The sequence below is a fragment of the Vibrio sp. Vb1729 genome (assembly GCF_033338655.1).
GTDB lineage: Bacteria > Pseudomonadota > Gammaproteobacteria > Enterobacterales > Vibrionaceae > Vibrio > Vibrio alginolyticus.
Genome location: NZ_JAWOTB010000013.1, coordinates 1 through 57,671, shown reverse-complemented (window position 1 = coordinate 57,671; position 57,671 = coordinate 1). Strand labels below are relative to the sequence as shown.

General features: G+C 45.1%; 55 protein-coding genes and 1 other RNA gene (1 of these 56 running past the window's edge). 37 read left to right on the top strand and 19 right to left on the bottom strand.

The window, feature by feature from the left end; all coding sequences use genetic code 11:
- From gshB to metK, 6 genes are all read right to left on the bottom strand, one after another.
- Positions 1–472, bottom strand: partial view of a glutathione synthase gene (gene gshB / locus R7E29_RS09080; RefSeq protein ID WP_017635580.1) — the beginning only. 479 nt of this gene lie to the left of the window's left edge; the window shows 472 of its 951 coding nt (coding positions 1–472); the start codon lies at positions 470–472; the stop codon falls past the left edge of the window.
- Positions 473–485: 13 nt separating this feature from the next.
- Complete coding sequence (gene rsmE, locus R7E29_RS09075) at positions 486–1,217, bottom strand: 16S rRNA (uracil(1498)-N(3))-methyltransferase (RefSeq protein ID WP_017635581.1); 732 nt, start codon at positions 1,215–1,217, stop codon at positions 486–488.
- Between the two features lie 113 nt (positions 1,218–1,330).
- Positions 1,331–2,026 carry a deoxyribonuclease I gene (gene endA, locus R7E29_RS09070; RefSeq protein ID WP_017635582.1) on the bottom strand — a complete coding sequence of 232 codons (696 nt, stop codon included), beginning with the start codon at positions 2,024–2,026 and terminating at the stop codon, positions 1,331–1,333.
- 150 nt (positions 2,027–2,176) lie between these two features.
- Positions 2,177–2,674 (bottom strand): SprT family zinc-dependent metalloprotease, encoded by a 498-nt coding sequence (locus R7E29_RS09065; protein ID WP_005381025.1) that lies wholly within the window; start codon positions 2,672–2,674, stop codon positions 2,177–2,179.
- A gap of 68 nt (positions 2,675–2,742) precedes the next feature.
- The gene (locus tag R7E29_RS09060) at positions 2,743–3,540 is read right to left on the bottom strand and encodes a DUF2189 domain-containing protein (RefSeq protein WP_042521290.1); all 798 of its coding nucleotides are present in this window, start codon (positions 3,538–3,540) and stop codon (positions 2,743–2,745) included.
- Positions 3,541–3,942: 402 nt separating this feature from the next.
- Entirely contained in the window at positions 3,943–5,097 is a 1,155-nt protein-coding gene (gene metK, locus R7E29_RS09055) for a methionine adenosyltransferase (RefSeq protein WP_005381027.1), read from the bottom strand.
- A gap of 315 nt (positions 5,098–5,412) precedes the next feature.
- Here metK and tkt point away from each other — a divergent pair, with 315 nt between their 5' ends.
- Positions 5,413–7,407: a transketolase gene (gene tkt / locus R7E29_RS09050; RefSeq protein WP_318082624.1), complete on the top strand. Its 1,995-nt coding sequence runs from the start codon at positions 5,413–5,415 to the stop codon at positions 7,405–7,407.
- Positions 7,408–7,498: 91 nt separating this feature from the next.
- Here tkt and R7E29_RS09045 read toward each other — a convergent pair whose 3' ends face one another.
- Positions 7,499–8,392 carry a LysR family transcriptional regulator gene (locus R7E29_RS09045; RefSeq protein ID WP_017633561.1) on the bottom strand — a complete coding sequence of 298 codons (894 nt, stop codon included), beginning with the start codon at positions 8,390–8,392 and terminating at the stop codon, positions 7,499–7,501.
- 140 nt (positions 8,393–8,532) lie between these two features.
- Here R7E29_RS09045 and R7E29_RS09040 point away from each other — a divergent pair, with 140 nt between their 5' ends.
- From R7E29_RS09040 to mscS, 5 genes are all read left to right on the top strand, one after another.
- Positions 8,533–10,491 (top strand): ligand-gated channel protein, encoded by a 1,959-nt coding sequence (locus tag R7E29_RS09040; protein WP_054577168.1) that lies wholly within the window; start codon positions 8,533–8,535, stop codon positions 10,489–10,491.
- Between the two features lie 135 nt (positions 10,492–10,626).
- Entirely contained in the window at positions 10,627–11,664 is a 1,038-nt protein-coding gene (gene epd, locus R7E29_RS09035; RefSeq protein ID WP_005384545.1) for an erythrose-4-phosphate dehydrogenase, read from the top strand.
- Between the two features lie 151 nt (positions 11,665–11,815).
- The gene (locus R7E29_RS09030; RefSeq protein WP_005384547.1) at positions 11,816–12,976 is read left to right on the top strand and encodes a phosphoglycerate kinase; all 1,161 of its coding nucleotides are present in this window, start codon (positions 11,816–11,818) and stop codon (positions 12,974–12,976) included.
- 154 nt (positions 12,977–13,130) lie between these two features.
- Entirely contained in the window at positions 13,131–14,207 is a 1,077-nt protein-coding gene (fbaA, locus tag R7E29_RS09025; RefSeq protein ID WP_005380996.1) for a class II fructose-bisphosphate aldolase, read from the top strand.
- 424 nt (positions 14,208–14,631) lie between these two features.
- Positions 14,632–15,498: a small-conductance mechanosensitive channel MscS gene (gene mscS, locus R7E29_RS09020; protein WP_213906777.1), complete on the top strand. Its 867-nt coding sequence runs from the start codon at positions 14,632–14,634 to the stop codon at positions 15,496–15,498.
- A 47-nt stretch (positions 15,499–15,545) separates the two neighbouring features.
- On the opposite strand, the gene R7E29_RS09015 is transcribed toward mscS, so the two are convergent.
- Positions 15,546–16,028, bottom strand: a complete 483-nt coding sequence (locus R7E29_RS09015; protein WP_005380994.1) for a YbaK/EbsC family protein — start codon at positions 16,026–16,028, stop codon at positions 15,546–15,548.
- Between the two features lie 26 nt (positions 16,029–16,054).
- Positions 16,055–16,684 (bottom strand): LysE/ArgO family amino acid transporter, encoded by a 630-nt coding sequence (locus R7E29_RS09010; RefSeq protein ID WP_318082622.1) that lies wholly within the window; start codon positions 16,682–16,684, stop codon positions 16,055–16,057.
- A 147-nt stretch (positions 16,685–16,831) separates the two neighbouring features.
- Between R7E29_RS09010 and R7E29_RS09005 the strand changes: the two genes are divergently transcribed.
- Positions 16,832–17,728, top strand: coding sequence for a LysR family transcriptional regulator ArgP (locus R7E29_RS09005; RefSeq protein ID WP_005380990.1), 897 nt, complete (start codon positions 16,832–16,834; stop codon positions 17,726–17,728).
- 208 nt (positions 17,729–17,936) lie between these two features.
- The gene (locus tag R7E29_RS09000) at positions 17,937–18,629 is read left to right on the top strand and encodes an oxidative stress defense protein (protein WP_054577169.1); all 693 of its coding nucleotides are present in this window, start codon (positions 17,937–17,939) and stop codon (positions 18,627–18,629) included.
- Between the two features lie 71 nt (positions 18,630–18,700).
- On the opposite strand, the gene serA is transcribed toward R7E29_RS09000, so the two are convergent.
- The 5 genes from serA to R7E29_RS08975 all read right to left on the bottom strand — a co-directional run bounded on the left by serA (position 18,701) and on the right by R7E29_RS08975 (position 22,024).
- Entirely contained in the window at positions 18,701–19,933 is a 1,233-nt protein-coding gene (gene serA / locus R7E29_RS08995) for a phosphoglycerate dehydrogenase (RefSeq protein WP_017821632.1), read from the bottom strand.
- 274 nt (positions 19,934–20,207) lie between these two features.
- Positions 20,208–20,864: a ribose-5-phosphate isomerase RpiA gene (gene rpiA, locus R7E29_RS08990; RefSeq protein WP_005380982.1), complete on the bottom strand. Its 657-nt coding sequence runs from the start codon at positions 20,862–20,864 to the stop codon at positions 20,208–20,210.
- A 53-nt stretch (positions 20,865–20,917) separates the two neighbouring features.
- Positions 20,918–21,517 (bottom strand): 5-formyltetrahydrofolate cyclo-ligase, encoded by a 600-nt coding sequence (locus R7E29_RS08985; RefSeq protein WP_025768838.1) that lies wholly within the window; start codon positions 21,515–21,517, stop codon positions 20,918–20,920.
- Positions 21,518–21,522: 5 nt separating this feature from the next.
- A non-coding RNA gene (gene ssrS / locus R7E29_RS08980) (6S RNA) lies at positions 21,523–21,707 on the bottom strand.
- A gap of 8 nt (positions 21,708–21,715) precedes the next feature.
- The gene (locus tag R7E29_RS08975) at positions 21,716–22,024 is read right to left on the bottom strand and encodes a cell division protein ZapA (RefSeq protein ID WP_005384553.1); all 309 of its coding nucleotides are present in this window, start codon (positions 22,022–22,024) and stop codon (positions 21,716–21,718) included.
- Between the two features lie 249 nt (positions 22,025–22,273).
- Between R7E29_RS08975 and R7E29_RS08970 the strand changes: the two genes are divergently transcribed.
- Genes R7E29_RS08970 through R7E29_RS08960 form a run of 3 tightly spaced genes read left to right on the top strand, consistent with a single transcriptional unit; the run spans position 22,274 to position 25,294 of the window.
- Positions 22,274–22,852 (top strand): YecA family protein, encoded by a 579-nt coding sequence (locus R7E29_RS08970; protein ID WP_005380976.1) that lies wholly within the window; start codon positions 22,274–22,276, stop codon positions 22,850–22,852.
- 23 nt (positions 22,853–22,875) lie between these two features.
- Complete coding sequence (gene ubiH, locus R7E29_RS08965; RefSeq protein WP_136976892.1) at positions 22,876–24,054, top strand: 2-octaprenyl-6-methoxyphenyl hydroxylase; 1,179 nt, start codon at positions 22,876–22,878, stop codon at positions 24,052–24,054.
- A gap of 31 nt (positions 24,055–24,085) precedes the next feature.
- Positions 24,086–25,294, top strand: coding sequence for an FAD-dependent 2-octaprenylphenol hydroxylase (locus R7E29_RS08960; RefSeq protein ID WP_033907445.1), 1,209 nt, complete (start codon positions 24,086–24,088; stop codon positions 25,292–25,294).
- A gap of 65 nt (positions 25,295–25,359) precedes the next feature.
- Here R7E29_RS08960 and R7E29_RS08955 read toward each other — a convergent pair whose 3' ends face one another.
- The 3 genes from R7E29_RS08955 to ygfZ form a co-directional block, all read right to left on the bottom strand.
- Positions 25,360–25,566 (bottom strand): DUF1107 domain-containing protein, encoded by a 207-nt coding sequence (locus tag R7E29_RS08955; protein ID WP_005380970.1) that lies wholly within the window; start codon positions 25,564–25,566, stop codon positions 25,360–25,362.
- A gap of 639 nt (positions 25,567–26,205) precedes the next feature.
- Complete coding sequence (locus R7E29_RS08950; RefSeq protein ID WP_054575410.1) at positions 26,206–26,679, bottom strand: aminoacyl-tRNA deacylase; 474 nt, start codon at positions 26,677–26,679, stop codon at positions 26,206–26,208.
- Positions 26,672–27,640 carry a tRNA-modifying protein YgfZ gene (gene ygfZ, locus R7E29_RS08945; RefSeq protein WP_054577171.1) on the bottom strand — a complete coding sequence of 323 codons (969 nt, stop codon included), beginning with the start codon at positions 27,638–27,640 and terminating at the stop codon, positions 26,672–26,674. Before ygfZ ends, R7E29_RS08950 begins: the two co-directional genes overlap by 8 nt.
- 189 nt (positions 27,641–27,829) lie before the next feature.
- On the opposite strand from ygfZ, the gene R7E29_RS08940 reads away from it, so the two are divergent.
- A complete protein-coding gene (locus tag R7E29_RS08940; RefSeq protein ID WP_005380951.1) occupies positions 27,830–28,090 on the top strand; it encodes a succinate dehydrogenase assembly factor 2 in 261 nt (86 codons plus the stop codon).
- Positions 28,059–28,520, top strand: coding sequence for a protein YgfX (locus R7E29_RS08935; protein ID WP_230856650.1), 462 nt, complete (start codon positions 28,059–28,061; stop codon positions 28,518–28,520). Before R7E29_RS08940 ends, R7E29_RS08935 begins: the two co-directional genes overlap by 32 nt.
- 22 nt (positions 28,521–28,542) lie before the next feature.
- Here R7E29_RS08935 and nadB read toward each other — a convergent pair whose 3' ends face one another.
- On the bottom strand, positions 28,543–30,156 hold the full coding sequence (nadB, locus tag R7E29_RS08930) for an L-aspartate oxidase (protein ID WP_005380947.1): 1,614 nt from the start codon (positions 30,154–30,156) through the stop codon (positions 28,543–28,545).
- 554 nt (positions 30,157–30,710) lie between these two features.
- On the opposite strand from nadB, the gene rpoE reads away from it, so the two are divergent.
- From rpoE to acpS, 11 genes are all read left to right on the top strand, one after another.
- Positions 30,711–31,289, top strand: coding sequence for an RNA polymerase sigma factor RpoE (rpoE, locus tag R7E29_RS08925; protein WP_005380946.1), 579 nt, complete (start codon positions 30,711–30,713; stop codon positions 31,287–31,289).
- Between the two features lie 26 nt (positions 31,290–31,315).
- Positions 31,316–31,942: a sigma-E factor negative regulatory protein gene (locus R7E29_RS08920; protein WP_054577172.1), complete on the top strand. Its 627-nt coding sequence runs from the start codon at positions 31,316–31,318 to the stop codon at positions 31,940–31,942.
- Positions 31,939–32,898, top strand: a complete 960-nt coding sequence (gene rseB / locus R7E29_RS08915; RefSeq protein ID WP_005380941.1) for a sigma-E factor regulatory protein RseB — start codon at positions 31,939–31,941, stop codon at positions 32,896–32,898. Before R7E29_RS08920 ends, rseB begins: the two co-directional genes overlap by 4 nt.
- 2 nt (positions 32,899–32,900) lie before the next feature.
- Positions 32,901–33,371, top strand: coding sequence for a SoxR reducing system RseC family protein (locus R7E29_RS08910; protein ID WP_005380936.1), 471 nt, complete (start codon positions 32,901–32,903; stop codon positions 33,369–33,371).
- A 158-nt stretch (positions 33,372–33,529) separates the two neighbouring features.
- Positions 33,530–35,323: a translation elongation factor 4 gene (gene lepA / locus R7E29_RS08905; RefSeq protein WP_005380934.1), complete on the top strand. Its 1,794-nt coding sequence runs from the start codon at positions 33,530–33,532 to the stop codon at positions 35,321–35,323.
- 104 nt (positions 35,324–35,427) lie between these two features.
- A complete protein-coding gene (lepB, locus tag R7E29_RS08900; RefSeq protein ID WP_005380933.1) occupies positions 35,428–36,327 on the top strand; it encodes a signal peptidase I in 900 nt (299 codons plus the stop codon).
- Positions 36,328–36,348: 21 nt separating this feature from the next.
- Positions 36,349–37,026: a ribonuclease III gene (rnc, locus tag R7E29_RS08895; RefSeq protein WP_005380932.1), complete on the top strand. Its 678-nt coding sequence runs from the start codon at positions 36,349–36,351 to the stop codon at positions 37,024–37,026.
- Positions 37,019–37,981 (top strand): GTPase Era, encoded by a 963-nt coding sequence (gene era / locus R7E29_RS08890; RefSeq protein WP_005380931.1) that lies wholly within the window; start codon positions 37,019–37,021, stop codon positions 37,979–37,981. The genes rnc and era overlap by 8 nt, the downstream gene beginning before the upstream one ends.
- Positions 37,982–38,096: 115 nt before the next feature.
- Positions 38,097–38,828, top strand: a complete 732-nt coding sequence (gene recO / locus R7E29_RS08885) for a DNA repair protein RecO (RefSeq protein WP_005384578.1) — start codon at positions 38,097–38,099, stop codon at positions 38,826–38,828.
- Positions 38,825–39,559 carry a pyridoxine 5'-phosphate synthase gene (gene pdxJ / locus R7E29_RS08880; RefSeq protein ID WP_005384579.1) on the top strand — a complete coding sequence of 245 codons (735 nt, stop codon included), beginning with the start codon at positions 38,825–38,827 and terminating at the stop codon, positions 39,557–39,559. Before recO ends, pdxJ begins: the two co-directional genes overlap by 4 nt.
- A gap of 10 nt (positions 39,560–39,569) precedes the next feature.
- Positions 39,570–39,950, top strand: coding sequence for a holo-ACP synthase (acpS, locus tag R7E29_RS08875; RefSeq protein ID WP_005380927.1), 381 nt, complete (start codon positions 39,570–39,572; stop codon positions 39,948–39,950).
- Positions 39,951–40,019: 69 nt separating this feature from the next.
- On the opposite strand, the gene barA is transcribed toward acpS, so the two are convergent.
- A complete protein-coding gene (barA, locus tag R7E29_RS08870) occupies positions 40,020–42,818 on the bottom strand; it encodes a two-component sensor histidine kinase BarA (RefSeq protein ID WP_005383774.1) in 2,799 nt (932 codons plus the stop codon).
- A gap of 192 nt (positions 42,819–43,010) precedes the next feature.
- On the opposite strand from barA, the gene rlmD reads away from it, so the two are divergent.
- From rlmD to rpoS, 13 genes are all read left to right on the top strand, one after another.
- The gene (gene rlmD / locus R7E29_RS08865; RefSeq protein WP_136976895.1) at positions 43,011–44,330 is read left to right on the top strand and encodes a 23S rRNA (uracil(1939)-C(5))-methyltransferase RlmD; all 1,320 of its coding nucleotides are present in this window, start codon (positions 43,011–43,013) and stop codon (positions 44,328–44,330) included.
- A gap of 123 nt (positions 44,331–44,453) precedes the next feature.
- Positions 44,454–46,673 (top strand): GTP diphosphokinase, encoded by a 2,220-nt coding sequence (gene relA, locus R7E29_RS08860; protein ID WP_005380915.1) that lies wholly within the window; start codon positions 44,454–44,456, stop codon positions 46,671–46,673.
- Positions 46,674–47,022: 349 nt separating this feature from the next.
- Complete coding sequence (mazG, locus tag R7E29_RS08855) at positions 47,023–47,826, top strand: nucleoside triphosphate pyrophosphohydrolase (RefSeq protein ID WP_053306773.1); 804 nt, start codon at positions 47,023–47,025, stop codon at positions 47,824–47,826.
- Between the two features lie 205 nt (positions 47,827–48,031).
- Entirely contained in the window at positions 48,032–49,672 is a 1,641-nt protein-coding gene (locus R7E29_RS08850) for a CTP synthase (protein ID WP_021034029.1), read from the top strand.
- Positions 49,673–49,750: 78 nt separating this feature from the next.
- The gene (gene eno / locus R7E29_RS08845; RefSeq protein ID WP_033907438.1) at positions 49,751–51,052 is read left to right on the top strand and encodes a phosphopyruvate hydratase; all 1,302 of its coding nucleotides are present in this window, start codon (positions 49,751–49,753) and stop codon (positions 51,050–51,052) included.
- 547 nt (positions 51,053–51,599) lie between these two features.
- Positions 51,600–51,881 carry a cell division protein FtsB gene (gene ftsB / locus R7E29_RS08840; RefSeq protein ID WP_005380907.1) on the top strand — a complete coding sequence of 94 codons (282 nt, stop codon included), beginning with the start codon at positions 51,600–51,602 and terminating at the stop codon, positions 51,879–51,881.
- A 1-nt stretch (position 51,882) separates the two neighbouring features.
- Entirely contained in the window at positions 51,883–52,590 is a 708-nt protein-coding gene (gene ispD, locus R7E29_RS08835; protein WP_017821625.1) for a 2-C-methyl-D-erythritol 4-phosphate cytidylyltransferase, read from the top strand.
- A gap of 14 nt (positions 52,591–52,604) precedes the next feature.
- Positions 52,605–53,081, top strand: a complete 477-nt coding sequence (ispF, locus tag R7E29_RS08830; protein WP_005380896.1) for a 2-C-methyl-D-erythritol 2,4-cyclodiphosphate synthase — start codon at positions 52,605–52,607, stop codon at positions 53,079–53,081.
- Between the two features lie 45 nt (positions 53,082–53,126).
- A complete protein-coding gene (gene truD, locus R7E29_RS08825) occupies positions 53,127–54,170 on the top strand; it encodes a tRNA pseudouridine(13) synthase TruD (RefSeq protein WP_017821624.1) in 1,044 nt (347 codons plus the stop codon).
- Positions 54,170–54,946 (top strand): 5'/3'-nucleotidase SurE, encoded by a 777-nt coding sequence (surE, locus tag R7E29_RS08820; RefSeq protein WP_005380894.1) that lies wholly within the window; start codon positions 54,170–54,172, stop codon positions 54,944–54,946. Before truD ends, surE begins: the two co-directional genes overlap by 1 nt.
- Complete coding sequence (locus R7E29_RS08815; protein ID WP_005380892.1) at positions 54,946–55,572, top strand: protein-L-isoaspartate(D-aspartate) O-methyltransferase; 627 nt, start codon at positions 54,946–54,948, stop codon at positions 55,570–55,572. The genes surE and R7E29_RS08815 overlap by 1 nt, the downstream gene beginning before the upstream one ends.
- Before the next feature lie 13 nt (positions 55,573–55,585).
- On the top strand, positions 55,586–56,509 hold the full coding sequence (locus R7E29_RS08810; RefSeq protein ID WP_054577173.1) for a peptidoglycan DD-metalloendopeptidase family protein: 924 nt from the start codon (positions 55,586–55,588) through the stop codon (positions 56,507–56,509).
- A gap of 80 nt (positions 56,510–56,589) precedes the next feature.
- Positions 56,590–57,576, top strand: a complete 987-nt coding sequence (rpoS, locus tag R7E29_RS08805; RefSeq protein WP_005380887.1) for an RNA polymerase sigma factor RpoS — start codon at positions 56,590–56,592, stop codon at positions 57,574–57,576.
- The last annotated feature ends 95 nt before the right edge of the window (positions 57,577–57,671 follow it).

The following is a 57,671-nucleotide window of genomic DNA, read 5'->3' as shown; positions in this document are numbered from 1 at the left end:
TGACATCACCATGTTTTTCACGAAATTCTTTAATTTTTTCTGCTTTTCGCGTCACGATCGTTGTAGGTGTCAGCTCTGGGAACCATGCTGTAAACAGCTTTTCGTTACAATCACGTAAGCTTTGAGGCTTGTTAACGATCAGTGCACCCTGTTCTTCTGCACGCTCAAGGATGTAAGTCGCGTAGATGTATTCAGTATCAAACGGAGGATCTTTACGCATTAGCACCGCGTCTAGCTCAGACAGTTTGATAGTTTGCTCTGATTTGAACTCGTACCAACCGTTTGGATCTTCTTTTAGTTCTACCACTTTAGTATCTGCAATGGCAACGCCTTGATCGAGATGCAGATCATTCATTTCCATGTAGTGGATTTCATAGCCGCGTCGTTGCGCTTCAAGCATCATGGCAAAGCTAGAGTCTTTTTTGATGTTAATGGACGAGATTGGGTCCATTACGATACCGAGTTTGATCATTATTTTTCTCCGTTTAACCAAGATCGCCGAAACGAACTTGTAAGGCTGTAATTGCTGTCAGAGCCGCTGTTTCGGTACGCAGAACGCGAGGGCCGAGTAGCGTTTCTTCAAATTGGTATTCTCGAGTCATCTCGATTTCTTCAGACGATAAACCGCCTTCAGGACCGATCAGTAGGCGCACTTTTTCAACCGGGGTTGGCAAAGTGTTGATTGAGTATTTAGCACGAGGGTGAAGGTTAAGCTTTAAACCATCGTACTCTTCTTTACACCACTCTTCCAAGCTCATAATTGGACGAATTTCGGGCACGACATTACGCCCACATTGCTCACAGGCACTGATGGCGATTTTCTGCCATTGCGCGAGTTTTTTCTCAAAACGCTTTTGGTCAAGCTTGACACCACAACGTTCAGAAATCAGAGGAGTGATGGTATTGACGCCAAGTTCAACAGACTTTTGGATGGTGAACTCCATCTTATCGCCACGTGAAATGACTTGACCAAGGTGCAGATCTAAAGGGGATTCAATACTGTTTTCTACGCGCTCGGTGATGTTAACCAAAACTGATTTCTTGCTGACTTCACTGATAACCGCTGGGAACTCTGCGCCACTGCCGTCAAAAAGGAGAACGTCTTGGCCTTCTTTCATGCGCAAAACACGACCGATATGGCCTGCTGCGTCGTCACTTAAAGCAAGTGAGCCAAGTTGATGAATGGATTCTGGATGATAAATTCGAGGGGTACGCATGAGATTTCCAGCAAGAGAATAAACTTAAACCCTAACATGGATGCTTTGCACCGAAAAAACAAGGGGCAAGAAGCGTTTCAATATCAGTAATTGAAACGCTTCGAGGTCGGAGGTTACAGTGCGCGGCAGGCTTCTTGAACAAATGGGTTGTGATTGCCCTGTACTTTTGCAATGCGCTCGTCACGCTCACATTCCCATTTATCGACAGGATAGGTTTTGTTCCAAGCACTCATTAATTGCGTTTGCTGCTTCGACAGTTTGAAACCGTACTCTTTGCTCATGTATAGATAGGTACGAGCAATTGAGCCACGCGCACGGTCTGGTGGCATGACTTTACGCTGCTTAAAGTTCACTTGCATCTCACAGCGACCATAACTCACGCCATCCATACCGTTCCATTGGCTGAAGTTGTAGTTCGAACGGTCACCGTTTACTTCACCAATAGCAGGAGTTAGGTTGTGCAAGTCTGCTTCCATCAAACGAAAAGTTTTGTCTTTTTTCTTACAGTTTTTACGTCCGCCATCTTGCCAGCATTGACGCTGGTGGCCAAATTGCCACGCAGGAACAACGTGCTCCCATTCGATTCGTGCAGCCCGTTTTTCTTGTTTACGGACTTGGTAACCGCAAGAGGCTAAATCGGGTGAGCCTTTCTTGCCTTGCCATTGAATGTTACAGCCACAGTAGAAGCTTGTTGGGTGGTCTTGATAAATTTTGACCGCCTCACGTTTGGCTGCAGAGAATGAGCTCGGTGGCGCGGCAATCGCAGTGCTAGAAAGCGCGATAAGCAACAGAGAGAATAAGTATTTCATGATAAAAGTCTTTATAAAGTATGACTTTATTCATGATAACACGCATAAAATAGCTTTAGTGATGAGTAAGTTAACAATAAGTGGCGAAGGGAAGGTTTTGATCAACTCGATCTTTATTTTGGGAACGCAAGTAACACTATGAGGTAAGGGCTACGATAACTGAATACCGGTGAAGTTAAGTGGTTGGCGGCATTTTTGACAAGAGTACGTAGCCTCTTTGCGCAGCACTTTATTATGACGGCGAATCGATAGAGGGTAGGTCATACAACCACAACGATACTCAAAGGTTTTACCTTGAACGGATTTTACTTCAAAGCTGTGAGTGGTTTTGGCTGGTACGTTAAATACGGCTTCCATGACGCCTTTCCATTCTTTACCGTGAGGCCTAACTCGCCCGTAAACCTGATAAGTAATCAGGTGTGCTACTTCATGAGGAATGACTTCATCTAAGAATGCTTGGGTGTTTTCGCGAAATAAAACAGGGTTTAGGCGTACTTGATTTAATTGAAGGTAGGCTTTTCCTGCCGCTTTCCCACGGACGTCGAAGGTGATTGTTGGAATCGGGAAAGAACGTTTGAAAGCTTGTTCCGCCATCGCGATACAGCCCGCCATCACTTGCTTGGCTTTATAGCTGAGTTCTATATCCACAATTCACCTCGATAAATCAAATAAAAAAGCCCCCGCATTTGCGAGGGCCAGATCATAGCATCAGTTAATTATGGTGTGTGTTTTTTCTTGATGGTGGCATGGTAAGCGTGCCATGTACCGTAGCCTAGAATTGGCATGGTAAACAACATTCCGATCCCGTAGGTCGCAAAGCCGATAAGAATACCGCCACAGATGATCGCTGCCCAAACAATCATTGCTGGAATGTTGGATTTCACTGCATTAAAGCTGGTAAATACAGCGGTCATCATGTCTACGCGACGCTCCATCATGAGCGGAATAGAAAAGGCTGAAATGCTAAACACCACACAAGCCAAAACAAAGCCAACTAAAGAGCCGATGACAAGGAAGGGTAGGAACTCACTTAAAGGTGCCCCTTGAACAGAAGGGTAGAGCGCATGAAGTAGAGCGGCAATGCGCATCCAAAATATCATACACACTGCGAGTAACACGGCGAACGCCCATTGAGATGTTGAGTTACGACCGATCGCTTTCATTGAATGGAGCAAGCTTGCTTTGTGTCCGCGCTCTCTCTCCCAACTGGCATCATACAAGCCCAGCGCGAGAAACGGACCGATTAACATGTAAACAATCAAACTGGGCATGACGACCAAGTGTGTGCCTTGCCACTGTACGAGCAAAACAATGCCTATCGCAGCTGCCATAAAACAGATGCCATAGAAAGCACTAATAAGTGGCATTCGCACGAAATCATGCAGACCTAATGCTAGCCAATGAAAAGGTGCAGAAAGATTGACCGTATTGCACGGTATGGTTCTGGCGTATTCGTTGTCTGGCACTTCCTTTCGCTTGTTGTGGAAGTCCGATGGATTAACAGTTCGAGGCATAACTCCTCCTTGATTTATTCCCACATTATCCGCTTATACCAACTGACAGCGGTTTTTGTTCAGTCAAACTTGAAGCGACTTTTTCAAGTTTACATCTGAGCATTGGCTTAGTTTGGTATCGGCCATAAAGATGCCTGACTCATGTCTTTACTTAAGTGTTGCTTCCACAGTCGCCAGCATCCGACGTCTCTATTTAAATTGGAGTTAACAATATTTTAACTATTGGCGGAGATGGGATAATTTACAAATAATTGCTTAAAATTTATTCGGTATAAAAATGAGGGAGAAACAGGACTGCTTTGTGGGGCTGGGCGGTATGAGTCGAAATGACTAGATAAAAGTTGCTGAAAATAAAAAGCCCCCACCATAGGCGAGGGCTTGATTGATTCTTGCTTGGCTTGATTATTTGATGCCAGCGAAATCGCGTAGAAGTGCAGCTTTGTCTGTTGCTTCCCACGGGAATTCTTCACGACCGAAGTGACCGTAAGCCGCTGTCTTCTTGTAGATAGGTTGAAGAAGGTTAAGCATTTCTTGTAGACCGTATGGACGTAGGTCGAAGAATTGACGAACCGCTTCAATGATGATGTCGTGAGATACTTTCTCAGTACCGAACGTTTCCACCATGATAGACGTTGGATCAGCAACACCGATTGCGTAAGAAAGTTGGATCTCACAACGGTCAGCCATGCCTGCCGCTACGATGTTTTTCGCTACGTAGCGTGCTGCGTATGCTGCACTACGGTCAACTTTTGATGGATCTTTACCAGAAAACGCACCGCCACCGTGACGAGCTGCGCCGCCGTAGGTATCTACGATGATCTTACGACCAGTTAGACCACAGTCACCCATAGGACCACCGATTACGAAGCGACCGGTTGGATTAATGAAGAAGTTTGTTTCTTTGTTGATCCACTCAGAAGGTAGCACTGGCTTAATGATCTCTTCCATTACCGCTTCACGCAGGTCTGAAGTTGAGATTGAATCACAGTGTTGAGTTGAAAGAACAACCGCGTCGATACCAACGATGTTACCTTGATCGTATTGGAATGTTACCTGAGATTTTGCATCAGGACGCAACCAAGGTAGTGTGCCGTTTTTACGAACTTCTGCTTGCTTTTGAACAAGACGGTGAGAGTAAGTAATTGGCGCTGGCATTAGTACTTCAGTTTCGTTACAAGCGTAACCAAACATGATGCCTTGGTCGCCTGCACCTTGTTCTTTAGGGTCAGCTTTATCAACACCTTGGTTGATATCTGGCGACTGTTTACCGATTGTGTTTAGTACCGCACAAGAATCTGCGTCAAAGCCCATATCTGAATGTACGTAGCCGATTTCACGAACGGTTTCACGAGTTAACTCTTCGATGTCTACCCATGCTGAAGTCGTGATTTCACCACCCACCATTACCATACCGGTTTTAACGTAAGTCTCACATGCAACACGAGCCTTTGGATCTTGCTCTAGAATCGCGTCAAGAACCGCATCAGAAATCTGGTCTGCAATTTTATCTGGATGACCTTCTGATACTGACTCAGAAGTAAACAGGTGCTTAGCCATGTTAGCTCCACTATATCTGGTTTAAAACTGGGGAATGATAAACTCTCCAGCGCAAATTAATACTAATTTTTGTAGGTGTATCTACATCTAGACGTCTATTCTAAATTTGATTGCTCGAATTACAAGCTCTTTTTTGGTTTTTGTTATAACCAAACGTTTGCCTGATTTATTGATAATTTTAAGAACTTCGAACGATTTGGCGCGAAAGGTGCAATATTTGTGAGGTTTTGGACTGGAAAACGTTTGCACACCCAACAGGGCTTTGAGAGAATTATGACCTACTTTTCGTTTCGCTTAATGTACTCAGGAGCAGACATGTCGTCTCGTAAACATCTTGCCAATGCAATTCGTGCTCTAAGCATGGATGGTGTTCAACAAGCTAACTCAGGCCACCCAGGCGCACCAATGGGTATGGCTGATATCGCTGAAGTTCTTTGGCGCTCTCACCTAAACCATAACCCTTCAAACCCAGAGTGGGCCGACCGCGATCGCTTTGTGCTGTCAAACGGTCATGGGTCAATGCTTATTTACTCTCTACTGCACTTAAGCGGTTACGAGCTATCTATTGACGATCTGAAAAACTTCCGTCAATTGCACTCAAAAACCCCAGGTCACCCAGAGTACGGCTACGCGCCTGGTATCGAGACAACAACGGGTCCTCTAGGTCAAGGCATCACTAACGCTGTTGGTATGGCGATCGCAGAGAAAGCACTAGCGGCACAGTTCAACAAAGAAGGTCACGATATCGTTGACCACTTTACGTATGTGTTCATGGGTGACGGCTGTCTAATGGAAGGCATCTCGCATGAAGCATGCTCTCTTGCTGGGACGTTAGGTCTAGGCAAACTGATCGCGTTTTGGGATGACAACGGCATTTCTATCGACGGTCACGTTGAAGGCTGGTTCTCTGACGATACACCTAAGCGTTTTGAAGCGTACGGCTGGCATGTAATCCCAGCAGTCGATGGTCACGACTCAGACGCGATCAACGCAGCAATTGAAGCAGCAAAAGCGGACCCACGTCCTACGCTTATCTGTACCAAAACAATTATCGGTTTCGGTTCTCCTAACAAGTCTAGTTCGCACGACTGTCACGGTGCACCACTAGGTCACGATGAAATCCAAGCGGCTCGCGAATACCTAGGTTGGGAGTACGGCCCATTTGAGATCCCGGCAGATGTTTACGCTGAGTGGGATGCAAAAGAAGCGGGCGCCGCGAAAGAAGCAGCTTGGAATGAAAAATTAGAAGCATACGCTGCAGCTTACCCTGCAGAAGCGGCAGAGCTTAAACGTCGTCTAAACGGCGAACTTCCTGCACAGTGGGAAGAAAAAGCGAACCAAATCATTGCCGATCTTCAAGCAAATCCAGCGAACATTGCATCACGTAAAGCGTCGCAAAATGCACTAGAAGCGTTTGGTCAAATGCTTCCTGAGTTTATGGGTGGTTCTGCTGACCTAGCGCCTTCTAACCTGACCATGTGGTCTGGTTCTAAGTCTCTAGAAATGGAGGACTTCTCTGGCAACTACATCCACTACGGTGTGCGTGAATTCGGTATGACCGCTATCATCAACGGTATCGCATTGCACGGTGGTTTCGTTCCTTACGGCGCAACATTCCTAATGTTCATGGAATATGCTCGTAACGCAATGCGTATGGCTGCGCTGATGAAAATTCAGAACATCCAAGTTTACACGCATGATTCGATCGGTCTTGGCGAAGATGGCCCAACTCACCAACCTGTTGAGCAAATGGCGTCTCTACGTGTAACTCCAAACATGAGCACATGGCGCCCATGTGACCAAGTTGAGTCTGCAGTTGCATGGAAACTAGCGATTGAACGTAAAGATGCACCAACTGCACTTATCTTCTCTCGTCAAAACCTAGCGCAACAAGAGCGTACTGCTGAACAAGTCGCAGACATCGCGAAAGGTGCTTACATCCTGAAAGATAGCGAAGGTAAGCCTGAGCTAATCCTTATCGCAACAGGTTCTGAGGTTGAGCTTGCAGTGAAAGCCGCTGAGCAACTAACTTCAGAAGGCAAGAAAGTACGCGTTGTTTCAATGCCATCAACAGACGCATTCGACAAACAAGACGCTGCTTACCGTGAATCTGTACTGCCATCAGACGTAACGGCACGTATCGCTATTGAAGCGGGCATTGCGGATTTCTGGTACAAGTACGTAGGCTTCGACGGTCGCATCATCGGTATGACAACATTCGGTGAATCAGCACCTGCTGGTCAGCTATTCGAGATGTTTGGCTTCACGACTGAAAACGTAGTGAACACAGCTAAAGAATTGCTAGCGTAATTGCAGGACCATCTAAACAGTCGAACGTAAACGACAACTGTTAGATGCTAAAGTTAGAAAGGCCATCATTATGATGGCCTTTTTATTTTTGTCAGGTTTTCCAACCTTGTGGAATGCTTTGGTGAATGCAGTCTAAAAGTACGGATAAGCGCAGTGGTGGTCGTCCTGCTGGTGTATAGCAGTTAATGGAAATAGGCTCAGAAAGCCAACCTTCTAAGCAAGGTGTGATTCGCCCTGGGTGATGTTTCTCATAGCCGCATGCTGTCCAAGTCGGCAGCAGTCCAATACCATGACCATTCGCGATACTGTCTATTTGCATTGCTATGTTGTCGCTGTATAACCGACTAACAAAGGGTTCTAAAAAGAACTCACCGTGTTGAGGGTGTGCTAGCATCAATCCATTTTCTTGCACTGAACCAAAATCGATCCATGGATGTGCTTCAAGTTCTTTGGGGTGCGGTATAGGCCCATGTTGTTTTAGATAATTTGGAGAGGCAAAAGGCGTATAGCGAAATACCCCCAGCACTTCTTTTCGCCAGTCTAGCTCTTTACGTTCACCGAGCCAGATGAACAAATCTGGGTCATGGTGCGCTTCAGAAAAGTCACTGGTAAGTTGAACTCTAACATCGGGATTATCAGCAAGAAAACGATTGAGTACGCCGCCTAGCCAGCTTCTAACTAAGGCAGTGTGACAAACAATATGCAGTGGCCCTGAAACTTGGTTCGTTAAACCTTGGAGTGCATCATAACTCTCTTCACTTAACTCAAGAATCTGGCGGCTGTAGTGGGCAAAGATTTCTCCAGCTCTTGTCAGAACTAATCGATTACCTTGTCTGGCGGTTAGAGCCTGACCGAAGTCTTCTTCTAATTGTGCCAAGCGACGACTTAGCGTTGATTTTGGCTGATTAAGGGCTTTAGCAGCTGCTGTCAAACTTTTATGCTGATTGAGCGCATCAAAGGCTCTAATTGATGCTAAGTCGTGCATATTTCTTTTACTCCTTACTGCGTTATGTACGAGTTCCATAAATGGAAAGAACCGTTCCATAACTCTCACTATGCATCTCATTCTATTTGTGAATAATTCACTTTCGAAAATAATAATCATTATCAATTATGGAGATGTAGATGTCTACTCTTAGACTGCCAGTTATTACCGCAACTGGTATTTTAGCCTTCGTCAGTGTCCCTCATGTTTTTGCCAATGATGCAGTTTCTAAAATGGAAACAGTGGTTGTAACTGCATCAAGTTATGAGCAATCTCAAGCGGACGCGCCTGCAAGTATTAGTGTGATTTCACGTGAGGAGTTGGACTCCCGTTATTACCGCGATGTGACTGATGCACTAAAAAGTGTGCCAGGTGTTGTCGTGACAGGTGGTGGTGATACCACCGACATTAGTATCCGTGGTATGGGTTCTAAATACACTTTGATACTGGTCGATGGTAAACGTCAAAGTACGCGTGAAACTCGTCCAAATAGTGACGGCCCTGGTATCGAACAAGGTTGGTTACCTCCTCTTCAAGCGATTGAGCGAATCGAAGTTATTCGTGGCCCAATGTCGACGCTTTACGGTTCTGATGCGATTGGTGGTGTGATTAACGTCATCACACGAAAAGATGCGCTAGACTGGACGGGTAATGTTCAACTGGGCACGGTACTACAAGAGAATAGCCGCTCAGGTGGAGAGCAGAGCGCGAACTTTTTCGTTAATGGTCCGTTGGCTGAAAATTTATCTCTCCAAGTATATGGTCAGTACACAACCAGAGAAGAAGATGACATCGAATACGGTTATGAAGATAAAGATATGCAGAGTATCTCTTCAAAACTGACTTACCAGATTAATGATCGCCACTCGGTGCAATTAGAGGGCGGCACGTCGGCACAAAGTCGTCGTGGTAATGTAGGCCTTTCAGTGCCGACTACTGGGTGTCGTGGTGGGTGTGAAGACTCACTGAATGAATATCGTCGTAATTACGTAACGGTAAGCCACAACGGTGATTGGGATTCGATTGGCATTTCAGATACTTACTTACAGCGAGAAGAGAGCGAGAACAAATCTCGTGAGATGACGATAACCAACACCACGTTCAAATCGAGCTTGGTGACTGGTATTGGAAACCATACGTTGACGACGGGTGTGGACGCTACTCATGCAGAGCTTGAGGATTTCACCTCCAACAAAGCGTCGTCGAAGACTGAAACATCGAATACGCAGTGGGCTGTTTTCATTGAAGATGAATGGAGAATCGCTGATCCGTTTAGCGTTACGCTTGGTGGTCGCCTAGATCATGACGAAAACTATGGCGCGCACTTTAGTCCGCGTGTTTACGGTGTATGGCGAGTTGATCCGTCTTGGACGGTGAAAGGCGGTGTGGCAACAGGTTTCCGTTCTCCACAATTACGTGAAATTACTCCTGGCTGGGCGCAAGTCAGTGGTGGCGGTAATATCTACGGTAACCCAGATCTTGACCCTGAAACGTCGCTAAACAAAGAAATCAGCGTCTTGTATCAAGGTGATTCTGGCTTAGATGTCTCTTTGACAGCGTTCCATAACGAATTCAAAGACAAGATCACACGTGTTGTTTGTCCAGACACTATCTGTACTGATGGTCCAAACCAATGGGGCGCAGATCCAACGTACCGTATTAACGTGGATGAAGCCGTCACACAAGGTATTGAAGCGACCTTAGCATCGCCGTTAACGGAAACCATTTACCTTAGCTCGAGCTACACATTTACCGACTCAGAGCAAAAAACAGGTGAATACAAAGGCATGCCGCTGCAGCAGTTACCAAAGCATCTGTTTAATGTGGATGTGACTTGGCAAACGACAACAGATCTAGAGAGCTGGGCGAAAGTCACGTACCGAGGTAAAGAAATGGATCCGGTTACTGGCCCATCAAGAAACAGTATTGTAGAACCAGCTTATACCTTTGTGGACGCCGGTGTGACATACCAGTTAACCGACAATACTCGTATTAAAGGCGCTATCTATAACTTGCTGGACGAGGAAATCAGTTACGAAGAATACGGATATATTGAAGATGGTCGTCGCTACTGGTTAGGTTTAGACGTCGCATTTTAATTATCTATCGTTGTAATAAGGTCGAGCATAGTCTCGACCTTTTTTAATCCTGCTTTACTGTGATTCAACAGGTGCGTTTGTCAGCCTGATCAGGTAGTATCTGTGACACGAAATTTTTGGTAGGGCGAAGGATAAATGCTAAAGGTTGCGATCAATGGATTTGGACGTATAGGTCGTAATGTTCTGCGAGCGGTGTATGAAAGCGGAAAACACCAGCAGATCAAGGTTGTGGCGGTTAACGAACTAGCACAGCCAGAGGCGATGGCACACCTACTGCAATATGACACCAGTCATGGTCGCTTTGGTAAAAAAATTTCCCATGACCAAGAACATTTGCATGTTCATCATGACAGCGGTGAATATGATTCCATTCGCATTCTCCACCTCTCCGAAATCGAATTACTTCCTTGGCGTGATTTAGAAGTTGATATCGTCTTGGATTGCACTGGCGTATTTGGTTCGCAAGCGGATGGGCAAGCGCATATAGAAGCTGGCGCGAAGAAAGTACTGTTTTCGCACCCGGGCGCAAACGACCTAGATAATACGATTATCTATGGTGTGAACCACGAAACTCTGAAAGACGAGCACCGTGTTGTCTCCAATGGATCTTGCACCACCAACTGTATCGTTCCCATCATTAAAGTATTAGACGAAGCCTTCGGCATAGAGTCTGGCACCATTACCACAATTCATTCGTCCATGAACGATCAACAAGTAATTGATGCGTATCATAACGACTTACGCCGTACCCGCGCTGCAAGCCAATCTATTATTCCGGTGGACACTAAGTTGCATAAGGGGATTGAAAGAATCTTCCCGAAATTTTCCAACAAATTCGAAGCAATTTCTGTTCGTGTTCCAACGGTTAACGTCACAGCAATGGATTTAAGTGTCACAATTAGTACAAATGTGAAAGTTAATGACGTAAATCAAACCATTGTTAACGCATCTCAGTGTACATTACGTAACATTGTTGACTATACTGAATCGCCACTCGTTTCCATCGACTTTAACCACGACCCCCATAGTGCGATTGTGGATGGAAGCCAGACTAGAGTGAGTAACGGGCAACTCGTAAAAATGCTCGTTTGGTGCGACAACGAATGGGGCTTTGCTAACCGGATGCTGGATACTGCCTTAGCAATGCAAGCTTCTTCGCAAGTGGAACAGTAATGACGAAGAAGTGATGGAGAATTTTTATTTCTAGCCTTGAAATAAATCCATAATATCTCCATATCTATAACCAGTTTGAAGAATTAACAGGCTTGGCAGGGTTGCCGAGTTTTCAAAAACTTTAATTATTAAATATTTGAGAGGACACATCATGTCTGTAATCAAGATGACTGACCTGGATCTTGCAGGTAAACGTGTATTTATCCGTGCTGACCTAAACGTGCCAGTAAAAGACGGTAAAGTAACTTCGGATGCACGTATCATCGCATCTCTTCCAACTATTAAGCACTGCCTAGAAGCAGGCGCTAAAGTAATGGTTACGTCTCACCTAGGTCGCCCAACTGAAGGTGAATACGCTGAAGAGTTCTCTCTACAACCAGTTGTTAACTACCTAAACGACGCACTAGATTGCGAAGTGAAGCTAGCAAAAGATTACCTAGATGGCCTAGAGCTAAATGCGGGTGAACTTGTTGTTCTTGAAAACGTTCGCTTCAACAAAGGCGAAAAGAAAAACGACGAAGAGCTATCTAAGAAATACGCAGCACTATGTGACGTATTCGTAATGGACGCATTCGGTACGGCTCACCGTGCTCAAGCATCTACTCACGGCGTTGGCATGCACGCAGACGTAGCATGTGCTGGTCCTCTACTAGCAAACGAACTAGAAGCGCTAGGCAAAGCAATGGACAAGCCAGCTCGTCCAATGGTTGCTATCGTAGGTGGTTCAAAAGTTTCTACTAAGCTAACTGTTCTTGAGTCTCTATCTAAAATCGCTGACCAACTCGTTGTTGGTGGTGGTATTGCTAACACATTCATCGCAGCTGCTGGCCACAACGTTGGTAAGTCTCTATACGAAGCAGACCTAGTTGAAACAGCTAAGAAGCTAATGGACGAGTGTGCAATTCCAGTAGCAACTGACGTTGCATGTGCGAAAGCATTTGACGAGAACGCAGAAGCTGAAATCAAGCACGTTTCTGAAGTACAAGACGACGACATGATCTTCGACCTTGGTCCAGATTCAACTGCTGAACTAGCTGAAATCCTTAAAAACGCTAAGACTATCCTATGGAATGGTCCAGTAGGCGTATTCGAATTCAAGAACTTCGAAGCAGGTACTAAAGGCATCTCTGAAGCTATCGCAGCTTCTGAAGGCTTCTCTGTTGCTGGTGGTGGTGACACGCTAGCGGCTATCGACAAGTTCGGTATCAAAGCGGATGTATCTTACATCTCTACTGGCGGCGGCGCTTTCCTTGAATTCGTAGAAGGTAAAGTTCTTCCAGCAGTAGAAATGCTAGAAGCACGCGCTAAGTAATTAAAGCAAAGCGGGGGAGTGATTCTCCCGCTTTCTTGTTTGCTGCAACGTGTGAGGAACTCTGCTAGAATAGCCTCAGTTGTGAGCAAACGTTTGCAAGATTTTCAACTTAACAAGTTTTGTTTAAAAACGACAGATAAATAGGATTACATCCATGTCTAAGATCTTCGACTTCGTAAAACCAGGTGTTATCTCTGGCGATGACGTTCAGAAAGTATTTGAAGTTGCAAAAGAAAACAGCTTTGCACTTCCAGCAGTAAACTGTGTGGGTACTGACTCTGTAAACGCAGTACTTGAAGCAGCTGCAAAAGTTAAAGCTCCAGTTATCGTTCAGTTCTCTAACGGTGGCGCTGCTTTCTTTGCTGGTAAAGGTCTAAAACTTGAAGGTCAAGAAGCTCAAATCCTAGGTGCTGTTGCTGGTGCGAAATACGTTCACGCTGTAGCTGAAGCTTACGGTGTTCCAGTAATCCTACACACTGACCACGCAGCTAAGAAACTACTTCCTTGGATCGACGGTCTACTAGACGCTGGTGAAGAGTACTTCGCGCAAACTGGTAAGCCACTATTCTCTTCTCACATGATCGACCTTTCTGAAGAGTCTCTAGAAGAGAACATCGAAATTTCTGCTAAGTACCTAGAGCGCATGGCTAAAATGAACATGACTCTAGAAATCGAATTAGGTTGTACTGGTGGTGAAGAAGACGGCGTTGACAACTCTGATATGGATGCGTCTGAGCTATACACTTCTCCAGAAGACGTTGCATACGCATACGAGAAACTAAGCGCAATCAGCCACCGTTTCACTATCGCAGCATCTTTCGGTAACGTACACGGCGTATACAAGCCAGGTAACGTTGTACTAACTCCAACTATCCTACGTGATTCTCAAGCGCACGTTTCTGAGAAATTCGGTCTTCCAGCGAACTCTCTAAACTTCGTATTCCACGGCGGTTCAGGTTCTTCTCTAGAAGAAATCCGTGAATCTATCGGCTACGGTGTAATCAAAATGAACATCGATACTGATACACAGTGGGCTACTTGGGATGGTATCCGTAAGTTCGAAGCTGAAAACCACGATTACCTACAAGGTCAGATCGGTAACCCAACTGGTGAAGATGCACCAAACAAGAAGTACTACGATCCACGCGTATGGCTACGTGCAGGCCAAGCTTCAATGGTTACTCGTCTAGAGCAAGCATTTGCTGACCTTAACGCAGTTGACGTACTATAATCGTTACTGATTAAGTTACTTAAAAACCCGCTCTTTGAGCGGGTTTTTTTATATCTATCATTTTCTTCCCTTCTGCTTTCTCCCGATATTTTTATGCGTTAGGTTGTATTTGCTAGTGAGATATCTCACCTTTAACGTTTTTTTTAAAGAAAACATGGGAATATCAGTCTTAAGAGTGGCGAAATCAGAGTGCATTGCGTAACCTGTAACAAGTCAGTGTCAGAAAGCTCTGATAAAGTCTTGTTTTGCATATCTTTGCGAAACTCTGACTTTGAAAAAAGTCAGAGTTGGGATATTGTGCCAAAAATCTGACACTGTTCAGTGGAGCAATAGGGATGTTGTTTTAGAAAAGAGCCTTTAAAAAACAAGGTTCATAAATTAACGGCAATTGGATTTATATCTCTTTATTTTGAGGATAAGAATTATGGCAGGTGAATCGGTGGGTATCGATACCACTTTAACGGATGGTCTAACTCAGGCTGAAACTTGGCTGACAAACAATTCAGATCTACTGGTTCAGTACGGTGTGAACATTATCTCTGCGGTGCTTATTCTGTTTATCGGTAATCTTATCGTTAAGGCAGTCGCTGGTAGTGTTTCTAAAGTACTAGAAAAGAAAAACATGGATAAGGCCGTCGTTGAATTTATTCACGGTCTTGTTCGTTACTTGCTATTTGTAATCGTGCTAATCGCGGCTCTTGGTCGATTAGGAGTTCAAACCGCTTCTGTTGTTGCTGTGATTGGTGCGGCAGGTCTTGCTGTTGGTCTTGCACTACAAGGTTCACTATCAAACTTTGCAGCAGGCGTACTTATTGTTGCGTTCCGTCCATTCAAATCAGGCGACTACGTAGAAATCGGTGGTGTAGCGGGTAGTGTTGAAGCAATTCAAATCTTCCAAACAGTTCTAAAAACACCAGACAACAAAATGGTTGTTGTGCCTAACTCTTCAGTTATCGGCGGTGCCATTACTAACTACTCTCGCCATGCGACACGACGTGTCGACCTAGCGATTGGTGTTTCATACAAAGCAGACCTTAAACTAACGAAGAAAGTGATTCGTGAGACGCTAGAGAAAGATCCACGTATCTTGAAAGACCCAGATATCACAATTGGTGTACTTACGTTAGCAGACTCTTCAGTTAACTTTGTGGTTCGTCCATGGGTGAAAACTGCAGATTACTGGGGCGTATACTTTGATGCAATGCAAGGTATTAAAGAAGCATTGGATGAAAATGGTATCGAGATTCCATTCCCACAAATGGATGTTCACCTGAACAAAGTCGACGCTTAATCAAAAGCAGTCGATATTCGAAAGCGAGGCCAATAGGCCTCGCTTTTTTATATTTCGTAAAGGGTGTGATGACCAGCAAGTAAGAGGCGTTTTAGATGTTTACCTGCAAATCCAAATGTGAACTCAGGTAAGCCAGGCGTATAGAGCAACTCTTGATGTTGATAGAGATTGGTATCAACAATGATAGTGATGTATTCCGGTAAGCCTATTGGGCAAACCGCGCCGGGTACGCAACCTAACACTTCGACCATTTCATCGTCATTACAAATAGAGGGACGTTTACCTGTAATCGCTTTAATCTGCTTGGCATCGAGGCGCGAGTCCTTATCTGTCAGATAAACCGCGTAACCTTGTCCTTTGAGTGTTAAAAAGAGGCTTTTGGTATGCGTACCCGTCCAACCAAGCTCTCTCGCAATGCGTATATCTGTCTCAAAGTCTAAGATGGCTTCGTGCTGCCATTCCCGAAAAGGAATAGAGAGCGCGTTGAATCGCTCTCTATTGTTGTTATAAATACGTTTTAGTGACTCCATGTCTTTGCTGCCTTACTACCTGGTGATTACCAATACTTATCAATAAGCTCACTCGCTAAGATATACGCTATTGTGAACATCATCATTGCGATTGCAATGTCGATAGTTTTTTTCACTTTTGGTTGAGAGAGTGTTGGACCTAGTTTGGCTGCTCCTATCGATAAAGTGTAGAACCAAACAAAGGAAGCCATAATCGTACCTAGTGCAAAAGCAATGCGATCATGGCCTTCAAATTGTCCACCGATCGAACCTAGAATAACGACTGTATCTAAATATAAGTGCGGATTAAGCACAGTGACAGCTAACGCACCTAGAATAACTGTTCGACGACCTCGAGCTACGATCTCCCCTTTTGATTCCGATTCACTCTCTGGCTTAAAAGCACTTTTTAGCGAGAGCAGTCCATAGAAGCTCAAGAAAGCAATACCACCAAGTGTCACCGACGTCAGTAAGATTTCATTTTGAGGCAGAATTGCACCACCACCAAAGATACCTAGAGAGATGAAAATCATATCTAGCACGCTACAAATAGTGGCGGTTGTTAGGTGGTGGTTACGCTTTATGCCTTGATTCAAAACATACGCATTTTGCGCGCCGATCGGAATGATCATTGATGCTCCTAAACCAAAACCTTGCAATAGAACCCACAAGCTCACACTTCACCTCACTTCAAAATAACAAATACATTTACAGAAAAGGGAAAGATAAAGCGTTTATCTAAATAAGTATAATTAATGATTTTAATCTTACATTAGATAGACTAATTTAACGGGAGGCGTTTGATCAAGAGTGAGAGGAAAGGTATGCGAGGGTTAGATTACAAATGGATTGAGGCATTAGACGCTATAGTTTATCAGGGTAGCTTTGAGCGTGCTGCCGAGCATTTATTTGTTTCTCAATCCGCCATTTCTCAACGTATCAAGCAGTTAGAGAAGTTTCTCGCGCAGCCTGTTTTAATTCGAAGCCAGCCACCTAAGCCAACGCCAATTGGTAAAAAATTGTTGGGTCTTTATCGGCGAGTACGCTTGCTAGAGCATGAAATTCTCCCCGAACTAAAAAATGATACCAGTACGCGACCTGTGCAACTCTCTTTAGCGACTAATGCAGATAGCCTTGCAACATGGCTACTGCCAGCGCTGCAAAATGTTATGAAGCAGCGTCAAGTTGAACTAAAACTGACTATCTATGGTGAATACCGCTCTATTGAAAAACTCAAAAGTGGCGAAGTGACAGGAGCGATCAGCTTGGAGTCCCAGCCAATCCCCGGATGCAGAGCAGACTATTTAGGTCGCATCGATTATGTTTGTGTCGCGAGCCCAGAGTTCTATCAGCGTTATTTTTCTAAAGGCGTAAATAATCAGACATTGGCAAAAGCACCGGCCGTTTCATATGACCAATATGATGATCTACATAAAACATTTCTTACCGAGCACTTTAACGTCAATCCTGACAGCGTTATTCATCACAACATCAGTAGTTCTGAAGCGTTTCTAAAAGTGGCGTTAGCTGGTGTAGCTTATTGCTTGATCCCCCGCTTGCAAATTACCGACGAATTAGACAGAGGTGTGTTGGTTGATGTGACTCCAGGTTTTTTAATGTCCCATCGGATTTATTGGCACCACTGGCAGTTAGAAACTGGGGTACTACAAGAAATCTCACATGCGATAGTGGGGTATGCGCAGCAGCATCTACCTCAATAAGTTCGTCAGAGCTGCATATCGTTAACTTAAGTGTGTTTTGTTTAAAAATTACGCCAATGTTACATAGTCAAAGTTGTGTTAGAAGTCACTATGGGTGCTTGGATAATCGGCGGAAGTTTCTATTATGAAACCACACGCTTTCTCAGCCATGATAGTGATGTTGGAATCTGAGATTAAGTACTTAATTTTGTATGGATGGATTTATTGAATGAAATTGTATTCATTTTTGCTGGCTTCAGCACTCAGCCTTACCAGTGCTTCAGTTTTGGCGAATACGCCAGAGTTTGCTCATGTTACGACAATGGGGTATGGCGAAGTGACGGCCACACCTGATATGGCTACGTTTTCTGTAAAAGTAGTCGATACGACAATGACGGCCGAACAAGCGAAATTGTCCGTAGATAAAACCGTTGAAGAGTTTCTAAAAAGCTTATCGGATGCCGGCTTGTCAAAAGACAATATTACTAGCTCGAATTTATACCTTGCTCCTCAGTACCATTACCCTAAATCAGGAAAAGCAGAACTTGTTGGGTATCGAGCATCTCGCAGTATTGATGTCACGGTGACGGATCTGAAAAACCTTAACCAATACCTAGATATGGCGTTAGAAGCGGGAATTAATCAGGTTGATAATATTCAACTTAAGGTAAGCAACCAAGCCGAGTATCAGCAAAAGGCACGAATGGCTGCGATTAAGGACGCAAGAGAAAAAGCAGGGTCATTAGCGACTGGTTTTGAGAAAAAGTTGGGCGATGTATGGCAGATCAATTACAGACAGATGCACGTTCAGCCTGTGTTAATGCGTTCAATGGCGATGGATAGTAAAGAAGGAGCGAATAGCTACCAAGATTCAACTATGATCATTCGCGATCAAGTCGATGTCATTTATAAGCTAAAGTAAGGCTTAGCAAACAGTAAAAAGCAAAAGGCAGGGAGTCATAACCCCTGCCTTTGTCGTTTCTGTTTCACTGTTTAGTGAAGGATACGAGCACGGATTGTGCCTTCAATGTTTTTGAGCTTTGTTAGAGCTTCTTCTGCTCGTTCAGTTTCAACGTCGATCACTACGTAGCCTATTTCAGCGGCTGTTTGTAGGTACTGCGCGGCAATGTTAATGCCTTCTTCAGCAAAGATGGTGTTGATCTGAGTTAGAATACCAGGACGGTTCTTATGGATATGAAGCAGACGAGAGCACTCACCACTGTGTTCTGGCAATGACACTTCAGGGAAGTTTACGCTTGAAAGTGTCGAGCCGTTATCAGAGTACTTAGCCAGTTTGCCCGCCACTTCTAAGCCGATATTCTCTTGTGCTTCTTGCGTTGAACCACCAACGTGTGGAGTGAGAATGACGTTATCGAATTTTTGTAAAGGAGACTCGAACGGGTCAGCATTTGTTTTTGGTTCAGTTGGGAATACATCAATTGCAGCGCCGGCAAGGTGACCAGCTTCTAAGCTATGGCAAAGTGCAGGAATATCCACAACGGTGCCACGTGCCGCGTTGATAAAGATGGAACCTGGTTTCATTCGAGCAAATTCAGCTTCACCCATCATGTTTTTCGTTTCCGGTGTTTCGGGAACGTGCAAAGAAATCACATCACATTTGTTCAATAGTTCACTCATGGTATGTACTTGCGTCGCATTACCAAGGGACAGTTTGTTCTCAATATCGTAGTAGTAAACGCGCATACCTAAGTTTTCGGCAATAATACCAAGCTGCGTACCAATGTGACCGTATCCGATAATGCCAAGGCACTTACCACGAGCTTCGTAAGAGTTGTCTGCACTTTTCTTCCAAATACCGCGATGTGCAAGAGCATTCTTTTCAGGAATACCACGCACTAGTAAAAGGATTTGCCCAAGTACAAGCTCTGCCACGCTTCGAGTGTTAGAGAATGGTGCATTAAAGACAGGAATACCGCGTTTTGCTGCTGCGTCTAGGTTTACTTGGTTAGTGCCAATACAAAAACAGCCAATTGCAACCAGCTTGTTCGCCGCATTGATTACCTCTTCGGATAGGTTCGTACGGGAGCGGATACCAATGAAGTGCACGTCTTTTACCGCTTCAATTAGTTCTTCTTCCGGAAGGGAACCTTTATGGTATTCAATGTTGGTATAACCAGCTGCTTGAAGAACTTCAACTGAAGAAGGGTGGAGTCCCTCTAACAAGAGGATCTTAATCTTTTCTTTTTCCAGTGAAACTTTGGCCATTTTTTCTCGTCCTTAAAATGGAAAGGTGGGCTAATGTGGCGCACATTGGACAAAACTATTAAAAAGGGGATAATTAACAGTTTTGTAGGAAGACAAACGTTTCCCTGTGCGTCTTCTGTTCAATAAAGTAACAAAAAAAAATTGCTTTGGGTAAGAAAATTACGGAATAAGAGATAATTTTCTTATAGAAAGGAATAAAAAACGGTGCCTTGCAGCACCGTATGTAATGAAATAACAGAAAAGTGAACCAGATAGGTTCATTTTGGGCTGTTATTTATTCTTCAATTTTTGCACCTTCTGGTGTGCCAGTGATCACTACGTCTGCACCACGATGAGCGAAAAGACCCACAGTCACCACACCAGCGATGCCGTTTATTTTGTCTTCCATTTCTTTCGGGTTGGTAATTTGCATATTGTGCACATCCAGAATCACGTTGCCGTTGTCAGTCACAACGCCTTCACGGTAAGCTGGGTCACCACCTAGTTTTACCAATTCACGAGCCACGTAAGAGCGTGCCATTGGGATTACTTCAACAGGCAATGGGAACTGGCCAAGTACGTCAACTGCTTTAGTGCCGTCAACGATACATACGAACTTATCAGAGATTGCTGCGACAATTTTCTCACGAGTCAGAGCCGCGCCGCCACCTTTGATCATTTCACGTGCTGGGTTGATCTCATCTGCGCCATCAACATACACATCCAGCTTCATTACATCGTTACACTCGTATACTTCAATACCAAGCTCTTTAAGGCGCTCAGTTGAAGCGACAGAGCTAGACACTGCACCTTTAATATCATCTTTGATAGTGCCTAGTGCATCGATGAAGTGATTCACGGTAGAGCCAGTACCAACACCGACAATGCTGCCTTTCTCAACATATTTTAGTGCTGCCCAACCAGCCGCTTTTTTCATTTCATCTTGAGTCATGCCAATCTCCTGAATAGATGTTCGTTAACGTTTGCGGGCGTGATTATAGCGGCTTACTTGTCACTTTCCCATTGCCATATTTGGCTTGGGGTCACGATCTTAGGTAATGGAATGTCCCAGCTTTCAATTGGTAAGCGTTCTACATGTTGGCAGTCATGAGCGATACCGACAGGTTTAGCTCCCTCTCCAGTTATAAACCAACGTGACAGAGTACGATCGTAGTACCCCCCGCCCATGCCTAAGCGGTGTCCGATACTGTCGAACCCAACTAAAGGCGTGCAGATTAAATCAAGCTGGCGAACGGGTTTGAGGTGTCTGATATCGAGCTTGGGCTCTAAGATGCCGTACTTGTTGTAGACGAGCTGTTCATCACTTATATACTGAAGAAACAGTAACTGACCTTTAGAAAAGGGATGGATGACGGGCAGATAAACCGATTTTCCCTGTTGCCATAACCATTCAATGAGCGGTTTAGTATCAAGCTCACCGTCTGCAGAAAGGTAGATGGCAATATGTTGCGCCTGCTCGATTTCAGGAAGTTGGGAAAATTGAGTAATAAGGTCGATTCCCGCTTGGTATTGTGTATCACTGCACAGAGCGTTGCGCTTTTCACGAATCAGTTTGCGGAAGTCTTGTCGAGAGAGGTCTGACATAGAGAGAATACCCCAGGGTGCCGTTGAGGATTGTGGCCCTTGAACCAGCTGGTTCAAGGCGGATCAGCAATGACAACCGTAGGCTTCTCGGTGCATGCCGAGCTTGCTCAATAGTTACCAAATACTAACCCTTAGGTATTGCTTATCGGCTCAGGGACTTAAATCCTGCTGACGCACACCCCAGGGTAAATTTTGTATTTACTGCTGTCCTTGCGTAACTTTGCTTAGTGCGTTCTCTAAAGACGCGGTGAGCTTTTCCATTCGCTCAGTAATTTCTTGCTGTTGACCATTGGATTCGTATGACTTGGTGTGCAACTCATAGCAAATATTCAATGCAGCAAAGGTCAGCAGTTGGATTTCATTGGTTACCTTAGTACGTTCGCTCATTTCTTTCAATCGGCGATCCAGATCTTTTGCCGCTGCAACAAGAGACTCTTCTTGTCCTGTCGGACAATTCACTCGTGTAAGTTTGCCTAATATTTCAACGTCGATCGCTTGATTGCTCATGATGAATAAACTCTATATTCGCGCTATCTAAGGTGTTGCTTCATACAACTACCGAGGAGCAAACTATAGGAAAACCGCTATTAAGATTCAAGCATTTCCCATCACAGAAAGAGAAATGATGACGAGATCACACAGGAATTGGGCAAATTGAACAAATGCTGTCCAAAATTGAATTTGATAGCCGTTTCAGACCACTAACCTTGATGGTAGGATATACCAATACATTATTACGCAAGAATGAGCCAAGTTATGAGTGAAATCACCCTTCCTGAATACCAATCTATTGCTGCTGAACTGCAATCGGCAAGCCTGGCTGTGACACCGGCGGAGTTACATGGCTTATTTGTTGGCATGTTAAGTGGTGGATTGGCGATCAATGATCAAACTTGGCAGCCGATTCTTTTTGACTACACCAATGATGGGATGGGGTGGCCCTCGACAGCACTCACTTTTGCTCAGAGCATATTCAACGTTACTGTTAATGAGCTTACTGGCACATCAATGGAGCTGTCTTTACTATTGCCAGATGAGCCGGGCGAAGAAGGCTTATTCGCATTAGCCGACAGTGTGTCCGACTTTGTAAACCACTTTATTTCTGGGTTAGGTCTAGCAGGCGTTGCTCTTAATAAAGCATCTGATGACGCTAAAGAAGCACTGGCTGACTTAGAAGAGATTGCCAAATTAGGCATCGATGAAGATGACGATCTTGGTGAACAAGCGCAATTGCTAGAGCAAGTGATTGAGCACATCAAAGCTTGCGTACTAACGATTCATGCTGAATTTGGTGTTCGTCCTGAAAGCAGCGACAAAAAACCTACTATTCACTAATCGTAGACCGTCCAGAGGTTAGTATGAAGCAATATGATGTAGTCATTGCTGGTGGTGCCATGGCTGGTGCAACGTTAGCATTGGCGATTGACCATTTGTCTCAGGGAAAGCTCCGCATTGCCGTCGTTGAGCCTTTTAAAGCACAATCAGATATGCACCCTGGTTTTGACTCTCGCTCAATCGCATTGTCTTACGGTACTGTCAATCTGTTGCGTCAACTACAGCTCTGGACGTCAGTAGAACCGTTTGTCACCCCCATTGAACATATCCACGTTTCTGACCGTTCTCATGCTGGGATGACGGAGATTACCAAGCAAGAGGTTGGGGTTGAAGCTCTAGGGTATGTTGTAGAATTAGCCGATGTTGGGCGTGTATATCAAGAATTATTAGACAGCAGCGAATCAATTACGCTGTTTTGTCCTGACTCCGTTACCGATATCGAGCGCGAGCAAAACTGTACCCATGTGACGTTGAAAAGTGGTGAGCAACTTGAAGCAAAACTGCTGGTGGCTGCAGATGGTGCTGTTTCGACCTGTTGTCAGAAAATTGGTCTAGAACTTTCTGAGCAAGATTTTGAACAAGTGGCTGTCATTGCCAATATTGTGACTCAAGAACCTCATCAAGGTAGAGCCTTTGAACGTTTTACTGAAAATGGCCCTGTTGCTTTATTACCAATGAGTGACAATCGAATGTCCTTAGTTTGGTGTTTGCACCCTGAAGAAGCCCAAGCCGTTCTTGAGTTATCTGATCAAGCATTTCTCCAGCATTTACAGAACGATTTTGGTTGGCGTTTAGGCGCGATGAAAAAAGTGGGGTGTCGTGCAAGTTACCCATTGCTTCTTCGCCATCGAAAGCAAAATATTTCACATCGCTTTGCGATTGTTGGAAATGCGGCGCAAACGCTGCACCCGATAGCTGGACAAGGCTTTAATCTCGGTATTCGCGATGTAGTCTCACTAGCAGAAGAAATTGTGCACCAAAGTGAGGATGTGGGTCTTTATCAAGGCCTGATGCGCTTTAGTCAACGTAGAGAAGCAGATCGAAGCGAAACTATTTGGCTAACCAGTGCCTTGGTGCATGTTTTTTCAAATGATTTAACCGCGATGCGAATTGGCCGAAATACTGCCTTAGCAGCGATGGATAACCTTTCTATTTTTAAGCAGCCGCTACTACGCCATACACTTGGCTTGGTAAAACGATGAACGGCCGCACTGAATTAGGTAATAAAAAGCAATGATGCAAAGTGTAGATATCGCCATCATCGGCGGAGGGATGGTTGGGTTGGCACTTGCTGCCGCGTTCAAAGACAGTGATCTGCGTGTCGCCGTTATTGAAGGTAAAGTGCCAGATGATTCGTTGAAAGAATTGCCCGATGTTCGTGTGTCTGCGCTGAGCCGCTCTAGTGAGACGATTTTGCGTAAACTTGGTGCTTGGCAGGGCATAGAACAGCGCCGAGCTTCGCCTTACCATGGCATGGAAGTATGGGAACAAGATAGCTTTGCCAGCATTGAATTTAATGCACAAAGTATGGCACAACCTGATTTAGGGCATATTGTTGAGAATCGTGTGATTCAACTTGCACTGCTTGAACAAGTCCAAAAGCTCGATAACGTCACTATGTTTATGCCTGCACGTTGCGCGACTCTCGCGGTCGGTGAGCAAGAAAGCTGGCTGACGCTCGATAATGGCCAAGCCATGACCGCTAAATTAGTGGTCGGAGCCGATGGGGCGAATTCGTGGCTTCGCCATCAAATGGATATTCCATTAACGCATTGGGACTATGGTCATCATGCTTTGGTCGCGAATGTCAAAACTGCTATGCCACACAACAGCATTGCGCGCCAGATATTTACTCCTCACGGACCGTTGGCATTTTTGCCAATGTCGCAACCAGATATGTGCTCTATTGTTTGGTCCACGGAGCCAAATCGAGCAGAGCAGTTAGTGGCAATGAGTGAACATGATTTCAATAAAGCGTTGACGAGTGAGTTTGATGCTCGACTTGGTCTATGTGAAGTAGTGGGAGAGCGTGCTGCGTTTCCTTTGAAAATGCGCTATGCGCGAGATTTTGTTGTCGAGCGAGTCGCGCTGGTTGGTGATGCGGCCCATACCATTCACCCATTAGCGGGGCAGGGTGTGAATTTAGGTTTATTAGATGCGGCCAGTCTTGCTCAAGAGGTATTAGCACTTTGGAAGCAGGGTCAAGATATCGGCAGTAAACGCAACCTAAGAAGCTACGAGCGTTGGCGAAAAGCGGAAGCGGCAAAGATGATCGCTACTATGCAAGGGTTTCGAGATTTGTTCTCTGGCGAGAACCCTGCTAAGAAGCTCGTTCGTGGCATTGGTTTAAGTTTAGCGGGGCAACTGCCGGGAGCGAAAGATGAGATCATGAAGCGCGCGCTTGGTTTAAAGGGACACTTGCCGGATCTGGCGCGTCAGTAAGTGCAAAGCGAACTTCAAATACACAAAAGGCTGGTTAATCCAGCCTTTGTTTTATCAACATTTTGCTAAGCATATGCGCATCGGAGTTTCATTATTTCTTGATTGATCTCTTTGACCGCTCGGAAATGGCGTTGCTCTGCTTTCTCCGGCAGTATTAACTTACCGTTATCAAACTCGAATCTACCGACCCCGTAAATATAAATTCTTCCTTTAAAAAGACGACTTATATGTTTAGCAATCATACTTGGTGTATAGCGCTTAAACAGTCTCATATTTACTTTCCTTTTATCTAACCTAGCCTAGGTATTCTACGTTCTGGACGCGAAAATTATTGTGACAGCAATAGTATTAAATACAGATGTAGGGTGTTGCGTCAGAGAATTGTGTTGTCTTAGACAATTTGACAGTGTCATCTCTTAAATAGCGTGAGGATTACCCCAAAAATAACCTCTCTAAAGGAACCCTTACGCCAATACACTCCTTTTTACGTGACGCATTAAGCAATAGTTTTGTTACAGAATTAAGAATAGAACGAAAACGGTTGTTTGCTAGTTGTTTCTATTAAGGTCGTGCCTCGCGCAACACACTTTACGTTCTAACGATTAGAGGAAATGAAAGAGAAAAAGTTCCACGTAAAAAAAAGCCCGCTTCAGCGGGCGAATAGTCACAGATGCATTACACAAAAGTGGATAACTAACTGCATGAATGCTGTCACTCAGCTAGCTGACTCACTTTATATCGGTTAAGTGCTTGTTTGAAACTTAACCAACAAATTCAGCATATACGAGTTTTATTCCTGTGACTATTTATGTTTTATATGTGATTAAAAATTCTAATGTCTATTTTTGTAGATATGAGCGAGATCACGCAGTGATAGAAACACTACGTGTCATTACATTGTTTTTAGACGATTAACGACAGATCTCAGCTACGGTCGGCTGACACAATTGGATAAGATCTTGGATAGAAAGCGCCAGTCCAGCCATGCGATCGCCACTGCTGATCGTGACTTCCTGTTCTTCTAGTAAGCTAGGGTCGAACACGATTGGCATATGACGTTTGAGTAGCAGAGGAGTGACAGTACCAATTTTGTAACCAGTGATGGACTCAACATCGGCTTGATCAACACAAGTCATCCGGCGATATTTCAGTAACGAGCGCACTTTTTTGGGATCAACGCTACGATCACCTGGCGCACAGGCGAGTGCATATTGATTACCCATGTCTCGTAGCAAGATTGCTTTCACCATTTGAGAGGGGCGAATGCCGCGTTGGTGCGCGGCATCCTCAATGGTGGTTGCTGGTCTTTGATGCGGTAACAGACGAAACGGAATGTGTTGGTCTGTGAGAAATTGCATCAAAGGAGTATTGATTGTATTACTCATCATCAAGACTGTAAGGCAGTGATTCGATTGTCCATTCACATTCTGGTTGCGCAACCAAACGAAGACGAGTGTCCTCATCGAGATTATTAGGCAGTACGATCAGGCCAATCGCGTGATTGTCACTGAACTGGTAGTGATTTAATAAAGCACCTACTGAACGCCAGTTTTCACCTACGCTGCGTTCGAGCTCAATTGGTTCGTCACTGAATGGAGCAGAAGTTGCACCTTTTACGATATACATCGCACGTTTATTGGTACCGCGATACTTCGCTCGTGCTACCGTTTCTTGTCCCGTGTAGCAGCCCTTTGTGAAGCTTATGCCTCCTAAAGCTTGCACGTTAAGTGCTTGTGGAATGTGAGCATTCTGCGCGGATGCAGAGACAAATGGTAAACCTGCCTCAATATCGAAACGATTCCAAAGCTCATTTGTCGTAAAGACAGCGTCGGTAGTTTCAACGATTTGCTGTGCTTCTGGCGCACTTAATATCAGTAACCAGCGATCTTGTGCAACTTGCACTGCTGTGCCACCGTCAACTGGGCGAACGCTGCCAGTTGTCTTGCTCATTGTTGAAATGAATTCGTCGGCTTTGACGCCAGCAACACCTAAGATAACGTCATCAGAAGCTTCAATCGTTACTTTAGAGAAAATAGCGTATTTCTTTATTTCATTAAGTTCTACGTCAATCGCCGATTTTGGTTGGATCATGCCGTAGCCATCATGATGATGGAAAAGGCGGAACACGCTCCACACTTTTCCTTTCGCATCACAATGTGCGCCCAGTGTTGATTGGTCTTGTTCTAAAGAAACAACATCGCAGGTAACCTGACCTTGTAAGTATGATTTTTTATCATCACCGATCATGGTGATCATGCCGAAGTTATCCAGCAGTGAGATAGATAACTCTGGAAGCGCGTCTTGAGTTGAGAGAGGTAATGCTGAAAAACGAGTTTGCCATTCCATAATTACAATGCCTTTTGAAGATATTTTTCCGCTATGTTATACCCAAATAACCTTGAGATACTAGGGGAGCGATTTACGAATCAACATTTGTCTGCTTTCACTATCGTATTGTGACCCGCACACTAGTGACGTAGCACATCCCTTGTTACACTCCGCACTAACAACAAGACATCTATGAAGGAATAGTGAATGTACACTCCGGAAGAAAAAGCGCGTATTAAATGGGCTTGTCGTCGAGGCATGCTTGAGCTTGACGTAGTAATTATGCCGTTTTTTGAAGAGTGCTTTGATACTCTGAGTGAACAAGAGCAGCGTGACTTTGTTTCTTTACTTGAATGCGATGATCCTGATCTGTTTACTTGGGTAATGGGGCATGGCCGTAGCGAAAATTTAGGTCATGCAGCAATGGTTGATAAAATTGTCGCCCATAACCTCAGCAAAGTTCGTTAATTTTACTGCTTCTCCCTCTCTGACTGCCCGAGTCTTCAATGTTGTACTTTTCTTATTGATGACTTGGGCTGTTATCCTCTCTAGCATTCCGCTCGTATTATCGACTTATTTGTTATTACTGATTGTTAAGGCTCTCTCAAGCCAAGGCCTTGTTCAACCTACAAGTCATGGGCATTGGTATGTGCACTGCGATGGCTCGGTTAGGTTTGATGCCCTTGAGTGTGGCGAATGCTCGGAAGATATTGAGTCCGAAAAGGGTCATTTACAGCGAGTCGATACATCGGCATCACCATTCAAGATAACATTCCAATTGCAATCTGGCCGTGTTGTTACGATTTGGCGTGATAGCTGTGACGATGAGCAGTATCGTCAACTATCTTTGGTATTACGCCAATGGGAAATGAAACAGGGAGCTAATGCTCCCTGCTGATGTAATAGTTTACTTGGTAAAGTTAAAGCTGTTTAGCTGGAACCAAAATCGTTGGGCCGCTGTTTTCCAGTTGGTTCGGATAGTCAAGCGTGTAGTGCAAACCTCGACTCTCTTTACGCTGCATCGCACAACGAACCATCAACTCTGCTACTTGTAAAAGGTTACGCAGTTCTAATAAGTTGTTCGACACTCGGAAATTGCTGTAGTACTCGTGTGTTTCTTGTTGCAACAGTTGGATACGGCGTAAGGCGCGCTCTAAACGCTTGTCAGTTCGCACAATGCCCATGTAGTCCCACATAAACAGACGAAGCTCGTGCCAGTTGTGCTGAATGATCACTTCTTCATCACTATTGGTTACTTTACTTTCATCCCAACATGGCACCTGTGAGGGTAGCTCAACGTTAGTGTGATGTTTTAGAATATCTTTTGCCGCAGACCAAGCATAAACCACGCATTCGAGAAGTGAGTTTGATGCCATGCGGTTAGCACCGTGCAGCCCGGTGTAGCTAACTTCACCAATCGCATACAAATTTTTCAGATCGGTGCAGCCATTTCTATCCACCATGACACCGCCACAAGTGTAGTGTGCAGCAGGTACAATTGGGATTGGCTCTTTAGTCATGTCGATGCCCAAATCCATCAAACGTGAATAAATGGTTGGGAAGTGTTTCGTAATAAAGTCAGCAGGCTTATGACTGATGTCGAGATACATACAGTCGGCGCCTAAACGCTTCATTTCGAAGTCGATAGCACGAGCCACGACGTCACGCGGAGCAAGCTCTTTACGTTCATCGAAATCTGGCATAAAGCGAGAGCCATCTGGACGACGCAGGTAAGCACCTTCGCCACGCAACGCTTCAGTCAGCAAGAAGTTACGTGCTTCTGGGTGATATAAACACGTCGGATGGAACTGGTTAAATTCCATATTCGCCACACGACACCCTGCACGCCAAGCAATCGCAATACCATCACCAGACGACACATCTGGGTTAGAGGTGTATTGATAAACCTTTGAAGCACCACCTGTAGCGAGAACCACAAATTTGGCTCGCACGGTTTCGACATGCTCTTCGTTGCGGTTCCAAATATAAGCACCGATAACTTTGTTTTTATCACCGCCAATTTTGTCTTCGGTGATTAAGTCCAGAGCGTTGTGACGTTCGAGAACATGAATGTTTGGATGGTTGTGAGCGTTATCTTGCAGGGAGGTTTGCATCGCCATACCTGTCGCATCTGCCGCGTGAAGAATACGACGACGGCTATGACCACCTTCACGAGTTAAGTGGTAGCGAGGTTCATCGTCAGAGTCATCTTCTTCACGATCAAATGGGACACCACCGTCAATCAACCACTGTACACACTCTTTTGAATGCTCAGCAATGAACCTTACGGTCTCCTCATCGCAAATACCATCCCCGGCGATTTGCGTGTCTTCAACGTGTGAATCAATGGTGTCTGACTCATCAAATACGGCAGCGATACCGCCTTGAGCATAGTAGGTCGCCCCTTCGCTGCGTGGTCCTTTACTCAGCACCATCACCTTACAGTGGTTAGCAACGCGCAAAGCCAACGACAAACCTGCCGCGCCACTCCCTACCACTAATACATCACACTCATGTTCACGATTTGTGTTCATATAACTTTTATAATCCCAAGCTAAGGTAACAAAGTTACCTTGTGTATTATTTGCACACCATGTGCATTCCATTATCGCGACATCTGTCGCTAAGGGCTAAGTTGGGAGACCTATCGACGTCCGTGTTACGGCGGTGACTGAGCCACTCTTCTTTTTCATGCAGAGCATGAGCATGCTTCCTAAGTAATAATTTGTAACGCGGTGTTCAGATAGCCATTAGCCATGCAAATGAAAAGTAATAGTTTGTCAATGCCATTGCTTTTCCATGCTCGACCCAGCACAATCTGGGACAGAGATCATTCATTATACCCATTTCCCTCCAAGATGCTCGCTTGTCAAACTTAGACTAAAGTCAGGCAGCGGTGGTCATTTGGGTACAGACATCACACTGTGAAAAAACAATGACAAAAAACTTGAGAAACCATGGAACTTTCTCATTCACGTTAGGGTCACAATAGTGCTCAAGTAAGCAGTGGTGTCAATACTACGTTTTGCATAATTAGTACCCATATCTGAGAAGAGTAGGGGCATAACAAATAGGAGTATCCGCTCGAATGAACGAGCAGCTGACCGATCAAGTATTGATTGAGCGAGTTCAGAATGGCGATAAGCAAGCATTCAACCTGTTGGTAACAAAGTACCAGAATAAGGTATGTAATCTTATTTCCAGATACGTTAGTAATCCTGGCGATGTACCAGATGTAGCACAAGAAGCGTTTATTAAAGCTTACCGAGCTATCCCTAGCTTTCGTGGGGAAAGTGCGTTTTATACGTGGCTGTATCGCATTGCAGTGAATACTGCGAAAAATCACATTGTTGCTCAAGGGCGTAGACCTCCAGCGACAGATGTCGATGCTGAAGATGCTGAATTTTACGAAACAGGTAGTGCACTTAAAGAAATATCGAACCCTGAGAACTTAACGTTGTCCAAAGAATTGCAACGGGTGGTGTTCAGTGCAATCGAAGCTTTACCTGAAGATTTAAAAACCGCAATGACATTACGAGAGCTCGATGGCTTGAGTTATGAAGAAATTGCAGAAGTGATGGATTGCCCGGTAGGAACGGTACGATCGCGTATCTTCCGTGCTCGTGAGGCGGTGGAAAAGAAAATCAGACCTCTTTTGCAACGCTAGTACAAGTAATAACTATGGTGAAAATAATGGCTGACAAAGAAAAACTTTCAGCTCTCATGGATGGAGAATTGGTCGATAAGGCTTTAATTCAAGAGTTAGAGCAAGACCAAGAGAGCCGTGATGCTTGGCAGAACTATCACCTGATTGGTGATGTGATGCGAGGCGAAGCGCCAGCAAAACCTGAGTGGAATATTGCTGAAAGCGTGGCGTTAGCGTTAGAAGATGAACTTGCACACCGTGCGTTTGATTCGCACAGTGCAAATGTTATCTCAATTGCGGATACGCCAAAAGAGTCGCAACCAGAACCGCAAAAAGCAAAACGTCAGTTGCCAGGTTGGTTGACGCAGTTTGGTCAAGTTGCTGTTGCTGCATGTGTATCGCTTGTTGTTATTTTAGGTGTACAGCAGTACGGTGGTAGCGATTCAATGTCGCCGCAAACAGATCAATTACCTGTATTGCAGACGGTTCCGTTTGCTGGCAGCGCAGAACCAGTGAGTTTGACTCGTGAGTCTGTAGAACGTTCTGTAGGCGAGGCAAATATGCAAGAGCAGCGCAAGCGTGTTCATGCTATGCTGCGAGACTACGAATTGCAGTTACGAATTAACAGTGATGCATCTCAACAAGATGCAAATCTGAATCCGGATATTGAATGAAAAAATTTCTGATCAGCGCTTGCGCTCTGTTCAGTATGATGTCTTCTCAAGCCTTTGCTGGTGATAAGCCAGCGGAGGCTTTATTGCATCAAATGAGCGAGGCGAGTAAGAATTTAAGTTACGAACTCTCTTATATCCTTATCAAAAAGAACAGCATTGAGCCGTTGCTGTATCGTCATGCCACGCATGGTGACGATCAATATGCTCATCTTGTCTACTTAAGTGGCCCTGTGCGTGAAGTGATTCGTCGCGGAACTGAAGTAAGTTATATCGAAACGGGTTTAGAACCGTTCACCATCGAGTCAGGTAAAATGGTCGCTCCGACTATGCCTATGCTCAACACCAATATCGATGAGCTAAACTTGTATTACGACTATGTAAAAGTGGGTAGAGCTCGTGAAGCTGGTGTGGCAACACAAGTGCTGCGTATTGTTCCTAAAGACGGTCTGCGCTATTCATACGTACTATGGATCGATGAGAAGAGTAAATTGCCGTTACGTGCCGACCTTGTGGACCGCGATGGTGAGATGCTTGAACAATATCGCACTATTTCTTACACGGTAAACCCAAAAATCGCAGAGTTAATGAGTGGCCTGCAAGATGTTCAATTACCTGCTGTTCTCACCATGCCAAAAGGCGATATTGGGACCAGTAATTGGCAGGTTGGTTGGATCCCTGAGGGTTTCGAACCGAACGAGCTCAACCGCTATCGTATGGCCGTTACTAACCAAATGGTGGAGAGCCAGCTGTATTCTGATGGTCTGTTTAGCTTCTCTGTTTACGTAGCAAACAAAGATGAGCATTCGTTAAAAGGGCAGTTGGTTCGCCAAGGCAGAAGAACGCTACACAGTTTTGTGAGCGGTCAACATGAAATCTCTGTTGTAGGAGACATTCCACCGACCACAGCACAGCGTATCGCCCAATCTGTCACATTTAATGTAACAAAGAGTAAATAACAATGATGACCGCGTTGGCTACCGTGACAGACGTGCATCGTCGCGGCAAGCAATTCGAAATTGATTTAAGTTGCGAACAGCAGACCAGTTGCAGTAGTTGCTCTTCACAGAAAAGCTGTGGAACGGGCGTTGTTACTAAAGCCATTGGTAACAAGAGTTTATCTTGGCACCTGCGCACGGATAAATCGGTGAAAATAGGTCAAGTCGTCGAGATTGGTTTTCCTGAGTCGAGCCTAATAAAATCAGCAATGGCGGTTTATTTACTGCCATTGTTTGGTTTGATTATCGGTGCGATGTTTGGTCACTTCCTATTAGCGCCGCTGACAGCCGGCGGGGAAGGCATCATCATATTGGCATCGGTATTGTTTGCCGCTGGTGGAATGTGGATCGCAAAACGTGTTTCTCGTCCGTTAGAAGATGAATCTAAGCGCCAAGTTACCCTCGTTAGGGTACTTGGAGAGCCAATCCAGTAAGTGTTGTCCCCCTCCACTAAAGGTTATTTGGGTATGTACTTTAAATTACGTGCGCCCGTTAACGAAATTCGGTAGAATCTGCCAACTTGATTGAAATGCCGTCAGTAGATGGCGTTTCTTACTGTCCCTATTTGTAAAGAGTTAGTCACCCTAAATCTATGAAGCACATTCGTAACTTTTCGATTATCGCCCACATCGACCATGGTAAGTCGACCCTATCAGACCGTCTAATCCAAGTTTGTGGCGGGTTAACCGATCGTGAAATGGCCGCACAGGTTCTGGATTCTATGGATCTTGAACGTGAGCGTGGCATCACCATCAAATCTCAGAGTGTGACGCTAAACTACACCGCTAAAGACGGTGAGACGTATCAGCTGAACTTCATCGATACTCCGGGGCACGTTGACTTTGCATATGAAGTATCACGTTCTCTAGCGGCTTGTGAAGGTGCGCTATTGGTTGTGGATGCGGGTCAAGGTGTTGAAGCTCAAACACTGGCTAACTGTTACACCGCGATCGAAATGGATCTAGAGGTTGTGCCAATCTTGAACAAGATTGACCTACCAGCAGCCGATCCTGAGCGTGTAGCGGAAGAAATTGAAGAAATCGTTGGTATCGATGCAATGGAAGCAACCCGCTGTTCTGCGAAGACAGGCATCGGTGTTGATGACGTTCTAGAGAACATTGTGTCAGCGATTCCAGCACCGGAAGGTGATCCAGATGCGCCACTACAAGCGCTGATCATAGACTCATGGTTTGATAACTACCTTGGCGTTGTTTCTCTAGTGCGTATTAAAAACGGCGAACTGAAGAAGAACGATAAGATCAAAGTGATGAGTACGGGCCAAGTTTGGGGTGTAGACCGCCTTGGTATCTTTACGCCAAAACAAGTAGATACCGATACCCTTCGTACTGGTGAAGTAGGTTGGGTTGTTTGTGGTATCAAAGACATTCTTGGTGCCCCTGTTGGTGATACGCTGACTCTAGCGAAGAATGGTTGTGATAAACCGCTACCTGGCTTTAAGAAAGTTAAACCTCAGGTTTACGCAGGTCTGTTCCCTGTATCTTCCGACGATTACGAAAACTTCCGTGACGCACTAGGCAAACTAAGCCTTAACGACGCATCGCTATTCTACGAGCCAGAAAACTCTGCGGCACTTGGCTTTGGTTTCCGTTGTGGTTTCCTTGGCATGTTGCACATGGAAATCATCCAAGAGCGTCTAGAGCGTGAATACGACTTGGATCTTATTACCACAGCACCAACGGTAGTTTACGAAGTTGAGAAGACAGATGGCGATCTGCTGTATGTTGATAGCCCAGCAAAACTACCAGCGATCAATGACATTGAAGAAATTCGTGAACCGATTGCACGTTGTAATATCCTTGTGCCTTCAGAGTACCTAGGTAACGTAATCACTCTGTGTGTTGAAAAGCGAGGCAGTCAAGTTGATATGGTTTACCACGGTAACCAAGTCGCTGTGACTTACGATATTCCAATGGCTGAAGTGGTACTGGATTTCTTCGATCGTCTGAAATCAACATCACGCGGTTACGCATCTTTGGATTACAACTTCCAGCGTTTTGAAGCTTCGAACATGGTACGTGTAGACGTTCTTCTTAACGGTGACACTGTTGATGCATTGGCGATGATCACACACAAAGATCAGTCTCAGACTCGCGGTCGTCAGTTGGTAGAGAAGATGAAAGAATTCATCCCTCGCCAAATGTTTGATATCGCAATCCAAGCGGCAATTGGTAACCACATTATCGCTCGTTCAACGGTAAAACAGTTGCGTAAGAACGTTATTGCGAAATGTTACGGCGGTGACGTAAGTCGTAAGAAGAAACTTCTGAAGAAACAGAAAGAAGGTAAGAAACGCATGAAGCAGATCGGTAACGTTGAGCTGCCTCAAGAAGCGTTCCTAGCCATCCTTCACGTAGGTAAAGACTAAAGTTGAACTTTGTCTCACACTTGTCGGTCTTAAGACGTTAGATATTAAAATAAGTGAAAGGGTTTCGGCTCTTTCACTTTCGTATTTTTAGATAAGGGAATTTAATGGCGAATACATTCTCACTGATGTTGGTTATTGCGACTTTGGTAACTGGCGTGGTTTGGCTATTGGAAAAGCTGGTTTTCGCGAAAAAGCGTCAGGAAAAACTGGCTGAGATTCAAGCTCAGACGTCTAATGGTTTGGATGCAGTGACCTTGCAAAAAGTTGAGCGTCAGCCTTGGTGGGTTGAAAATAGCGTCTCTATTTTCCCTGTGATCGCGTTCGTTTTAGTATTACGTTCTTTTATCTACGAACCATTTCAAATCCCATCAGGCTCAATGATGCCTACCTTGCTGGTTGGCGATTTCATTTTAGTTGAGAAGTACGCGTACGGTCTAAAAGACCCAGTATGGCGTACTCAGCTAGTGGAAACTGGTAAGCCTGAGCGTGGTGATATCGTGGTATTCAAATACCCACCACAACCAAGTGTGGACTACATTAAGCGTGTAGTTGGTTTACCTGGTGATATCGTGCGTTATTCAAGTGATAAGCAGCTTTGCGTGCAAAGCCAAGGCGAATCGGCATGTAAGCCAGTTAAACTGAGCAATGTTGAAGAAAGTCAGTTTAGCTCGAACGGTATTCCAATGATCCAACTGGATGAAAAATTGGGTAACGTTGAGCACAATATTTTGGTTAACCCTCTTGTGCGTAACCGCGTGGAGCAATATTTCCCACGCAGCGGCACGACAGAGTGGGTTGTACCACAAGGTCAGTATTTTGTGATGGGTGATAACCGTGACAACAGTGCTGACAGCCGTTACTGGGGCTTTGTTCCAGAAGCAAACTTAGTCGGTAAAGCTGTCGCGATCTGGATCAGCTTCGAGTTTGATCGTGGCGCAGATAGTGTTCTACCTTCATGGATTCCAACTGGTGTGCGTTTTAACCGCATCGGTGGCATTCACTAACCATTCAAATATCGAGAGAGTATGAATTCTCCAATTGATAAACTAGAGAGAAAGCTCGGCTACCAGTTTCAAGATGCCGGGCTTATCAATTTGGCGCTGACGCACCGCAGCGCCAACAGTAAGCACAATGAACGTCTTGAGTTTCTGGGCGATTCAATTTTAAGTTTTGTCATCGCTGATGATCTGTACCATCGTTTCCCAAAAGTGAACGAAGGTGACATGAGCCGCATGCGTGCTACTTTGGTTCGCGGACATACATTGGCGGAACTGGGTCGTGAATTCGATCTAGGAGATTATTTAAAATTAGGTCCAGGTGAATTGAAGAGTGGCGGTTTTCGCCGAGACTCTATTTTAGCCGATGCGGTTGAAGCCATTATTGGCGCAATTTACCTAGACAGTGATCTTGAAGTTGTGCGAGGCATTGTACTGAGTTGGTATCAGTCACGCCTTGAAGCCATTAAACCAGGCGTTTCACAGAAAGATCCGAAAACTCGCCTACAAGAGTTCCTACAAGGCAGAAGAAAACCGCTGCCTGTCTACACAGTGACTAATATTAAAGGTGAAGCGCACAACCAAGAGTTCACGGTTGAGTGCGAAGTAGCAGGTGTGGATAAGCCTGTAATCGGTAAAGGCACCAGCCGCCGCAAGGCAGAACAAGCGGCTGCTGAAACAGCACTTGAGCAATTAACAAATGGCTGATAACGAATTCGATATCGATGCGTTTTTCGCATCACAAGGTGAGCCAAGCTCGCCAGAAAACCAACACTGTGGCTTTATTGCTATTGTTGGTCGTCCAAACGTAGGTAAGTCGACACTTTTGAACAAGATTTTGGGTCAGAAGATTTCGATCACCTCTCGTAAGCCGCAAACGACACGCCACCGTATTATGGGTGTGGATACGGACGGCGATTACCAAGCGATTTACGTCGACACGCCTGGACTTCACATTGAAGAAAAGCGTGCGATCAACCGTTTGATGAACCGTGCTGCTAACTCGTCATTGAGTGATGTAAACCTTGTGTTCTTCTTAGTCGATGGTACGCATTGGACTAAAGACGATGAGATGGTACTGACCAAACTTCAAAAATCGAACTTCCCAGTTGTGCTTTGTGTAAACAAAGTCGACAACGTACAAGATCGTAACGACGTGATGCTACACATGGCGGAGATGTCGAAGAAGATGGACTTCGTGGATGTTGTGCCAATCTCTGCCAAGCAAGGTAAGAACATTGACGTACTGCGTAAGCACGTGCGTAATCACTTACCTAAAGCAACGCATCACTTCCCAGAAGAATACGTGACTGACCGTTCTCAGCGTTTTATGGCGTCTGAGATTGTGCGTGAAAAGCTGATGCGCTTTACTGGTGAAGAGCTGCCATACTCAGTAACGGTTGAGATTGAACGTTTTGATTACAACCCAGAAACCGACGGTTTCCACATCAATGCCTTGATTCTTGTTGAGCGTAATGGCCAGAAGAAAATGGTGATTGGCAAAGGCGGCGAGAAGATTAAAACCATTGGTCGCGAAGCGCGTTTAGATATGGAAGAATTGTTCGGTCGTAAGGTTTACCTAGAAACTTGGGTAAAAGTGAAATCTGGCTGGGCAGACGACGAACGAGCGTTGCGATCGTTGGGTTATATAGACGATTTATAATCTTGGCTGCGAAGGTGCTTCGCTCCAACATCGATGAAAAATCAGTATCGATTAAAATAAGGAGCCGCTCGGCTCCTTATTTTTTATTTCACACTTTTTAGGCACAATGACTTAGATGAGTAATCTGTCTTCCGAAGGTTTACAGCGCTGCTTTGTTTTACATCGCCGCCCTTACAGTGAATCGAGCTTAATCCTTGATGTATTCAGTGAGGAATATGGTCGAATGACTTTAATGGCCAAAGGCGCGCGCAGTAAGCGTTCGAACTTAAAAGGCGCATTGCAACCTTTTACTCCGCTGTTACTTAAATGGTCGGGGAAAGGTTCGATGAAGACTTTGCGTCAAGCCGAGCCGATAAGTTTAGGTTTGCCGTTAACGGGCATTAATCTCTACTCAGCCATGTACGTCAATGAACTGATTGGCCGTATTTTGATGGCTGAAGTGCCGATGCCAGCACTATTTCATGATTATTTGCATGCGTTAACCGAGTTGGCGCACAACGAGAACCCTGAGCCTGCACTGCGTCGTTTTGAGTTAGCCTTGCTGTCTGCGATGGGGTATGGCGTGGATTTTTTGCATTGTGCAGGTACCGGCGAGCCCGTCGATCCAGAAATGACCTATCGTTACCGGGAACAGAAAGGGTTTATTGCTTCGGTTAGGCGCGATAACCTCACGTTTTTAGGGAATGAACTGATTGCTATCAGTGAGCGGCGGTTCGTCACTAAAGAGCAGCTAAAAGCGGCAAAACGCTTTACACGTATAGCCTTAAAGCCGTATCTTGGCGGCAAACCTTTAAAAAGTCGTGAATTTTTCATTCAGACCCCCAGAGCACGGAGTAACGGAAAATGAGCTCAATTTATTTAGGCGTCAATATCGACCATATTGCCACTCTACGTAATGCACGTGGTACAAAATACCCAGATCCTGTTCACGCTGCTGAAATTGCAGAGCGTGCAGGCGCGGACGGTATCACTATCCACTTACGTGAAGACCGTCGCCATATTTTGGATCGTGATGTACGTATTCTGCGTGAAACCATTCAAACGCGTATGAATCTAGAGATGGCAGTGACGGACGAAATGGTTGAGATTGCGCTGCAAACTAAACCAGAGTTTGTGTGTCTAGTGCCTGAAAAGCGTGAAGAACTGACGACGGAAGGTGGCTTAGATGTTGTAGGGCAGCTTGAAAAAATTAAAGCTGCGACGAAAAAGCTGACAGATGCCGGCATTAAAGTTTCGCTCTTTATTGATGCTGACCGTCAACAGATTGAAGCTGCGAAAAAGTGTGGCGCTCCGTTTATTGAGCTACATACTGGCCACTATGCAGATGCGACGACAGAAGACGAACAGCAAGCTGAACTGAAGAAGATTGCTGCTGGTGCGAGTTATGCACATGACCTAGGTATTATTGTTAATGCCGGGCATGGCCTGACTTATCACAATGTCGCACCAATTGCTGCATTACCAGAAATTTACGAACTCAACATTGGTCACTCAATCATTGGTCGCGCAGTATTTGATGGTTTAAATAAAGCGGTTGCTGACATGAAAGCACTGATGATTGAGGCTCGCCAGTCATAGGGCTATCTAGATGGCGATTATAGGGTTAGGGACCGACATTGCAGAAATTGAGCGTATTGAAAAAGCGTTAGCTCGTAGTGGTGAACCTTTTGCTCAGCGGATTCTTTCAGAAGAAGAAATGGCCAAATTCTCACAGCTTAAGCTGCAAGGTCGTTATCTTGCTAAGCGCTTTGCAGTTAAAGAAGCGGCCTCAAAAGCATTGGGAACAGGGATCGCAAAAGGGGTCACGTTTCACGACTTTTCCATCTCGAACGATGAGCTTGGAAAACCAGTGCTCGCATTGACGGGCACAGCCAAGCAAATAGCGGATGCGATGGGCGTTAACCACATTCACCTGTCCATTTCCGATGAGCGTCATTACGCTGTGGCGACGGTCATTTTTGAATCCTAGCTTGTAAGTCTTAAACAAAATACTAAAAAGCCAGAGCATTTGCTCTGGCTTTTGTTTCTCTTCAATAGATCACTGTTCAAGGTATAACTTTGCGGTTGTTGTTACTTTAATCATTTCATCTTGCAGCTCGAACATTTCAGGCTCAACTTCCTCAAGACTGACCCCTGAGCGCAGTGCTTGCTCAAGCGTCGCACAGAGTGACTTCAGTCTTGGAACGCCGCAATATGAACTACTGCCGTGCAGCTTATGGATGACATGAATTAGGTCATCACGGGAGATATCTTCTTGCTCCAGAGCTTGGTCAACGACTGCTTCTACTTCAGGGATGAACTCAATCAACATGCGCAGCATGTCTTTAGCGAGATCCTCTTTATTCGCGCTCTGTTTTAAGGCTGCTTGCCAATCAATAATCACATCCTGCTGAGGCGAAGAAACGGGTTGTGGTGCGCTTCCTTCAGGTTCATCAACGTATGAAGGGGCGACTTTGCCAATGCTCTCTGTACAAGCATTTGGGTTCCAGTGAACCAAAACCTGTTGCAGCACATGCTCTTCAATAGGTTTGGTCAAGTAGTCATCCATTCCTGCTGAGAGCAAGCGGTCTCGTTCCCCTGCCATGGCATGCGCCGTTACCGCAATCACTGGCGTGTCTTTATTTAACTCCAGCTCTTTAATGTGCTTACAAGCGGTCACCCCATCCATTTGTGGCATTTGGATATCCATAAAGATTAAATCGTACTTTTTCTCTGTCGCCAGGTTCACCGCTTGCTGGCCATTGCTACAGGCGGTGACGGTTTCTACTCGTTCGCGGAGCAGTGCAGAGATCAGCTTCAAGTTTGCAGGGTTGTCATCCACTGCTAGTACAGTCAGAGGTAAACGGTCCCCTTCGCTTGGCGTAATTGGAGCGCTTAATACAGGTGGCGATTCTACATGTTCGCTAATCAGGCTTTGTAGCAACTTACGGCGAGACAATGGCTTCGTCAGGCACTGGACGTGATGCTCTGTCATTATTTGGTCCGCAAGCGCCAATTCGGTACTCGGTGTCCCTAGGAGAACACTCGGAGCCATGCGTTTCGCTTGTTCTATCCAAGGTGTAATAACTTCCGCATCGTGAGTCTGGTTGGCCGCTAAATTCAACAATACATAATCATATTGTTCTTCGTTGTTTGGTAGCGAAGAGCGGTAGGTTACTAAAATACCCTCCTGACTCAGAATCTGTTGGGTTACGGATGCGGCTTGCATGTTTGGTTCAATCAGCAGTAACTGCTTCCCAGTCAGAAGTTCCACTTCAATCAGTTCGCTCATTGGCATCTCGGTTGAGTGCAAGCGCACCGTAAACCAGAAGGTTGAACCTTGGTGTAGACGGCTGGTTAAACTGATTTCGCCGCCCATCTGGCTCACCAGTTTCTGAGTGATAACCAGACCAAGACCAGTACCGCCGTAACGACGTGAAATACTTGCATCTGCTTGGCTAAAGGCTTGGAACAACTGCGCTTGCTGACGCTCAGAGATACCAATACCGGTATCACGCACCATGAATTGCAGTTCGACGGAGTCTCCTGATTGAGAGCGCATTTCTACGCTAACATCAATGTTGCCTCGCTCGGTAAACTTGATTGAGTTACCGACTAAGTTCGTCAAAATTTGCTGGATACGTAGTGGATCCCCAACTAAACCTGGTGGAATTTTAGGGTCCACTTTTAGGGTGATTTCTAACCCTTTCTCATGTGCACTTGTGGCTTGTAGGTTAATTACCTCTTCTAAACTTTCTCGGAAATCAAAAGGAATGTTTTCGAGTGCCAGCTTACCCGCTTCAAGTTTCGAGAAGTCGAGAATGTCATTGATGATATTCAGCAGGTTGTTCGCCGATTTCTCAATCGTCTGTAGGTAATCCGTTTGGCTGTTAGAAAGCTGCGTTTTAAGCATTTGACGAGTAAAGCCAATCACCCCATTGAGCGGAGTACGCAGCTCGTGCGACATGTTCGCCAAGAACTCTGACTTAACCCTGGCCGCTTCTTGCGCGCGTTTCTTCGCGATATCCAACTCAACGTTCTGAATTTCTAGCTGCTCAAGCGTTTCACGTAAGTCGGACGTGGCTTGGTCTATACTGTGCTGCATCTCCACGTGATATTCTGATAACGATACCGCCATGGCGTTGATGCCATTTTTTAGCTGGTCTAACTCACCGTGCATTTTGCCTTCGATACGCACATCCAGATGACCACGGCGAATGCGGTCAACGACATTCTTCATGTGGGTGATAGGTTGGGTCACATCGTGCATTAGACGTGAAGCAAACACACTTGCTAAGCCAAGACCGAGAACCAGAACTAAAAAAGCAGAGAAGACTTCTTGATACTGTTGCAGCCTCAAGGAGGAGAGATCTAACTCGACGGCGATGTAACCAATCGCTTTTGTGCCTTGGCTTTCGTTCGACAACTCCGCTAAGTAGTGACCTTCTGACAAAATGGGGACACGCAATATCAGTGAGTTTTCGTAGATTTCCGAATTACCCAGTTGCGGGATCGGTTTATCTTTGGGAAACATCAAGGCTTCAAAATTAGGATGAAAGTTAGAGGTCACAAAGAGCTCATGATGTTCATCAAATACCGCGATACTACGAACCAGTTTGGAGTTTTTGCGGTGCGCGTAGCTTATCAAGCGACGTACCGCCTCTCGGCTTTCTGATAGTAGATGAGTTTCACTGGCAATCGCCAGCGGCTCAATAATGCTGTTACCAGTGGTGATAACTTGTTTCTCAAGGTCTTGGTAGCGGTTAAATGAGAAAAAGCCGCTCAGTAATAAACCAATAATGAGAGTGGGAGCGAGAGTTAGTGTAATTACACGTGCTCGTAAGCCATATCTGGTCATGTTATCTAATTACATCGGAGTCTGGATATGGGAAAATAACGCATTATTTCTCAAGCGCACGATAAAGCCTTGAGCAAAGAAGTGACGTCACCGAATAAACGGTAAGCATAATCAAGTCACTCGAATCACACAACGGCTGCAATCAAGAATAGTGAAGCCGAAGAGCAATTACACATAAATCAGGCATAGAGCATGGCACGCATCTTTCAACCGAAAAAGAAAACCCAACTCAATACTCGGCACCAAGCAGTGCAAGTAGAGCGTTTAGATCACCACGGCGCAGGCATTGCTTACCTCAAAAAGAAGCCATTGTTTATTGATGGAGCACTGCCGGGTGAGGAGGTGGTCACTCAATTGGTGGAAGAAAAGAGCAAATACGCTCGCGGTAAGTTGATTAAAATCCTTAAGCCGAGTGAAGCTCGTGTGGAGCCATTTTGCCCACATTATCATGAGTGCGGTGGCTGTGATTTGCAGCATCTAGATTATGGCCAACAATTGACGTACAAACAGCAAACGTTGCGTCAGCTAATGCGAAAATTTTCAGGCAGTGACATTGAACTAGATGCCCCGTTATTGGGATATTCGCAGGCCTACCGTCGCCGTGCGAGAGTGAGCTTGTTTGTTGATAAAAAAACACGTCAGCTACATTTTGGTTTCCGTAAAAAGCAGAGTAAGCAAATTGCGCAAGTGACCGATTGCCCAGTGCTGGCACCGGAACTGAATGTTTTGCTGCCAGAGATTTACTCAGCGCTAAAAGCGTTCAAAAAGCCTGAACAATTGGGTCATGTAGAGCTGGTACTTGGTGATAATGGGCCGTGTATTACGCTGCGCCACTTGAGCGCTCTGACAACGAGTGAAACTCAATCTCTAACGGAGTTGGCAAAACGTCATGGCGCATCGTTGTACTTAATGCCATCGACAGAACAATTAGACCTTATCGAAGGCGATATGCCTTTTTATCAAGAAGTTGGAGTGAAAATCCCTTTTGCACCAAATAACTTTATTCAAGTAAACCAAGGTGTAAACCAACAAATGGTCAAACAAGCGGTTGAGTGGTTAGACCCACAAAAGAGTGACCGAGTGTTAGATTTGTTCTGTGGTTTAGGCAACTTTAGTTTACCAGTTGCGAAATTAGCTAAGTACGTGGTTGGAGTAGAGGGTGTTGCAGAGATGGTAGAAAAAGCCACAAACAATGCATCTTTGAACCAAATCAATAACGCGCAATTTTATCACGCTAACCTTGAGCAAGATTTTGAAGGCCAAGCATGGGCCGCAGAGCGGTTTGATAAAGTATTATTAGACCCGGCACGCGCGGGAGCGAGTGGGATCATCGATCAAGTTTCTGAGCTTGGCGCACAGCGTGTAGTTTATGTTTCTTGTAATCCTGCTACCCTTGCTAGGGATAGTCAAAGCTTGATAGAGCAAGGCTATAAATTAACTAAATTAGGTATGCTGGACATGTTCCCTCATACCAGTCATCTAGAATCGATGGCATTGTTTGAAAAGTCCTAACTTTAGGACTTTGACCCCTTATTTGTGGTGGGTGGTCATAAAGCCAGCGTGTACGCGCGGTAAAAAGAACTAACCTGGACGGTGTTAGTCAAACCACACGAATATAATAATTAGGATGATGAGATGGTTGCGGTAAGAAGCGCGCATTTAAACCAAGATGAACAGTTTGAACTCGAAAACTGGGTGGCTAGCCTAGGACAAGAGAAAAACACAGCCTCACGCTTAATCGAAGTATATCGAGATTGCCAGACGGTATTAGCTGATAACGAGCAAGCGGAGCTGTTGTTGTGGCGTGGACGAGAAATGATCGAAATTTTGATCACCTTGTCTATGGATCAAGCCACTTTAGTGGCTGCTCAACTGTTTCCTTTGGTTTCAAGTGGTGCTTTTAACAGAGAAATTCTGGAAGAGAAATACAGCAAAGAAATCATAAAATTAATCGACGGCGTTGAAGAAATGGCTGCTATTGGCCAACTCAACGTCAACATGGAAGGCAGTGCAGCGTCATCTCAGGTAGATAACGTACGCCGTATGCTGCTTGCCATGGTGGATGACTTCCGCTGCGTAGTTATCAAGCTCGCGGAACGAATTTGTAATCTTATTGAAGTTAAAAAAGCGCCAGATGAAGTTCGACGTGCGGCGGCAAAAGAGTGTGCCAACATCTATGCGCCGCTAGCAAACCGATTAGGCATCGGTCAGCTGAAATGGGAAATTGAAGATTACGCTTTCCGCTACCAACAACCGGAAACTTACAAACAAATTGCCAAACAGCTTTCTGAGCGACGCATTGTTCGTGAACAGTACATCAAAGACTTTGTTGAAGACCTCACGCACGAAATGGAAGTGTCGGGCATCAATGCCGAAGTGAGTGGTCGACCTAAGCACATCTACAGCATTTGGCGAAAAATGCAGAAAAAGAGTTTGGCCTTTGATGAGCTGTTTGATGTGCGAGCAGTGCGTATCATCGCAGACAAACTGCAAGATTGTTACGCGGCTTTAGGCGTAGTTCACACCAAATACAAGCACCTACCGAGCGAGTTTGATGACTACGTTGCTAACCCTAAACCAAACGGTTATCAATCGATCCACACCGTAATTCTAGGGCCAGAAGGCAAAACCATCGAGATCCAGATTCGTACCAAGCAAATGCATGAAGAGTCGGAGCTGGGTGTTGCCGCGCACTGGAAATATAAAGAAGGGGCAAGCAGCCGAAGCGGTTATGATGAGAAGATCACGTGGCTGCGTAAGCTACTGGATTGGCAAGAAGAAATGTCTGACTCTGGCGAAATGCTCGATGAGCTGCGTAGCCAAGTCTTTGATGACCGTGTTTATGCCTTTACACCACGTGGTGATGTTGTCGATTTGCCAATGGGGGCAACGCCGCTAGATTTTGCCTATCACATTCACTCCGAAGTGGGACACCGTTGTATCGGTGCCAAAGTCGGAGGTCGTATTGTGCCATTCACGCATAAATTACATATGGGTGACCAAGTCGAGATTATCACTCAGAAAGAACCTAACCCATCACGTGACTGGTTAAACCCATCATTAGGCTTCGTTCATTCTGGTCGTGCGCGTGCCAAAATTAACGCCTGGTTCCGAAAACAAAGCCGTGAGAAGAACCTTGAAGCAGGTCGTGAAATCCTTGAGCATGAGTTAGCCAAAATTGGCGCAACGTTAAAAGATGCAGAGCATTACGCCCTCAAGCGGTTTAACGTCAAAACACCAGATGAATTGTATGTTGGTGTAGGTAGCGGTGATTTGCGTATCAACCAAATAATTAATCATATCAACGCGTTAGTTAACAAGCCAACGGCAGAGGAAGAAGATCAGCAAGCACTGGAAAAACTGCAAGAAGCTGAGCATAAATCACCCGCGCAAAGCCGACCGAAAAAAGACGCAGTTGTAGTAGAAGGCGTCGATAACCTAATGACACATCTAGCACGTTGCTGTCAGCCAATTCCAGGTGACGATATCTCTGGTTACATAACGCAAGGTCGTGGGATTTCAGTACACCGTAGTGACTGTGAACAGCTAGAAGAACTGCGCCATCATGCGCCAGAGCGCATCATCGATACAGTCTGGGGCAGCGGCTTTGTGGGGTCATACATCCTCACCGTGCGTGTTGAAGCGATGGAGCGAGGTGGTCTACTCAAAGACATTACGACACTGTTCGCCAACGAAAAGATCAAAGTGACCAGTATGAAGAACCGAGTCGACTACAGACGTCAACTTGCCATCATGGACTTTGACCTAGAAGTCACCAATATTGAGGTGCTTTCGCGGGTTTCGAAACGTGTGGAACAGATCAAGGATGTCATGACGGTGAAACGCCTCGGCTAAAACTCTCGTCATAGTTATCGTTGTAGCGTTGTTGACTGCACGCACTCGCTCCATCACATGGTGAACCATGCTCAGGAGTCTCGTTTGTTTGTCGCCTAGCTACAACTTCAATTATTTACAGAGTTACACTTGCGTCATATTTGGCTTTTTATCTGCGTTAGCTGCACTTATTCCGACGTGCCGGCTCAGGGGCATCACATAGTAGGCTATGCTCAGGAGTCGCGAAAACTTGTTGCCTTGTCAAAGTAACAATTACTTAGTGAAAGCTGCTGAGAAAATATAATGTAGAAGGTGAGTGGTTTTGGCTGCTCACCTTTTTCTTTAATAGAAAGGTTTAAAGGAACAAAAAATGAGTCATCCAATTGAACAGTTAGAACAAATCATGGCGAAGCTGCGTGACCCCGAAAACGGTTGCCCTTGGGACTTAAAACAAACCTTTGACACCATCGTTCCGCATACAATAGAAGAAACCTACGAGGTGGTGGACGCGATTCAAAATCGAGATTGGCTCAATCTAAAAGAAGAGCTAGGGGATTTGTTGTTTCAGGTGATTTTTTACAGTCAGCTAGCGAAAGAGCAAGAGCTGTTCGACTTTTCGGATGTCGTCGAAACCGTGAACGAAAAACTGACTCGTCGCCACCCGCATGTTTTTTCAGATGTTGAGTTTGAATCTGACGAGGAAATTAACGCGAACTGGGAAGCGGAAAAAGCAAAAGAAAAAGCCCTAGTAGGCAAAGCGGAAGAAAGTATCCTAGACTCAATACCAAACTCTTTACCGGCACTTTCTCGTGCTACAAAAATTCAGAAAAAATGTGCAAAATTTGGGTTTGATTGGGATTCACTTGGCCCGGTTGTCGATAAAGTACGAGAAGAAATTGACGAAGTCATGGAAGAGGCACTGCAAGTTCAGCCCGATGAAGAGAAAGTTGAGTTGGAACTCGGTGATTTGCTATTTGCGACTGTCAATTTGGCTCGCCACCTTGATAAAAACCCAGAAGTCGCGCTAGGAAAAGCAAACGTAAAGTTTGCGCGACGTTTTAAACAAGTTGAAGGCAAGGTCCAGCAGTTAGGCAAAGTACTCACAGATTGTTCTTTATCAGAACTCGACCATTTTTGGGATGAAGTAAAACAAGAAGAATCGAGGCAGAGGTAAACTGGCAGAATACATAATATAAGGTCCGCTTGTTTGGTTACACGAAAACGGACTTTGGTTTGTCTTTGCTCACTTTGATTTGAAGCAAAAAATAAAAAATTACGGTGTGATAGATTTCACGTTGTGGCGGTAAGGAGCTTCTGGTATATTTATCTCCCGTCCAGAAGCACTCCATTTCCCTCATTCAACCAATTTCAGGTTAAACATGACGACAAATTACATTTTTGTTACTGGCGGGGTTGTATCCTCTCTAGGTAAAGGTATTGCAGCAGCATCTCTTGCGGCTATTCTAGAAGCTCGTGGTCTTAAAGTGACTATGATGAAGCTTGACCCTTACATCAACGTTGACCCGGGCACAATGAGCCCTACTCAGCACGGTGAAGTGTTCGTTACAGAAGATGGCGCAGAGACTGACCTTGACCTTGGTCACTACGAGCGTTTCATCCGTACCAAGATGACCAAGCGTAACAACTTCACTGCAGGTCGTGTTTATGCCGACGTACTTCGTAAAGAACGTCGTGGTGACTACCTAGGCGCAACTATTCAAGTTATCCCTCATATCACTAACGCAATCAAAGATCGCGTTATTGCAGGTTCTGAAGGCCATGATGTGGCTATCGTTGAAGTTGGCGGTACTGTTGGTGATATCGAATCACTACCATTTATGGAAGCGATTCGTCAGCTAGCTGTTGAGCTAGGCCGTGAGCGCGCAATGTTCATGCACCTAACACTTGTTCCTTACCTAGCGGCAGCGGGCGAAGTGAAAACTAAGCCGACGCAACACTCTGTAAAAGAACTTCTATCTATCGGTATTCAGCCAGATATCCTAGTTTGCCGTAGCGATCGCGTTATTCCTGCGAATGAGCGTAAAAAAATCGCACTGTTCTGTAATGTTCCAGAAAAAGCAGTAATTTCAATGAAGGATGTAGATTCTATCTACAAGATCCCTCAGTTGATTAAATCTCAAGGGCTAGATGACCTTGTGTGTGCTCGCTTTGGTATTACTGCTCCTGAAGCAGACCTTTCTGAATGGGAACAGGTTATCTACGAAGAAGCAAATCCTACTGGTGAAGTAACCATCGGTATGGTTGGTAAATACATTGAATTACCAGATGCATACAAATCTGTGAACGAAGCGCTTAAACACGCTGGCTTGAAAAACCGCCTAAGCGTCACAATTAAGTATGTAGACTCACAAGATATCGAAACAAAAGGCGTTGAACTTCTAGAAGGTTTGGACGCAATCCTAGTACCAGGTGGCTTCGGCGATCGTGGTATTGAAGGCAAGATCCGTGCGGCTCAATATGCACGTGAAAATAACGTGCCTTACCTAGGTATTTGTTTGGGTATGCAAGTTGCACTAATCGAATACGCGCGTAACGTTGCGGGTATGGAAGGTGCACATTCAACAGAATTTAACAAAGAGACTAAGTACCCTGTGGTAGGTTTGATCACAGAGTGGGTAGACGAATCAGGTAGCGTAGAAGAGCGTACTGAAAAGTCTGACCTAGGCGGTACGATGCGTCTTGGTTCACAGCTGTGTCACCTAGAGAAAGGGACTAAAGCTCGTGAACTGTACGGTAGCGCGACGATCCATGAACGTCACCGTCACCGTTACGAAGTGAATAACGTGCTTCGTCCGCAAATCGAAAAAGCAGGCCTAAAAGTATCAGGTCTATCTGCGGACAAGAAGTTAGTGGAAATGATTGAGAACCCAGCTCACCCATGGTTTGTAGCGGCTCAGTTCCACCCAGAATTCACCTCGACTCCTCGCGATGGACATCCATTGTTTGCAGGTTTTGTTAAGGCTGCGGGCCAAAACGCACGCGGCGAATTCGAGAAGTAAAAGGATACGGGCGGCGGCGAAGGTTGTGCTGCTGCCCTTTAAGATTGACATTTATATTTGAAACGAGAGGAAACATTAATGTCTAAGATCGTTAAAGTTCTAGGTCGTGAAATCATCGACTCACGTGGTAACCCAACTGTAGAAGCTGAAGTACACCTAGAAGGCGGTTTCGTAGGTATGGCGGCAGCTCCATCTGGCGCATCTACTGGTTCTCGCGAAGCTCTTGAGCTACGTGACGGTGACAAAGCACGTTTCCTAGGTAAAGGTGTTCTTAAAGCAGTTGAAGCTGTAAACGGCCCAATCGCTGAAGCTCTAGTTGGCAAAGACGCTAAAGACCAAGCTGCAATCGACGCAGTAATGATCGAACTAGACGGCACTGAAAACAAATCTAAATTCGGTGCTAACGCTATCCTAGCTGTTTCTCTAGCAAACGCTAAAGCTGCTGCTGCTGCGAAAGGCATGCCTCTATACGAGCACATCGCTGAGCTAAACGGCACTGCAGGTCAGTTCTCTATGCCTCTACCAATGATGAACATCATCAACGGTGGCGAGCACGCAGACAACAACGTTGACATCCAAGAGTTCATGATCCAACCAGTTGGCGCTAAGACTCTTAAAGAAGGTCTACGTATCGGTGCAGAAGTATTCCACAACCTAGCTAAAGTTCTTAAGTCTAAAGGCTACAGCACTGCAGTTGGTGATGAAGGTGGTTTCGCTCCTAACCTTAAATCTAACGCTGAAGCTCTAGAAGTTATCGCAGAAGCTGTTGCAGCTGCTGGTTATGAACTAGGTAAAGACGTTACTCTAGCTATGGACTGTGCTGCATCTGAGTTCTTCGACAAAGAAGCTGGCATCTACAACATGAAAGGCGAAGGTAAAACTTTCACTTCTGAAGAGTTCAACCACTACCTAGCTGAGCTAGCTAACCAATTCCCAATCGTTTCTATCGAAGACGGTCTAGACGAGTCTGACTGGGATGGCTTCAAGCACCAAACTGAACTACTAGGTGGCAAGCTTCAACTAGTAGGTGACGATCTATTCGTTACTAACACTAAGATCCTTGCTGAAGGTATCGAGAAAGGCGTAGCTAACTCTATCCTTATCAAGTTCAACCAAATCGGTTCTCTAACTGAGACTCTAGCTGCAATCAAGATGGCTAAAGACGCAGGTTACACAGCAGTAATCTCTCACCGTTCTGGCGAAACTGAAGATGCAACTATCGCTGACCTAGCGGTAGGTACAGCTGCAGGTCAAATCAAAACTGGTTCTATGAGCCGTTCTGACCGTGTTGCTAAGTACAACCAGCTAATCCGTATCGAGGAAGCTCTAGGTGAGCGCGCTCCTTTCAACGGTCTTAAAGAAGTTAAAGGTCAAGCTTAATTCTTCACTAAATTAGCAGCTTAACTTAAAGCTTTTAAAACACCCTGCTTTGGCGGGGTGTTTTTTTATATAACGGAAGCGCTAAGTGAGCGCGCTCCTCCATGTTTCAAGGAAGCGGTCTTAAAGAAGTTAAAGATCAAGCTTAATTCTTAACTGAGTTAACGGCTTAAATTAAAGCTTTTGAAAACGCCTCGCACTTGCGGGGCGTTTTTTATATGACGGAAGCTCTAAGTGAGCGCGCTCCTCCATGTTTCAAGGAAGTGGTCTCAAAGAAGTTAAAGGTCAGGCTTAATTCTTATTGAGTAAAGTTTCGCTAAATAGCTTTTTGAAACCCTCGCTACGGCGGTTTTTTGTATTTATAGGTTTGTATTTTTGGCTCTTACTTTGGTCATGGGTAAGGAGCGCTTCCTATGAGCTTGTTTCATTTTGCTGCTTATTTCTTGTAAGGAGCGTGTGAGTCTCCCTTTCTCCCCTAGAGGCAACCTCGCATTTATGCTATATATGTCACCTTATCTAATTCCTTCCGGTACAGAATGTTAGCAGCGATATGCGAATCTTTGTTATAGCCCTTACGCTACTGTTTGGCTTGCTTCAATACACTCTATGGTTTGGTAAAAACGGAGTGTCTGACTACTACACAGTAAAAGATGAAATTGAAGTTCAGCAACAAGTGAACAGCAAGCTACAAGCTCGCAACAATGAAATGTTCGCTGAGATTGATGACTTAAGGCAAGGTCTTGATGCGATTGAAGAACGTGCGCGTCATGAGCTCGGTTTAGTTAAAGATGGCGAGACTTTTTACCGCATTATAGGTGAGGAAAACCATTAAAATGTTGGATATGAACTCATCGCATATCGCAATTGTGCCAGCTGCGGGTGTGGGTAGCAGAATGAAGGCAGATCGCCCTAAGCAATATTTATTGATCGAAGGTAAAGCGGTACTGGAACATACCGTAGAGAAACTGCTTTCCCACCCAAATATTTCTAAGGTTGTCGTTGCCATTACTGACGGCGACCCATATTACCCAGAATTGTCCATTGCTAAGCACCCAGATGTGATTCGTGTAGCTGGTGGTAAAGAAAGAGCAGACTCTGTGTTATCAGGGCTAAACTATGTCAATGAGCATCTGGAAAGCGAGTGGGTATTAGTCCACGACGCTGCGAGGCCATGTGTATTAACATCCGACATTGACCGTTTGATTGATGTTTGCTGCGCCCACTCAACGGGTGGCATTCTCGCATCTCCTGTGAGAGATACAATGAAGCGAGCAAACGCAGTACAAGATATCGATCATACGGTAGATAGAGAAGCATTGTGGCATGCACTTACTCCACAAATGTTTAAAACTCAGCAGCTTACTCAAGCACTGGCTGACGCATTAGAACAGGGTGTAACCATTACCGATGAAGCCTCGGCTTTGGAATGGTTAGGCGAGAAGCCAGCCTTAGTTCAAGGGAATGCGAACAATATAAAAATCACTCAGCCAGAAGATCTTGCGTTAGCCGAGTTTTATCTAAGCCGTGAGCGCGGCGAATAAAGAAAGGATAGAAAATGATTCGAATTGGTCATGGTTTCGATGTACATAAATTCGGTGGTGAAGGCCCAGTCATTATTGGTGGTGTAGCAATCCCTTATGAGCAAGGTTTGATTGCTCACTCAGATGGCGATGTAGCGTTGCATGCGTTAACGGATGCTCTGCTGGGCGCGATTGCTGCCGGCGATATTGGTCGTCATTTCCCAGATACGGATGATAAATGGAAAGGCGCAAACAGTCGTGAATTACTGAAAGACGTTTACCGTCGAGTTAAAGAGCAAGGCTACCGTCTTGGCAATGCTGATGTAACCATCATGGCACAAGCGCCTAAAATGGCACCACACATTGACGCAATGTGTGCGGCGATAGCCGAAGACCTAGAAACCGACATTAGTAACATTAACGTAAAAGCGACGACGACAGAACGTCTCGGTTTTACTGGACGCAAAGAAGGCATTGCAACGGAAGCCGTTGTACTTCTGTTTAAGCAATAACTAGCAATTTGCTCCTCTAAGCTGTGATATCAGCGGAAACACATCATGTCAGACATTTTATCTTCATTGGCTTACCTAACGGGTAAGCCAGTTGCATCGGCAAAAATTAAAGCGCAGCCAGAGCATTTTCAGGTTCGCGAAGATTTAGGTTTTGCCTTTACGGGCGAAGGCGAGCACTTAATGGTTCGTATCCGTAAAACGGGCGAGAACACCAGCTTCGTTGCTAACGAGTTAGCAAAAGCCTGTGGTGTTAAGTCGAAAGACGTTAGCTGGGCGGGTCTTAAAGACCGTCATGCGGTGACGGAACAGTGGTTAAGTGTCCATTTACCAAAAGGTGAAACGCCAGATTTTTCAGCGTTTTTGGCTCAATACCCAAGTATCGAAATCCTTGCAACAGATCGTCACAATAAAAAACTGCGTCCTGGTGACCTAGTAGGAAACGAGTTCGTGGTTACTTTGTCTGAAGTGACAGATATAGCGGATGTAGAGCAACGTCTTGAAAAAGTGAAACAAGTTGGCGTGCCAAACTACTTTGGTAGTCAGCGTTTTGGTAACGATGGCAACAACCTTGAAGAAGCACGTCGATGGGGACGCGAAAACGTTCGTACCCGCAATCAAAACAAGCGAAGCATGTATTTATCAGCGGCTCGTTCGTGGATTTTCAACCGCATCGTTTCAGCTCGTCTAGAGAATTGTGTGTTTGATAAGTTCATTGATGGTGACATTGCACAGACGAATTCTGGCACTCAGTTGATTGATGCAAACAACATCACTGATTTGCAAGTGCAATTTGCACAAGGTGAAGCGGCAATTACCGCTGCGCTTGCTGGCGATAATGCACTGCCTACTCAAGCCGAGGCTCTGGCATTAGAGCAACCGTTTTTAGACGAAGAGCCTGACCTCATGGCGCTGATTCGTGGTAATCGCATGCGCCACGATCGTCGCGATATTGCGCTGAAGCCAAAAGATTTAGCTTGGACGGTTGAAGGTAACAACATTACGCTGACTTTCTCACTGGATGCGGGATCTTTTGCGACCTCTATTGTTCGTGAGTTAGTTAATGAGGTTGAAGTAGAAAGAGAATACTAATGGAACAGGATTCACGAAACCCGAAGCCCTTAAGAGTCTTAATCAGCAATGATGATGGTGTTCATGCTCAAGGGATTCATGCCCTCGCTGATGAGTTGAGAGATATCGCTGAAGTGACCATTGTCGCACCTGATCGAAATCGTTCAGGTGCTTCGAATTCACTCACATTAGAACAACCATTACGCGTGACAGAAATTGCCCCAAATATCTACTCAGTGCAAGGCACGCCCACGGATTGTGTGCATTTCGCGCTGAATGAGCTAATGAAAGATGATTTGCCTGATCTTGTTCTGTCAGGAATCAACCATGGCGCTAATTTGGGTGATGATGTTCTTTATTCTGGAACAGTAGCAGCAGCCATGGAAGGTCATTTCCTTGGCGTTCAGTCGGTGGCTTTTTCTCTAGTGGGTAAGCGACATTTCGAATCCGCCGCTAAAATTGCACGTCAAATTGTACAACAGCATTTAGCGTCGCCGATTCCAACGAATCGTCTACTGAACGTAAACGTGCCTGACTTACCATCAGAGAATTTAGGTGAAATTGAAGTTACGCGTTTAGGTGCACGTCATCACGCAGAGAATATGATCAAGCAGAAAGATCCGAGAGGCCATGACATTTATTGGTTAGGGCCACCAGGAAAGGAGCAAGATGCAGGAGAGGGCACGGACTTTTATGCAATTGAGCATGGCCGAGTTTCAATGACGCCTCTGCAAGTTGATCTCACCGCTCACGAGTCGCTGCGTGCTATGGATAGTTGGTTAAAGGAAGAGAAGTAATGAGTAACCCACATGCTGACAGGTTGATAGCGTTTCTTATCTCCAGTGGCATCAAAGACCAAAGAGTTCTGGATGCTATCCAACGCTTGCCACGAGAAAGCTTTGTTTCTCAAGCGATGATGCACCAAGCCTATGATAACAATGCGTTACCAATTGGTCAGGGACAAACTATTTCTCAGCCTTATATCGTTGCGCGTATGACCGAGTTGCTTGAGCTAGAGCCGGCGAGTCGTGTTCTGGAAATCGGAACGGGATCGGGTTATCAAACCGCGGTACTGGCGCAAATTGTTGATCATGTATACTCCGTTGAGCGAATTAAATCGTTGCAATGGGAAGCAAAGCGTCGCCTGAAGCAATTGGATATTTACAATGTTTCAACTAAGCATGCTGATGGGTGGCAGGGCTGGGAAGCGCGAGGTCCTTTCGATGCTATCATTGTTACCGCTGCCGCTGAAGTGATTCCCCAAGCTCTTCTCTCACAATTAAGAGATGGCGGCAAAATGGTCATTCCTGTTGGAGATACGGAGCAACAGTTATTAAAAATAGAGCGTAAGGGAGACGAATATCTCTCTACCGTTGTAGAAATGGTTCGGTTCGTACCTCTGGTTGCGGGTGATTTAGCTTAAGGGTTAGGGATAGGTGAATAAGTTACTACGTCATATTGGTATTAGCTTTGTGTTTGCTGCAGGACTAGTTGGTTGTGCAGCGCATTCCCCTGCACCTGTCTCTAGCCTAAAAAAAGACTATTCAAGCCTTGAAAGAGGGAGTTACAGAGGGAGTTATTATGAGGTAAAAAAAGGCGATACGCTTTACTTCATAGCTTATGTCACAGATAAAGATGTAAATGATCTTGTTCGTTACAATGAGTTAACTCAGCCTTACACTATCTACCCAGGACAGAGGCTAAAACTTTGGGCTCCGAAATATGTCGCCCCTAAATATGGTCAAAAAGTTGAACCCGTTGTAGCTCCTGTTGTTACGACACCCCCAGCTCCAGTGACGAAAACATCAACAGCCTCTAAACCTAAACCTTCGAGTAAAAACTCTAGTCAAAAACCTACAGAGACTAAGCCTAAAGTCGTACAAAAACAGCCTCCAAAGAAGGTTGAACAATCGAAAACAAAGGAGTATGTTGGTTCAAAAGATAACCAAAAAGTGAAGCAAAAAGCGCCAACTACCACAGAAAAGAGTGATAAAGTCTCAAAGTGGTTGTGGCCAACAAAAGGGAGAGTAATCAAGAACTTTTCGGCGGGAGAACAGGGAAATAAAGGTATCGACATCGCAGGACAGCGTGGTCAACCTATCGTTTCAACCGCAGCCGGCACAGTCGTTTATTCAGGCAATGCGCTACGAGGTTATGGCAACTTAATTATAGTAAAGCATAACGACAATTATTTAAGCGCATACGCACATAATGACAAACTGCTGGTCACAGAAGGACAAAGCGTAAAAAGCGGACAAAAAATCGCCACCATGGGTAGTTCAGGTGCAAAGTCGGTCAAACTACACTTTGAAATTCGCTATCAAGGTAAATCAGTGAATCCAAAACGCTATTTGCCTTAAAACTTTGAAAAACAACTTGCGACATCATTTAGCGACATATTGAGTTGTCATGTCTTGCTAACTCGCCAGGGGGAGGCGTTATGAGTATCAGCAACACAGTAACCAAAGTTGAAGAGTTTGCATTTGATAATGCGTCAGTGAAGACCATTGATAACGAACTCGAAAGATCATCATCCACAGAAAGCAAAGCGACTGCGCGTGAAGAATTTGACGCGAGCAGTAAAAGCTTAGATGCAACTCAGTTGTATTTGGGCGAAATTGGCTTCTCACCTTTACTTACTGCCGAAGAAGAAGTGCTTTACGCAAGACGCGCCCTACGTGGCGACGAAGCGGCACGCAAACGTATGATCGAAAGTAACCTACGTTTGGTTGTTAAGATTTCTCGTCGATACAGTAACCGTGGTCTAGCACTACTTGATCTGATTGAAGAAGGTAACCTCGGCTTGATCCGAGCGGTCGAAAAATTCGACCCAGAACGTGGTTTCCGTTTCTCTACTTACGCAACGTGGTGGATCCGACAAACGATAGAGCGAGCGTTGATGAACCAAACTCGCACGATCCGTCTACCTATCCATGTAGTGAAAGAGCTGAACATTTATCTGCGTACTGCGCGTGAACTTTCTCAAAAGCTCGATCACGAACCGACCGCAGAAGAAATTGCTGCTCAATTAGATATTCCAGTCGAAGACGTAAGCAAAATGTTACGCCTTAATGAGCGTATTAGCTCTGTCGACACGCCAATCGGTGGTGACGGTGAGAAAGCGCTGCTGGATATTATTCCTGATGCAAACAACTCTGATCCAGAAGTTTCGACTCAAGATGACGACATCAAATCATCGTTGATTCATTGGTTAGAAGAGTTGAATCCGAAACAGAAAGAAGTGCTTGCACGTCGCTTCGGCCTACTAGGCTACGAGCCTTCGACGCTGGAAGAAGTTGGTCGAGAGATTGGTCTGACACGTGAGCGAGTACGTCAAATACAAGTGGAAGGTTTACGTCGTCTTCGTGAAGTCCTAATCAAACAAGGTTTGAATATGGAAAACTTGTTTAACGTAGAAGACGATTAAATAATCCGTATTTCACTATGACCCGTCCTGATATGGGTTGACACTTTTTAACTAAAACGCTCGATGTACTTCATCGGGCGTTTTGTATTTTAAAG

Excerpts from the sequence above, each read along its gene's own strand:
- rsmE (WP_017635581.1), bottom strand. The coding sequence starts at position 1,217 with ATGCGTACCCCTCGAATTTATCATCCAGAATCCATTCATCAACTTGGC.
- endA (WP_017635582.1), bottom strand. The coding sequence starts at position 2,026 with ATGAAATACTTATTCTCTCTGTTGCTTATCGCGCTTTCTAGCACTGCG.
- R7E29_RS09060 (WP_042521290.1), bottom strand. The coding sequence starts at position 3,540 with ATGCCTCGAACTGTTAATCCATCGGACTTCCACAACAAGCGAAAGGAA.
- metK (WP_005381027.1), bottom strand. The coding sequence starts at position 5,097 with ATGGCTAAGCACCTGTTTACTTCTGAGTCAGTATCAGAAGGTCATCCA.
- tkt (WP_318082624.1), top strand. The coding sequence starts at position 5,413 with ATGTCGTCTCGTAAACATCTTGCCAATGCAATTCGTGCTCTAAGCATG.
- R7E29_RS09045 (WP_017633561.1), bottom strand. The coding sequence starts at position 8,392 with ATGCACGACTTAGCATCAATTAGAGCCTTTGATGCGCTCAATCAGCAT.
- R7E29_RS09040 (WP_054577168.1), top strand. The coding sequence starts at position 8,533 with ATGTCTACTCTTAGACTGCCAGTTATTACCGCAACTGGTATTTTAGCC.
- epd (WP_005384545.1), top strand. The coding sequence starts at position 10,627 with ATGCTAAAGGTTGCGATCAATGGATTTGGACGTATAGGTCGTAATGTT.
- R7E29_RS09030 (WP_005384547.1), top strand. The coding sequence starts at position 11,816 with ATGTCTGTAATCAAGATGACTGACCTGGATCTTGCAGGTAAACGTGTA.
- fbaA (WP_005380996.1), top strand. The coding sequence starts at position 13,131 with ATGTCTAAGATCTTCGACTTCGTAAAACCAGGTGTTATCTCTGGCGAT.
- mscS (WP_213906777.1), top strand. The coding sequence starts at position 14,632 with ATGGCAGGTGAATCGGTGGGTATCGATACCACTTTAACGGATGGTCTA.
- R7E29_RS09015 (WP_005380994.1), bottom strand. The coding sequence starts at position 16,028 with ATGGAGTCACTAAAACGTATTTATAACAACAATAGAGAGCGATTCAAC.
- R7E29_RS09005 (WP_005380990.1), top strand. The coding sequence starts at position 16,832 with ATGCGAGGGTTAGATTACAAATGGATTGAGGCATTAGACGCTATAGTT.
- R7E29_RS09000 (WP_054577169.1), top strand. The coding sequence starts at position 17,937 with ATGAAATTGTATTCATTTTTGCTGGCTTCAGCACTCAGCCTTACCAGT.
- serA (WP_017821632.1), bottom strand. The coding sequence starts at position 19,933 with ATGGCCAAAGTTTCACTGGAAAAAGAAAAGATTAAGATCCTCTTGTTA.
- rpiA (WP_005380982.1), bottom strand. The coding sequence starts at position 20,864 with ATGACTCAAGATGAAATGAAAAAAGCGGCTGGTTGGGCAGCACTAAAA.
- R7E29_RS08985 (WP_025768838.1), bottom strand. The coding sequence starts at position 21,517 with ATGTCAGACCTCTCTCGACAAGACTTCCGCAAACTGATTCGTGAAAAG.
- R7E29_RS08975 (WP_005384553.1), bottom strand. The coding sequence starts at position 22,024 with ATGAGCAATCAAGCGATCGACGTTGAAATATTAGGCAAACTTACACGA.
- R7E29_RS08970 (WP_005380976.1), top strand. The coding sequence starts at position 22,274 with ATGAGTGAAATCACCCTTCCTGAATACCAATCTATTGCTGCTGAACTG.
- ubiH (WP_136976892.1), top strand. The coding sequence starts at position 22,876 with ATGAAGCAATATGATGTAGTCATTGCTGGTGGTGCCATGGCTGGTGCA.
- R7E29_RS08960 (WP_033907445.1), top strand. The coding sequence starts at position 24,086 with ATGATGCAAAGTGTAGATATCGCCATCATCGGCGGAGGGATGGTTGGG.
- R7E29_RS08955 (WP_005380970.1), bottom strand. The coding sequence starts at position 25,566 with ATGAGACTGTTTAAGCGCTATACACCAAGTATGATTGCTAAACATATA.
- R7E29_RS08950 (WP_054575410.1), bottom strand. The coding sequence starts at position 26,679 with ATGAGTAATACAATCAATACTCCTTTGATGCAATTTCTCACAGACCAA.
- ygfZ (WP_054577171.1), bottom strand. The coding sequence starts at position 27,640 with ATGGAATGGCAAACTCGTTTTTCAGCATTACCTCTCTCAACTCAAGAC.
- R7E29_RS08940 (WP_005380951.1), top strand. The coding sequence starts at position 27,830 with ATGTACACTCCGGAAGAAAAAGCGCGTATTAAATGGGCTTGTCGTCGA.
- nadB (WP_005380947.1), bottom strand. The coding sequence starts at position 30,156 with ATGAACACAAATCGTGAACATGAGTGTGATGTATTAGTGGTAGGGAGT.
- rpoE (WP_005380946.1), top strand. The coding sequence starts at position 30,711 with ATGAACGAGCAGCTGACCGATCAAGTATTGATTGAGCGAGTTCAGAAT.
- R7E29_RS08920 (WP_054577172.1), top strand. The coding sequence starts at position 31,316 with ATGGCTGACAAAGAAAAACTTTCAGCTCTCATGGATGGAGAATTGGTC.
- rseB (WP_005380941.1), top strand. The coding sequence starts at position 31,939 with ATGAAAAAATTTCTGATCAGCGCTTGCGCTCTGTTCAGTATGATGTCT.
- R7E29_RS08910 (WP_005380936.1), top strand. The coding sequence starts at position 32,901 with ATGATGACCGCGTTGGCTACCGTGACAGACGTGCATCGTCGCGGCAAG.
- lepA (WP_005380934.1), top strand. The coding sequence starts at position 33,530 with ATGAAGCACATTCGTAACTTTTCGATTATCGCCCACATCGACCATGGT.
- lepB (WP_005380933.1), top strand. The coding sequence starts at position 35,428 with ATGGCGAATACATTCTCACTGATGTTGGTTATTGCGACTTTGGTAACT.
- rnc (WP_005380932.1), top strand. The coding sequence starts at position 36,349 with ATGAATTCTCCAATTGATAAACTAGAGAGAAAGCTCGGCTACCAGTTT.
- era (WP_005380931.1), top strand. The coding sequence starts at position 37,019 with ATGGCTGATAACGAATTCGATATCGATGCGTTTTTCGCATCACAAGGT.
- recO (WP_005384578.1), top strand. The coding sequence starts at position 38,097 with ATGAGTAATCTGTCTTCCGAAGGTTTACAGCGCTGCTTTGTTTTACAT.
- pdxJ (WP_005384579.1), top strand. The coding sequence starts at position 38,825 with ATGAGCTCAATTTATTTAGGCGTCAATATCGACCATATTGCCACTCTA.
- acpS (WP_005380927.1), top strand. The coding sequence starts at position 39,570 with ATGGCGATTATAGGGTTAGGGACCGACATTGCAGAAATTGAGCGTATT.
- barA (WP_005383774.1), bottom strand. The coding sequence starts at position 42,818 with ATGACCAGATATGGCTTACGAGCACGTGTAATTACACTAACTCTCGCT.
- rlmD (WP_136976895.1), top strand. The coding sequence starts at position 43,011 with ATGGCACGCATCTTTCAACCGAAAAAGAAAACCCAACTCAATACTCGG.
- relA (WP_005380915.1), top strand. The coding sequence starts at position 44,454 with ATGGTTGCGGTAAGAAGCGCGCATTTAAACCAAGATGAACAGTTTGAA.
- mazG (WP_053306773.1), top strand. The coding sequence starts at position 47,023 with ATGAGTCATCCAATTGAACAGTTAGAACAAATCATGGCGAAGCTGCGT.
- R7E29_RS08850 (WP_021034029.1), top strand. The coding sequence starts at position 48,032 with ATGACGACAAATTACATTTTTGTTACTGGCGGGGTTGTATCCTCTCTA.
- eno (WP_033907438.1), top strand. The coding sequence starts at position 49,751 with ATGTCTAAGATCGTTAAAGTTCTAGGTCGTGAAATCATCGACTCACGT.
- ftsB (WP_005380907.1), top strand. The coding sequence starts at position 51,600 with ATGCGAATCTTTGTTATAGCCCTTACGCTACTGTTTGGCTTGCTTCAA.
- ispD (WP_017821625.1), top strand. The coding sequence starts at position 51,883 with ATGTTGGATATGAACTCATCGCATATCGCAATTGTGCCAGCTGCGGGT.
- ispF (WP_005380896.1), top strand. The coding sequence starts at position 52,605 with ATGATTCGAATTGGTCATGGTTTCGATGTACATAAATTCGGTGGTGAA.
- truD (WP_017821624.1), top strand. The coding sequence starts at position 53,127 with ATGTCAGACATTTTATCTTCATTGGCTTACCTAACGGGTAAGCCAGTT.
- surE (WP_005380894.1), top strand. The coding sequence starts at position 54,170 with ATGGAACAGGATTCACGAAACCCGAAGCCCTTAAGAGTCTTAATCAGC.
- R7E29_RS08815 (WP_005380892.1), top strand. The coding sequence starts at position 54,946 with ATGAGTAACCCACATGCTGACAGGTTGATAGCGTTTCTTATCTCCAGT.
- rpoS (WP_005380887.1), top strand. The coding sequence starts at position 56,590 with ATGAGTATCAGCAACACAGTAACCAAAGTTGAAGAGTTTGCATTTGAT.